49 protein-coding genes and 1 pseudogene (2 of these 50 only partly in view) are annotated in these 57,671 nt (G+C 63.6%); 27 read left to right on the plus strand and 23 right to left on the minus strand.

Features of this window, described 5'->3' with window-relative positions; translation table 11 throughout:
* The 4 genes from NHH73_18625 to NHH73_18640 form a co-directional block, all read right to left on the minus strand.
* A protein-coding gene (locus NHH73_18625; GenBank protein ID USX24624.1) for a hypothetical protein crosses the window boundary here: on the minus strand, positions 1 to 236 show its start. It extends 241 nt beyond the left edge of the window; 236 of the gene's 477 nt are visible here — the first part of the coding sequence; it begins with the start codon at positions 234 to 236; its stop codon lies beyond the left edge, outside the window.
* 146 nt (positions 237 to 382) lie between these two features.
* Positions 383 to 781, minus strand: a complete 399-nt coding sequence (locus NHH73_18630) for a hypothetical protein (protein ID USX24625.1) — start codon at positions 779 to 781, stop codon at positions 383 to 385.
* An 88-nt stretch (positions 782 to 869) separates the two neighbouring features.
* The gene (locus tag NHH73_18635) at positions 870 to 1,448 is read right to left on the minus strand and encodes a class I SAM-dependent methyltransferase (GenBank protein USX24626.1); all 579 of its coding nucleotides are present in this window, start codon (positions 1,446 to 1,448) and stop codon (positions 870 to 872) included.
* Between the two features lie 82 nt (positions 1,449 to 1,530).
* On the minus strand, positions 1,531 to 1,788 hold the full coding sequence (locus NHH73_18640) for a hypothetical protein (GenBank protein USX24627.1): 258 nt from the start codon (positions 1,786 to 1,788) through the stop codon (positions 1,531 to 1,533).
* A 335-nt stretch (positions 1,789 to 2,123) separates the two neighbouring features.
* Here NHH73_18640 and NHH73_18645 point away from each other — a divergent pair, with 335 nt between their 5' ends.
* Complete coding sequence (locus NHH73_18645; GenBank protein USX24628.1) at positions 2,124 to 2,273, plus strand: hypothetical protein; 150 nt, start codon at positions 2,124 to 2,126, stop codon at positions 2,271 to 2,273.
* Between the two features lie 106 nt (positions 2,274 to 2,379).
* Positions 2,380 to 3,522: a GGDEF domain-containing protein gene (locus NHH73_18650; protein USX24629.1), complete on the plus strand. Its 1,143-nt coding sequence runs from the start codon at positions 2,380 to 2,382 to the stop codon at positions 3,520 to 3,522.
* A 91-nt stretch (positions 3,523 to 3,613) separates the two neighbouring features.
* Here NHH73_18650 and NHH73_18655 read toward each other — a convergent pair whose 3' ends face one another.
* The 6 genes from NHH73_18655 to NHH73_18680 form a co-directional block, all read right to left on the minus strand.
* Positions 3,614 to 3,988, minus strand: coding sequence for a YajD family HNH nuclease (locus NHH73_18655; GenBank protein ID USX24630.1), 375 nt, complete (start codon positions 3,986 to 3,988; stop codon positions 3,614 to 3,616).
* 52 nt (positions 3,989 to 4,040) lie between these two features.
* Complete coding sequence (locus tag NHH73_18660) at positions 4,041 to 4,502, minus strand: cupin domain-containing protein (GenBank protein USX24631.1); 462 nt, start codon at positions 4,500 to 4,502, stop codon at positions 4,041 to 4,043.
* Positions 4,503 to 4,545: 43 nt separating this feature from the next.
* The gene (locus NHH73_18665; protein USX24632.1) at positions 4,546 to 5,577 is read right to left on the minus strand and encodes an alpha/beta hydrolase; all 1,032 of its coding nucleotides are present in this window, start codon (positions 5,575 to 5,577) and stop codon (positions 4,546 to 4,548) included.
* Positions 5,574 to 6,713, minus strand: a complete 1,140-nt coding sequence (locus NHH73_18670) for an acyl-CoA dehydrogenase family protein (protein ID USX24633.1) — start codon at positions 6,711 to 6,713, stop codon at positions 5,574 to 5,576. Before NHH73_18670 ends, NHH73_18665 begins: the two co-directional genes overlap by 4 nt.
* 9 nt (positions 6,714 to 6,722) lie before the next feature.
* The gene (locus NHH73_18675; GenBank protein ID USX24634.1) at positions 6,723 to 7,913 is read right to left on the minus strand and encodes an acyl-CoA dehydrogenase family protein; all 1,191 of its coding nucleotides are present in this window, start codon (positions 7,911 to 7,913) and stop codon (positions 6,723 to 6,725) included.
* A gap of 111 nt (positions 7,914 to 8,024) precedes the next feature.
* On the minus strand, positions 8,025 to 8,477 hold the full coding sequence (locus tag NHH73_18680; protein USX24635.1) for a helix-turn-helix transcriptional regulator: 453 nt from the start codon (positions 8,475 to 8,477) through the stop codon (positions 8,025 to 8,027).
* A 90-nt stretch (positions 8,478 to 8,567) separates the two neighbouring features.
* Here NHH73_18680 and NHH73_18685 point away from each other — a divergent pair, with 90 nt between their 5' ends.
* Positions 8,568 to 9,815 (plus strand): MFS transporter, encoded by a 1,248-nt coding sequence (locus NHH73_18685; protein USX24636.1) that lies wholly within the window; start codon positions 8,568 to 8,570, stop codon positions 9,813 to 9,815.
* Positions 9,816 to 9,870: 55 nt separating this feature from the next.
* On the opposite strand, the gene NHH73_18690 is transcribed toward NHH73_18685, so the two are convergent.
* Entirely contained in the window at positions 9,871 to 11,694 is a 1,824-nt protein-coding gene (locus tag NHH73_18690; GenBank protein ID USX24637.1) for a glycoside hydrolase family 16 protein, read from the minus strand.
* 388 nt (positions 11,695 to 12,082) lie between these two features.
* Between NHH73_18690 and NHH73_18695 the strand changes: the two genes are divergently transcribed.
* Together NHH73_18695 and NHH73_18700 are read left to right on the plus strand one after the other, a co-directional pair.
* The gene (locus tag NHH73_18695) at positions 12,083 to 12,508 is read left to right on the plus strand and encodes a hypothetical protein (GenBank protein ID USX24638.1); all 426 of its coding nucleotides are present in this window, start codon (positions 12,083 to 12,085) and stop codon (positions 12,506 to 12,508) included.
* A 5-nt stretch (positions 12,509 to 12,513) separates the two neighbouring features.
* Complete coding sequence (locus NHH73_18700) at positions 12,514 to 12,684, plus strand: hypothetical protein (GenBank protein ID USX24639.1); 171 nt, start codon at positions 12,514 to 12,516, stop codon at positions 12,682 to 12,684.
* Between the two features lie 4 nt (positions 12,685 to 12,688).
* Here the strand turns inward: NHH73_18700 and NHH73_18705 are convergent, their stop codons facing one another.
* Positions 12,689 to 14,815 (minus strand): gluconolaconase, encoded by a 2,127-nt coding sequence (locus NHH73_18705; GenBank protein ID USX24640.1) that lies wholly within the window; start codon positions 14,813 to 14,815, stop codon positions 12,689 to 12,691.
* 193 nt (positions 14,816 to 15,008) lie between these two features.
* Positions 15,009 to 17,264: a carboxy terminal-processing peptidase gene (locus NHH73_18710; GenBank protein USX24641.1), complete on the minus strand. Its 2,256-nt coding sequence runs from the start codon at positions 17,262 to 17,264 to the stop codon at positions 15,009 to 15,011.
* 503 nt (positions 17,265 to 17,767) lie between these two features.
* On the opposite strand from NHH73_18710, the gene NHH73_18715 reads away from it, so the two are divergent.
* Positions 17,768 to 19,795 (plus strand): Cache 3/Cache 2 fusion domain-containing protein, encoded by a 2,028-nt coding sequence (locus tag NHH73_18715; protein ID USX24642.1) that lies wholly within the window; start codon positions 17,768 to 17,770, stop codon positions 19,793 to 19,795.
* A gap of 91 nt (positions 19,796 to 19,886) precedes the next feature.
* Here the strand turns inward: NHH73_18715 and NHH73_18720 are convergent, their stop codons facing one another.
* A complete protein-coding gene (locus NHH73_18720; protein USX24643.1) occupies positions 19,887 to 20,330 on the minus strand; it encodes a hypothetical protein in 444 nt (147 codons plus the stop codon).
* Between the two features lie 445 nt (positions 20,331 to 20,775).
* Here NHH73_18720 and NHH73_18725 point away from each other — a divergent pair, with 445 nt between their 5' ends.
* The 4 genes from NHH73_18725 to NHH73_18740 all read left to right on the plus strand — a co-directional run bounded on the left by NHH73_18725 (position 20,776) and on the right by NHH73_18740 (position 24,258).
* A complete protein-coding gene (locus NHH73_18725; protein USX24644.1) occupies positions 20,776 to 22,737 on the plus strand; it encodes a TonB-dependent receptor in 1,962 nt (653 codons plus the stop codon).
* Between the two features lie 35 nt (positions 22,738 to 22,772).
* Positions 22,773 to 23,132 (plus strand): DUF2946 family protein, encoded by a 360-nt coding sequence (locus NHH73_18730; protein USX24645.1) that lies wholly within the window; start codon positions 22,773 to 22,775, stop codon positions 23,130 to 23,132.
* Positions 23,133 to 23,209: 77 nt separating this feature from the next.
* Entirely contained in the window at positions 23,210 to 23,824 is a 615-nt protein-coding gene (locus NHH73_18735) for an SCO family protein (protein ID USX24646.1), read from the plus strand.
* On the plus strand, positions 23,821 to 24,258 hold the full coding sequence (locus NHH73_18740) for a copper chaperone PCu(A)C (protein USX24647.1): 438 nt from the start codon (positions 23,821 to 23,823) through the stop codon (positions 24,256 to 24,258). Before NHH73_18735 ends, NHH73_18740 begins: the two co-directional genes overlap by 4 nt.
* On the opposite strand, the gene NHH73_18745 is transcribed toward NHH73_18740, so the two are convergent.
* The gene (locus NHH73_18745) at positions 24,233 to 24,793 is read right to left on the minus strand and encodes a hypothetical protein (protein ID USX24648.1); all 561 of its coding nucleotides are present in this window, start codon (positions 24,791 to 24,793) and stop codon (positions 24,233 to 24,235) included. The two genes, NHH73_18740 and NHH73_18745, sit on opposite strands and share 26 nt — an antisense overlap.
* A 314-nt stretch (positions 24,794 to 25,107) precedes the next feature.
* Between NHH73_18745 and NHH73_18750 the strand changes: the two genes are divergently transcribed.
* Positions 25,108 to 26,460: an MFS transporter gene (locus NHH73_18750; protein ID USX24649.1), complete on the plus strand. Its 1,353-nt coding sequence runs from the start codon at positions 25,108 to 25,110 to the stop codon at positions 26,458 to 26,460.
* A 125-nt stretch (positions 26,461 to 26,585) separates the two neighbouring features.
* Here the strand turns inward: NHH73_18750 and NHH73_18755 are convergent, their stop codons facing one another.
* Complete coding sequence (locus NHH73_18755; protein USX24650.1) at positions 26,586 to 27,761, minus strand: heparan-alpha-glucosaminide N-acetyltransferase domain-containing protein; 1,176 nt, start codon at positions 27,759 to 27,761, stop codon at positions 26,586 to 26,588.
* 117 nt (positions 27,762 to 27,878) lie between these two features.
* Positions 27,879 to 28,403, minus strand: a complete 525-nt coding sequence (locus NHH73_18760; GenBank protein USX24651.1) for a thymidine kinase — start codon at positions 28,401 to 28,403, stop codon at positions 27,879 to 27,881.
* Positions 28,404 to 28,576: 173 nt separating this feature from the next.
* On the opposite strand from NHH73_18760, the gene NHH73_18765 reads away from it, so the two are divergent.
* Genes NHH73_18765 through NHH73_18775 form a run of 3 tightly spaced genes read left to right on the plus strand, consistent with a single transcriptional unit; the run spans position 28,577 to position 31,532 of the window.
* The gene (locus tag NHH73_18765) at positions 28,577 to 29,944 is read left to right on the plus strand and encodes a pyridoxal-phosphate dependent enzyme (GenBank protein USX24652.1); all 1,368 of its coding nucleotides are present in this window, start codon (positions 28,577 to 28,579) and stop codon (positions 29,942 to 29,944) included.
* Positions 29,941 to 31,116: a PLP-dependent aspartate aminotransferase family protein gene (locus tag NHH73_18770; GenBank protein USX24653.1), complete on the plus strand. Its 1,176-nt coding sequence runs from the start codon at positions 29,941 to 29,943 to the stop codon at positions 31,114 to 31,116. Before NHH73_18765 ends, NHH73_18770 begins: the two co-directional genes overlap by 4 nt.
* A 50-nt stretch (positions 31,117 to 31,166) precedes the next feature.
* The gene (locus tag NHH73_18775) at positions 31,167 to 31,532 is read left to right on the plus strand and encodes an HNH endonuclease (GenBank protein ID USX24654.1); all 366 of its coding nucleotides are present in this window, start codon (positions 31,167 to 31,169) and stop codon (positions 31,530 to 31,532) included.
* 12 nt (positions 31,533 to 31,544) lie between these two features.
* Here NHH73_18775 and NHH73_18780 read toward each other — a convergent pair whose 3' ends face one another.
* On the minus strand, positions 31,545 to 32,621 hold the full coding sequence (locus NHH73_18780) for a M23 family metallopeptidase (GenBank protein USX24655.1): 1,077 nt from the start codon (positions 32,619 to 32,621) through the stop codon (positions 31,545 to 31,547).
* Positions 32,622 to 32,917: 296 nt separating this feature from the next.
* On the opposite strand from NHH73_18780, the gene NHH73_18785 reads away from it, so the two are divergent.
* A complete protein-coding gene (locus NHH73_18785; protein USX24656.1) occupies positions 32,918 to 35,173 on the plus strand; it encodes a PhoX family phosphatase in 2,256 nt (751 codons plus the stop codon).
* Positions 35,174 to 35,264: 91 nt separating this feature from the next.
* On the opposite strand, the gene NHH73_18790 is transcribed toward NHH73_18785, so the two are convergent.
* Positions 35,265 to 37,514, minus strand: a complete 2,250-nt coding sequence (locus tag NHH73_18790; GenBank protein USX24657.1) for an acylase — start codon at positions 37,512 to 37,514, stop codon at positions 35,265 to 35,267.
* A gap of 36 nt (positions 37,515 to 37,550) precedes the next feature.
* Positions 37,551 to 38,384: a hypothetical protein gene (locus NHH73_18795; GenBank protein ID USX24658.1), complete on the minus strand. Its 834-nt coding sequence runs from the start codon at positions 38,382 to 38,384 to the stop codon at positions 37,551 to 37,553.
* A 292-nt stretch (positions 38,385 to 38,676) separates the two neighbouring features.
* On the opposite strand from NHH73_18795, the gene NHH73_18800 reads away from it, so the two are divergent.
* Positions 38,677 to 38,991: a hypothetical protein gene (locus tag NHH73_18800; protein USX24659.1), complete on the plus strand. Its 315-nt coding sequence runs from the start codon at positions 38,677 to 38,679 to the stop codon at positions 38,989 to 38,991.
* 59 nt (positions 38,992 to 39,050) lie between these two features.
* On the opposite strand, the gene NHH73_18805 is transcribed toward NHH73_18800, so the two are convergent.
* Positions 39,051 to 39,545, minus strand: a complete 495-nt coding sequence (locus NHH73_18805; GenBank protein USX24660.1) for an SgcJ/EcaC family oxidoreductase — start codon at positions 39,543 to 39,545, stop codon at positions 39,051 to 39,053.
* Positions 39,546 to 39,703: 158 nt separating this feature from the next.
* On the opposite strand from NHH73_18805, the gene NHH73_18810 reads away from it, so the two are divergent.
* Genes NHH73_18810 through NHH73_18820 form a run of 3 tightly spaced genes read left to right on the plus strand, consistent with a single transcriptional unit; the run spans position 39,704 to position 42,842 of the window.
* Entirely contained in the window at positions 39,704 to 40,480 is a 777-nt protein-coding gene (locus NHH73_18810; GenBank protein ID USX24661.1) for a LuxR C-terminal-related transcriptional regulator, read from the plus strand.
* On the plus strand, positions 40,477 to 42,375 hold the full coding sequence (locus NHH73_18815; GenBank protein ID USX24662.1) for an ATP-binding protein: 1,899 nt from the start codon (positions 40,477 to 40,479) through the stop codon (positions 42,373 to 42,375). The genes NHH73_18810 and NHH73_18815 overlap by 4 nt, the downstream gene beginning before the upstream one ends.
* Entirely contained in the window at positions 42,372 to 42,842 is a 471-nt protein-coding gene (locus tag NHH73_18820) for a response regulator (GenBank protein ID USX24663.1), read from the plus strand. The genes NHH73_18815 and NHH73_18820 overlap by 4 nt, the downstream gene beginning before the upstream one ends.
* 15 nt (positions 42,843 to 42,857) lie before the next feature.
* On the opposite strand, the gene lysA is transcribed toward NHH73_18820, so the two are convergent.
* Complete coding sequence (gene lysA / locus NHH73_18825) at positions 42,858 to 44,177, minus strand: diaminopimelate decarboxylase (protein USX24664.1); 1,320 nt, start codon at positions 44,175 to 44,177, stop codon at positions 42,858 to 42,860.
* Positions 44,178 to 44,326: 149 nt separating this feature from the next.
* Between lysA and NHH73_18830 the strand changes: the two genes are divergently transcribed.
* Complete coding sequence (locus NHH73_18830; GenBank protein USX24665.1) at positions 44,327 to 45,247, plus strand: LysR family transcriptional regulator; 921 nt, start codon at positions 44,327 to 44,329, stop codon at positions 45,245 to 45,247.
* 21 nt (positions 45,248 to 45,268) lie between these two features.
* On the opposite strand, the gene NHH73_18835 is transcribed toward NHH73_18830, so the two are convergent.
* Positions 45,269 to 47,083, minus strand: a complete 1,815-nt coding sequence (locus tag NHH73_18835; protein USX24666.1) for a sigma 54-interacting transcriptional regulator — start codon at positions 47,081 to 47,083, stop codon at positions 45,269 to 45,271.
* A 297-nt stretch (positions 47,084 to 47,380) separates the two neighbouring features.
* On the opposite strand from NHH73_18835, the gene NHH73_18840 reads away from it, so the two are divergent.
* From NHH73_18840 to NHH73_18870, 7 genes and pseudogenes are all read left to right on the plus strand, one after another.
* Positions 47,381 to 48,862: a benzaldehyde dehydrogenase gene (locus NHH73_18840; GenBank protein ID USX24667.1), complete on the plus strand. Its 1,482-nt coding sequence runs from the start codon at positions 47,381 to 47,383 to the stop codon at positions 48,860 to 48,862.
* 36 nt (positions 48,863 to 48,898) lie between these two features.
* Positions 48,899 to 49,666 (plus strand): coniferyl-alcohol dehydrogenase, encoded by a 768-nt coding sequence (locus NHH73_18845; protein ID USX24668.1) that lies wholly within the window; start codon positions 48,899 to 48,901, stop codon positions 49,664 to 49,666.
* A gap of 65 nt (positions 49,667 to 49,731) precedes the next feature.
* Positions 49,732 to 51,435 carry a DUF1302 domain-containing protein gene (locus NHH73_18850; GenBank protein ID USX24669.1) on the plus strand — a complete coding sequence of 568 codons (1,704 nt, stop codon included), beginning with the start codon at positions 49,732 to 49,734 and terminating at the stop codon, positions 51,433 to 51,435.
* Between the two features lie 13 nt (positions 51,436 to 51,448).
* Complete coding sequence (locus NHH73_18855) at positions 51,449 to 52,816, plus strand: DUF1329 domain-containing protein (protein ID USX24670.1); 1,368 nt, start codon at positions 51,449 to 51,451, stop codon at positions 52,814 to 52,816.
* A 21-nt stretch (positions 52,817 to 52,837) separates the two neighbouring features.
* Positions 52,838 to 53,926: a YCF48-related protein gene (locus NHH73_18860; GenBank protein USX24671.1), complete on the plus strand. Its 1,089-nt coding sequence runs from the start codon at positions 52,838 to 52,840 to the stop codon at positions 53,924 to 53,926.
* Positions 53,927 to 54,005: 79 nt separating this feature from the next.
* Positions 54,006 to 56,363 (plus strand): annotated as a pseudogene (locus NHH73_18865) (MMPL family transporter).
* Positions 56,361 to 57,671 carry the 5' portion of a carboxylesterase family protein gene (locus tag NHH73_18870; GenBank protein USX29658.1) on the plus strand. It continues 516 nt past the right edge of the window, so only the first 1,311 of its 1,827 coding nucleotides appear in the window; the start codon lies at positions 56,361 to 56,363; its stop codon lies beyond the right edge, outside the window. The pseudogene NHH73_18865 and the gene NHH73_18870 overlap by 3 nt, the downstream one beginning before the upstream one ends.

Raw genomic sequence — 57,671 nt, forward strand, 5'->3', positions numbered from 1 at the left:
AGGGTTTCTCTGCCATAGCGGAAAATAAAAAGTACAGATGCACAACTAAGCACCACCGTCGCAGGAAAAATAACGTAGGCAGCGACTAAGCCCCAAGTGGGGAACTTCCCGGCGAGAGTATGTAGCGATAGTGTCATCCAAACAGCCACTAATGTTAGGAAAACAAAAACCGGCAAACCAGCCAATAGGAAAAAGATGGCAACTGGTCTAGGAAAACGAATTGTGATATCTGTCATTGCCATGCCCGACAAAGTTTATAAAGGCCGTAGTTCGAGCGCTGGGGTAACTCAAGTTGGAGCGATCAGCGACGATGCGGTCGGCAACTGTACGAGGGCTTGAAATTAGTCAACCGTCCGCTGTTGGCTGCGGATTCAATCGGTCATTACTCAAGTTTTACATGCCTCAACGACCTATCAATCTCTTCAGCAACGCACTGAAAAGCCGACTGGGTGGAGCGTAATAACAGATATGGTTGCAGATTGCCGAATTTTAGCCGTTGCAATACCTCTTCCTCTTTCCCGGAAAATTGCTTCTTCAAAGTCTCATCCTCAAGAATGCTTTTCCGGGAACATAGGCAAATTTTCTCGACACTGATCGGATGCCCCTTCAATGCGACCTCGTAGGTGGGGTCGCTAACGAATTGAGGAACCACCTGCGCGCAGGTCTCATCATTGACATCTGCAAATTTTTTCAATTGCTCAGGAACTTGATTTTGAGAAAAACCGGGAGCCACTAATGACACCGTCAGGAGAAAAGAAAATAGATTTTTCTTTGAATACATTTAAATTTTAATGATTTTAAAAAATTTTAACTTATAAAATTCCGAACCGCTTTTTTCCGAGGGAGGACCATTTGCCCAACACTTTAAATTACATAGCCAGCAGCACGGCGTCAAAATAATGGTTGCCCCCATCATCAACGTGCGTATGTTCGAGATGCATTCCCGCACAAGCCAACTGTCGTTGGTACTCAACCGCCCCTAGCGATAATGACGGCTGACCAGTTTGGAGGTCGCTCCAATCACATCGCGCACGAGGCGCGCTAAACAGAAAGCGGCCACTCGGCCGAAGCGCTCGTCCGACCTTTTCAATCAATTTCCGTTGGTCTTGTTCGGAAAGTAGAAACATAAGCCCCACGGCAACTGCACCGTCAAAATTTCGGCCAAAAAAATTGCTACTCTGTACCGTCTCGCAGGTTGCCGGGGCTTCGGGAAAGCGCCGGTGGAACGTCGCTAGCAGCGTTGGCGACGCATCAATTCCGAAGACCATAAAGCCCGCTTCGACTAATATTTGAGAAACCGGTGCGCCCGACCCGCAACCAATATCGACCACTTCACTGCCAGGCCTCAGACCTTTAGCCCACTGCCTGACCACATCGCTACCGATATCGGAACGGGCGCCAATAAACTCTTCCGCAACTGCCTCCCAGCTTCTATGTGAGCCTTCCATTAATGACTTTCCTCGTCAAGTATGCGCTGATTGAGCGGCAGCTTGTGGCCGCTAGCTGGCGATGAACTACCCTGGCTTCATCTTAGGCTTCCAAGGGTTTGCCATCGATAAGTATACGAAACCGTTCACCGGAAAACCCGGCCCGGTGGCTACCGTAAACGGCCTTCCCTATAGATTCATACCATTTGGAATCGGTGGCGTCGACAGCGACTATCATGTCCGGGCTTTCGGCGGAGATTTTCTCAAGAGCTTCCGCGACCTCAGTTGTTGAATGTAATCTGACGCCGTTCAAGTCTACGCCGTCATTATCGGAAATCCGCAAAACAATGATTTTGTCCAAATCGATTCCCTAGTAGATAGATTCTTCAGTCCAACATTGGTGAGCCGTGGCTCCTTGCCGCGCTCGGGCTGTCAGCAAGCATACCAGCTTGCTCAAAGACAAAGCTCACCAATTCCCACATCGCCTTGGGATACGAGCGTCGCAAGTCAAGCCCGTAGTACAGCTTCAATCCAGCAGGTCTATCATGAACAATCCATTGAGAGAGCTTCAGCAGTCCGAAGTAGCAACCATCGCCGCGCCGCTTTGCCAGCCGACCCAGCAGAATGTCGGGGTTGCCGGCCCAGTCGGCACCGACTTTCTGATCCGGCGAGGCAAGGTGCGGAATTTCACGCCAATTGACGCGTCGTCTCAGCTACAGCAGAGGGCAGTGGCGCTTCGCGGTCAACGCCAGCAATCCGGGCCGCAAGACCTACGTTGCCTCGTGCAACGATGACTACTTTTATGGCGAACCCGGGCGGATGATCGTCACGGTCCGCAACAAATAGGGGCGTCCGAATGTGGTGGTGGAACGACCGGAACACCGATTAGCCTCACGGCATCGTGGAAGTTGCTGGTATCCTTGCGGATCACGACATCTTCCGACTTGCCACTGTGATATTGCTCGACCCCACAACCATCGTTCTGACGTCGACCCTGATGGCGGCAGCGATGACCATCGTGTTGTTCTCCGCCTACCGCAGCTTCCCTGCCGACGTGCGAGGGTTGGGCCATCAGTCGCTCGGCATGTTGTCGCTGACGATGAGCGGCTTGCTATTCTGCGCAGGGCCGCTGATGCCGGAAGCGCTGTTACTGTTCTTGGCCAATAGCACCATGCTGGGCGCCGCCGGGCTGATGCTGATCGGCACCCAGGTATTCTACGGCCGCAAGCCGAGTTGGTGGTGGCTGGCGCTGGCGTGGGTGGCCGGCATGGTCTGTCTGGTCGGCTGGTATGTGATCACCCAGGACTACGCGTTGCGGGTGGCGGTGTTTTCATTGTTGACGCTGTCGTTCTACGTGGCGCAGCTGGTACTGCTGTTACGCCATGGCGAACGCCACTTCTCCAGCTGGTTCTTCGGCGCGCTGTTGCTGGTGCAATCGCTCGTGCTGCTGTTGCGGCTGTTCGCGGCGCTCAGCGGCGCGGTCGGCACCAGCAACGCCAGCAACGGGACAGTACAGGGAATTTTCCTGTTGACCGCCAATTTCATGACGCTGATGATGGCGGTCGGCTTCATGACCATCGCCACGCGGCGCCTGCAGGTTGTGATGGAGCACCGCTCCAACTCGGACCCACTGACCGGGGTGCTGAACCGGCGCGGGTTCGCCGCCGCCTACTGCCGCGAGGTGGCGCTGATGAAACGCCACGGCGAGCCGATGACTGTGCTCAGCATCGACCTCGATTACTTCAAGGCGATCAACGACCAGTACGGCCATGCAGTCGGCGACCAGGTGCTGATGCATGCGGCGCGCACCACCGTGTCGGCCCTGCGCGAGATCGATCACGTGGCGCGCTTCGGCGGCGAGGAATTCATCGTCCTGCTACCGGGCACCACGGCCGATCGGGCGAAAGCGATAGCGCAACGCATTCAGGCATTGCTGTTCGCGGCGCGCGGAGGCGACCTGCCGGACTATACGGTCAGCATCGGCATCGCCAGCCAGCAAGCGCCAGACGAGAGCCTGGAAGCGCTGATGGCGCGCGCTGACGCCGCCCTCTACCGCGCCAAGGCCGCGGGCCGCAACCGCAGCGAGGCGGCGTGAGCGCGAAGGCTCGGCGCCCGGCCCAAAGCGGATTGCAAAGCCGAAACTCTAACGCCTTGTGACTCTTAGCGCCGTCGGCACCCGCCCAATCTTATTCTTTCTTTTTCATCAAGCCGGCCAATGAGGCAAACGGATTATGCGTTGCCGGCGCGACCTCGGCCGATTTCAAACCAGGTCCCCGGTCGGCCTCAAGATAACGCGAGTGTTCGTTATCATGGCAGTAAAGGCACAGCAATTCCCAGTTGCTGCCATCAGGCGGATTGTTGTCATGATTGTGGTCGCGATGGTGCACTGTAAGTTGTGACACATTGGTATGCGTGAATTCGCGCATGCAGCGTCCACACACCCATGGATACATTTTCAGCGAGCGCTCGCGGTAGCCCAGCTCGCGCTGGTCGGCAGCGCGCCGTGCGTCAGCGACAATTTTGTCCAGCCGCGCGGCGTCCGGTTTTTTCCCAACGGTCATGGTTATTCCTTTCCCGAATAGACGATCATAGACTGCCCCCTTAGCTATGCTGCTAGTACGGACTGGAGGCGGGCCGACCGGCCGCGTCGGTCCATATGTCATCCGGAAGGGAGCGATCGCGAAGGCAAACCCTGTCATGCTCTGGATACGTGATTCGATCGACCGGAGCACGTGTTCCAACAACCAGGCAACGCGTTTCAACAGCACTGCGATTTTCCAAATAGTGCCCAAGCTGCACTCCCGCGCGGAAGGTGGCGGCGCTGCCGGCACGCATCAGCGTCTCGGACGTGCCCTCGATTACGGTGATCTCACCTGCAAGGACGTAGACCATCTCATCCTCCGCACTATGCCAATGCTTGATGGAAGACCTGCAGCCAGGCTGCAGGACCTCGATGAATGCGCCAAACTGCGTAAGCTCGCCGGCTTCGCTAATCCAGAGCGTTTGATTCGGCGCCGTGGAACCCTCTACAGCGCTAACCTCGCGAATCAGTTGATCCGTCGTGAAGACAGGCATTAGTGACCTCCCTGGATGGTGCGTATGTTTGAATAACTGCCCACTACTCCGCCTTGCGCGAAAACCGCTTGGCCTGCCGCGACGGCATCTGCTCGTTCAAGAACGCCACCGTCACATCCACGGTCGGCTGCAGCCACGGATCGAACAACCAGAACGAATGCGGCGTATCCGGCAGCAGCACCACCTTGCTCGGCACGCGCAGTTGCGTCATCTTCTCGACCATCTCCTCCCGGCCAACCGCGAAGCGCGGCTGCGCGCTGCCGATGAACAGCACCGGCGGCATGCTCGAATTCACATACTGGATCGGCGACGCCTCTCGCCACAACGCCGCCTTCTCCGCATAGCGCCCGCCGAACCAGTACCCGGCCGCCGACACCGGCTTCTTCGGATCGTCCTCATTGACCCGCGCCGCCTCGGACGTAAAATCGGACAAGCCATCGATATTGACCACCGCCTGCACCGCGCTGGACACATCGCTGGTCGCCGCCCCCGGGTCGAACTGGTTCATATGTCCGGTCACCCCGGCAAGGCTGGCGATCTGCCCGCCGGCCGAGCCGCCCGCCAGCGCGATGCGCCGGGGATCGAGCCCATACTCGCCGGCGTGCTCGCGCACCCAGCGCACCGCCGCGCGCACGTCGTGCACCGCCGCCGGATACATCGCCTCCCCCGCCAGCCGGTAGGAGACCGTGACCGACGCGTAGCCATTGCGCGCCAGCCGCAACGCCATCGGCACGAACTCCGAGCGGAAACCGGAACGCCAGCCACCGCCATGCACAAATACCACCACCGGCAAATCCTGCTTGGCGTTCGTCGGCAGATACATATCCAACTTCAGACAATGCGTACCGTATTGAATATACGTCTGGTCGGCCACCACCCGCACATCGGCCGGCACGCCGGCGCTGGCGATGCGGATCGCCGGATACTTGGGCGCCAGTTTCTCGTAGGTGTGCTGCGCGTCGTAAGTGTTGGTGGGGTCCGGCGTCGGCTCGACGCAGTCCTCGGCGGCATGCACCGCGCCATGCATCACCAGCGCGGCGCAAGCGGCCGCTAATATGCGAAAACCGCGCATCATGAATGCTGCCCAAACCCGCGTTGCGCGATAAACCGTTCCAGGTGGTGATCGACATCGCCGAGCGTCGCCTCGATCGTCGTCAGGCGCTTGAAGTGGTGCGCCGCCGGCAGCTCGTCGGTCACGCCCATGCCGCCGTGCAGTTGCACCGACTGTTGGCCGATAAATTTGGCCGCGTGCCCGATGCGCACTTTGGCCGCCGACACCACGCGGCGCCGCTCCTCGATGTCGCCGCAGGACATGCGCGCCGCCGCCAGCATCGCCATCGAACGCGCCTGCTCCAGGTGGATGTACATGTCGGCCATGCGGTGCTGAACCGCCTGAAAGCTGCCGATCGGCGTGCCGAACTGCTTGCGTGTCTTCATATATTCCAAGGTGGCGGCGAACAGCGCGTCCATCACGCCCAGCGCCTCGGCGCACAGCAAAGTTGTGCCGTAATCGGCCGCCTCGTCGAGCATCTCGCAACCGCCGCCCAATTTACTGAGCAGCGCCGATGCCGGCACCGCCACATGGCTGAACTGCACGGTGGCCGCGCGCAGGCCGTCGATGGTGCGGTAGTCGCGCACCGTCACGCCGGGGGTGTCGGCACGCACCACGAACAGGCTGATACCGTTGGCGTCGCGCTGGGCGCCCGCGCTGCGGGCCGAGACGATCAATGCGTCGGCCTGGCCGCCGTGGATCACCACCGTTTTGGTGCCGTCGATGCGATAGCCTTCGCCGTTGATGCCGGCGATGGTCTTGATGTCGGCCAGGTCGTGGCGCGATTGTTTTTCACCCAGCGCGCAGGCCAGTTTAAGTTCGCCCTTGGCGACATCCTCCAGCAGGCGGTGCTGGTTGCCCGCCAACGCCAGGAAGCGCGCACCCCATACGGTGGAAAAATACGGCTCGACCACCAGGCCGCGCCCCAGCTCCTGCATCACCACCAGCATGTCGACGGCGTTGCCATCGAATCCCCCCTGCGCCTCCGGCACGGGCAAGGCCAGCATCCCCAATTCGGTCAGCGTGTTCCAGGCGACGTCCGAAACGCCAGTCGCCGAGTGGACGATGCGCTTGCGGACGTCGAACCCGTAGTCCTTGTCGATCCAGCGGCGCAGGGCATCGGCGAACTGCAGCTGCTCTTCTTTAAAATTGAAATCCATGCCGTTCCCTCACAGTCCCAGGATCATCTGGGTGATGATGTTCTTCTGTATCTCGTTGCTGCCGCCGTAGATCGACGTTTTGCGGAAATTGAAGTAGTAGGCCGCCAGCGGCGCGGCGGCGTCGTCGCCGGTGACGGCGTGGTCGGACCGGCCTTCCAGGTAGTCGGTGTCGAAGGCGAAGGCGTCCGGCCCTAGCGCTTCGACCATCAACTCGGTCAGCATCTGCTGGATCTCGGTGCCGCGCACCTTCAGCAGCGACGCCTCCGGTCCCGGCGTGTGCGATTCGCGCGTGATCACGCGCAGCACCGTCGTCTCCAGCGCCATCAGCTCGATCTCGAGGTTGGCGACCTTGGCGGCGAACACCGGGTCCTGCAGCAACGGCTTGCCGTGCTTGAAGTGCTCGGACGCGATCTTCTTCAGGAACAGCAACTCGCGCTTGGAGCGGCCGACGGCGGCGATGCCGGTGCGCTCGTGGCCCAGCAGGTATTTGGCGTAGGTCCAGCCCTTGTTTTCCTGGCCGATCAGGTTCTGCACCGGCACCTTGACGTTGTCGAAGAAAACCTCGTTCACCTCGTGGTCCTCGTCGAGCATGATGATCGGACGCACGGTGATGCCCGGCGAGTCCATGTCGATCAGCAGGAAGGAGATGCCCTCCTGTTTGCGCACGGTGCTGTCGGTGCGCACCAGGCAGAAGATCATGTCGGCGTGCTGGGCCAGCGTGGTCCAGGTCTTCTGGCCGTTGACGATGTAGTGGTCGCCCACGCGCTCGGCGGTGGTCTTGAGCGACGCCAGGTCCGAGCCGGAACCGGGTTCCGAGTAGCCCTGGCACCACCAGTCCTCGCAATTGAGGATGCGCGGCAGGTAGTAGGCTTTCTGCGCGTCGTTACCGAAGGCCATGATGACCGGCGCCACCATGTTGACGCCAAACGGCAGGATCGGCGGCGTGCCGGCGCGGCCGCACTCCTCTTCCCAGATGTGGCGCTGCGTCTGCGTCCAGCCGGGGCCGCCATATTCGACCGGCCACGACGGCGCGGCCCAGCCCTGGTTGGCGACGATCTGGTGCCAGCGCACGTAATCGCGGCGTCCCAGGCGGAGATGGTTGCGCACCTTCTTTTGCAAGTCGGCCGGGAGGTTGGCGTCGAGGAAAGCCCGCACCATGTCGCGGAAAGCCAAGTCCGCCGCCGTGTAATTCAAATCCATGCTGTCTCCATGTGGTTCGCCGCTGAAAAGCACGACCGTTCAAATAATTCTACCGCAATATGCAATGCGCACGTGCCCATTTACATAGGGCGACAGAATCGGCGGCTTTGTTCACTTTACCGTGATTTTCTTTACTACCGTGTGGGCAGCCGTTAACACATGGCCTGCGTGATCGTGCGGCAGCATCGGCGCGACCGCCTTGCCGCTGGCTTTTTCGACCAGCAGCGAATGCGGCTCGCCGCTGGCGAACAGATGGCGTTCGCCCCATTGGCGCAGCGCCACCACCACCGGAAACAGGCTCTCCCCCTTCGGCGTGAGCACGTATTGCTGGTACGAAGTGCCGTCCGACGCCGGCTGGACTGTCAGCACACCCTGCTCGACCAGCGCGCTCAGCCGGTCCGACAGGATGTTCTTGGCCACGCCCAGGTTGCGCTGGAAGTCGCTGAAGCGGCTGATGCCATCGAAGGCGTCGCGCACGATGAGCATCGACCAGCGGTCGCCGACCAGGTCCAGCGAGCGGGCCACCGGACAGGCGTCATCCTGCATCGACTTGCGTTTTGCCATGGGCATGTCCTCGAATTCTTTGGTTGCATTTTAAAACTAGAATGACTAGACTTCAACTGGTTTTGTTTTGCAACCAGTTTAGAGGCCACGATGCATTCCCCATCCCGCTCCATCCAAGGCTCCATGCCCCGTCCGTTGGTCGCGTTGTTCGCCTGCGCCAGCGGGCTCAGCGTAGCCAACGTCTACTACGCCCAGCCGCTGCTCGACGCGCTGGCCGCCGATTTCGCCATAGGCCGGGCCGCCATCGGCGGCGTCATCACCGTCACGCAGGTCGGCAGCGTGCTCGCCCTGCTGTTGCTGGTGCCGCTGGGCGACCTGCTGCCGCGCCGGCGTCTGATGCTGGCGCAACTGGTGGCGTTGACGGTCGCACTCGCCGGCGTCAGCCTGGCGTCGAACGCTGCGGCGCTGATGATGGGTATGCTGGCGGTCGGCCTGCTGGGCACGGCCATGACGCAAGGCCTGATCGCTTACGCCGCCAGCGCCTCGGCAGAATCAGAGCGCGGCCGCGTGGTGGGCGCCGCGCAGGGCGGCGTGGTGGCCGGGTTGCTGCTGGCGCGTGCATTGGCCGGACTGATTGCCGACATCGCCGGCTGGCGCGCCGTGTACGCCAGTTCGGCGCTGGCCATGATCGCGATGGCGGCGCTGCTGTGGCGCACATTGCCCGTGCTGCCCGCGGCGGCGCGGCCGCTGCCCTATGCGCAGTTGATCGGCTCGATGTTCACCTTGTTGCGGCGCAACCGCGTGCTACAGGTGCGCGGCACGATCGCCATGCTGATGTTCGCCGCGTTCGGCATCCTGTGGAGCGCGCTGGTGCTGCCGCTCAGCGCGCCGCCGTACAATTACTCGCATACGGCCATCGGCGCGTTCGGGCTGGTGGGCTTGGCCGGCACGCTGGCCGCGTCGCGCGCGGGACGGTGGGCGGATCGCGGCTGGGCGCAAAAGACCAGCTGCGGCGGGCTGCTGCTGTTATTGCTATCGTGGTTGCCGCTCTGGCTGTTCGGCGTCAGCAGCGGCTCGCTTGCGGTGGCGGCACTGGTCATCGGCATCCTGGCGCTGGACCTTGGCGTGCAGGCGCTGCAGGTGACCAATCAAATTTTGATTTTCCGCGCCAGTTCGGCGGCGCACAGCCGGCTGGTGGGCTGCTACATGTTGTTCTACGCGGTGGGCAGCGGCAGCGGCGCGATCGCCGCGACGTCGATGTACGAGGTAGCCGGCTGGACCGGCGTGTGCCTGCTGGGTGGCGCCGTCAGCGCGGCCGCCCTGCTGTTCTGGGCCGCGACTCTGCGCCAACCGCAATGCAACCCACAGGGTCAGTGCCGACATTCGGACACGAACTGAACGACATTGCTGTTGTGCTCGTGTCCGAAAGTCGGCACTGACCCCAGGGGTTTATTTACTTCATCGTGTACGTTTGGGGCGCCGTGTCGACCGCGTAGTTATTGGCCGCGTCCCAGTACGTGAAGCTGTAGCGGACCACGTCGCCGATCTTCAGGCCGCTGGCGGTGTAGCTGTTGGCGCCGCCACTTTGCGTCATGCGGACATTCATCTGGCCGCCGCCGTTGACGGTGTAGTGCACGTCGGCCCAGGACGAGGAGTTCCAACCGAACTTCAACATCGTCGCGCTGGTCTGGGTGACGGCTGGCGTGGGCGTAGGCGTTGGCGTTGGAGTTGGCGTCGGGGTTGGAGTTGGTGTCGGCGTTGGTGTCGGCGTTGGTGTCGGCGTCGGGGTCGGGGTCGGGGTCGGCACGCCGGTATCCCAGATGATGTCGTCGATCGCCATCTGGAAGGCGGCAGTCGGCAAGGCCGTGCTGTCGCTGGCGATCTGGAACACGTCCGCCACCGATTGCAGCGCGACCAGCGGACCGGCCAGGTCGGCCACCGGGATGGTGGCGGTGCCCCAATCGCCGTTGCGCACCAGGCCGTAGGTGGTGGCGTTGGCCGGGAACTTGACCGAGTGCTGGTTGGTGTAGGTGTCGCCGATGCCGATCGTGAAGGCGACGTTGGCCGGGATCTTGATCTTCAGCTTGACGGTGCCGTTGCGGAAGTTGCTCAGGTCGCGCACGGCGCGCGATTGCACGCTGCCGCCGAACCATTGGCCAGGCGTGTTGTAACTCCACGACATCGAGTTGCTGCCTTCATACGGCGGCAAGTTGCCGGCCGAGACCGACGCGTTGTTCCATACGAAAATGTCGGACGTGGTGCCGGCCACCAGCTTGTTGTTGACCACAGTGTTGTCGGTGAACACGCCGAACTTGCCCACTTCCGGCACGGTCTGGTTGCCGAGTTTGACCGAGCCCTTGCCGTCCAACTGGTAGACGCGCACATAGTCGACGTACATCGTGCCCGGCAGCGGCGCGGTCACTTGCGCCGGCGCGGCGGCGTCGGTGAAGTTGCCGCCGACAGCCAGGTTGAACAGCAGGTAGAACGGCGCCTGCAGCGCGGTCGAGTTGACCGGCAGCGGGCCGTTGTACATATCGTGTTCGACGCCGTTGTCGACCACCGTGAAGCGCATCTGCGATTCGGTCCAGTAGAAGCGGTAGACGACGAAGCGGTTGGCCAGCGACTGGCCCGGCACGTACCAGCTCTTGGTCTGCCACGCGGTCGAGGCGGCGCAGCTTTCGTTGCCCGGCACGCAGGCGGCCTGCTGCCAGGTGATCACGTTGGAGGCGGTGAAGTTGTCGATGCCCGGCGTCGGCGAGGCGGAGGCCCGGCTGCTGGCCTTGTGCCCCATTTCCATGATGTCGATCTCGCCTTTGCGCGGCCACGCCTGTGGGCTGGTGCCCAGCATCCACGCGGCCGGCCACAGGCCGATGCCGAGCGGCGGCGTGGCGATGCGCGTCTCGATCATGCCGTACTGCACCTGCACCTTGTTGGCCGAATCGATTTTGCCGGAGGTGAAGACGTTGCTGCCGATGGTCTGGTTCTGCGCCTTGATCGCCAGCGCGCGCGTGGCCGACTCGAACGGCACGTTGACGATGGAGAGGTTGTTGGGGCTGTAGTATTCCAGCTCCTGGTTGCCGTAGCCGCACAGGCCGATCTGGCAGCCGTTGCCGTCGTAGGTGTTCCACAGGCTCGTGTTCAGCGTCGGACCATTGAATTCCTCGGACCACAACAGCGCGCCGATGACGGGACTGGTGACGCTGGCCGACACCGGCGCGCCGTACGCCAGCACGATGCTGGTGGCGACGGCGGACAGAACGAATTTCTGTTTATTCACAATGACTCCTCGTATCGATACTTCCTCAAATTCGAACCGGACAATGATCCGGCCCGCTCCATGCCGGCACGGTCGGTGTCGGCGCTTGCGTTGCGGCGAGAGGGAAAGGACGCGGCGCCGTCTTCAAAAAAAGCGGACGCACGGGCGCCTTCGCTACGAGGCGTTTTGCTAGTCACTACAGTCCCCTTGCCGGTCCGGATCGCTGTCCGGACACTATTTCTGAATGGATTTGGAAACGATTCCAATTCCTGCAGAAAATATATTCCGATAAACTTTTTTTGTCAACGCCAAAGCGCAAACGTGCGCCGGATGATGCGCGTCAAACGCGCGGTCCGGACACGCACTTATGCTGGCGACTGAGATCAATTTGATCAGCGCGGAGAGTCCGATGTCCAATTTCTACAAGTATTTCAAAGAGAATATGGAGGCCCTCGGGCTGCCCGGGCCGGACAGCCTGTTTGGCACATTGCAGAGCAGCCTGACCACGCTCACGGTGCTATTGGCGAGCATCGACAAGTTCGGCAAAACGGCCACCATCGCCGATCTCATCGGAGCCGGCACGCGGCTGGAAAAGCTGGGGATGATCGGTACGCTGTCGGCAGCGTTCTACGCCGGCGCGTGCATCGGCAGCCTGGCCGTGGCCACAGGGCGGTCGATGTCGGGCGGCGCCAGTGTGGCCGACGTTTTGCTCTATGCGCGCACGCACCATCTGCACCGTCCGTGGCTGGCGGCGGAACTTTATCGCTCACCGGGGATATACCGGTCCAAGGTGGCGGGCAAGGCGACGCACAAGTACGCGGCCATTCAGAGGTGAGCGACATGAGAGACGATCTGTTACTGATATTGACCGCGCTGGTGTGCGCCGGCTTCGCGTGGGCGTTCTGGCACTATCTGGGCGAGCAAGGGCTGGGTGCGCTGACGGTGATCGCGCTGATCGCGCTGGTGGCCGACAACCACCGCCTGCGCCGCCGCCTGCGCGGCAAACCCTGATCCCTTACTCGATCGTGATGGCCAGGTCGCGGCCTTTTACCGCCGAGTTGCCGGCGTAGTCCTCAGCGGTGATGCGCAACGTGTACTTGCCCGCAGCAAGCGTGCCCACCTTCCACGCGCCCGGCGTCAGCTTGCCGTGCATGAGCGAATTGTTGATCGCGTACGCAAAACGCGTCTCCGCATTGCCGTGCACGGTGATCCCGCTGCCCTCCATGTACGCCAGCTTGACCGCTTCCCGATTGCGCGGAATCCTGTCGTACAACTGCGTGATCAGCGGCTGCTCCATGCCGGGAATAACTTCCCCGTCCGCATTGAGCAGCTGGTAACCAAGTTTGTACAACCCCAGCCGCCGACGCGCCTGCACGCCTTCCATCTGATCGAACGCATCCACGACAATCTGCACCTCGCCCAGGCTTCGCCGCACCAGCAAGCGCCCGCCGGCCGTCTCCTTGAGCGGCTTGCCGCCCGCATCGCTCAATGTGACGCTCTGGATTTTTGGCGCGATGGTGTCCTCCAGATCGATAAACGGCAGGCTCAGCGGATTGAGCGCGTCGCCGTTCGGGATATAGTCGAGATGCACGTGCGCCATGCGGTTGACGCTGCCGAGCGTTTCGCCGACGAGGAACCGCGTGCCGCGCTTGACGCGTACCGCGTCCGGCGCTCCCTTCTCGTCCTTCACCACCTGGAAACGCGGATCGATCACCTTGTCGCGCCCGTCGCGCCCCACGCGCATGTGGATATACTGCAGGCCATTGAACGCGATGCCCTCCGACAGCTCGCCATAGCCCCACGCCGGGCGCGGATCGGTGACCTTGCCTGCCGTGACCGCCAACACCGGCGTGCCGATGGCCGCCTGCACATCCAGCCCGGAGTGGAAATGGTGGCGGCTCTCGCCTTTGAAATCGCCGCGCACCTCGCCCATCAAGCCGACCACCTCGTGCCGCTTGTCCTGCGGCTTGACCGGCCACAGCATGGTGGCGCCGTGCGAGGGCGCGGGCGGCGCCGGCTCGTCCGGCGGCGCCGGCTGGCCCGCCACCGCAACGCCCACATGATGCAAGCGATAGGTGGCCCCGTCCGTCACAAACAACGAGCCGTCCCGGGCCACCGCGATGCCGCGCGGCGCGTACAGGCGCACGCTGCCGTCGGGGCCGTAGCCCGGCTCGGCCATATGATCGACATCGACCAACGTCACCACTTCGCCAGCCGGCGTGATCTGCGCCAGGCGGCCATGCGAATTACTGCCCAGGTAAAGATAGCCGTCGCGCGTCAGCGCGAGCGCGACCGGCGAGCGCAACAGCGACGCGCGCTCGTCGTCCTTCGCCTCGGCGATGGTGGTGACGACGCCGCTCCTGTCGAGTTTGCGGATCGCGTGGTTGCCGGTGTCGGCGATGTAGAGGTCGCCATTGGCGGCGACCGCCAGCCCCGTCGGAAGGTCGAACAAGGCCTGCGCCGCCGGACCGTCGGCCTTGCCGGTGCGGCCGCCACCGGCGATGGTGGTGACGTCGCCATTGCGCGCGATGCGGCGGATGCGGTCGTTGTAGGTATCGGTCACATACACGACGCCATCAGCGTCGACGGCCACGCCGATGGGACCGTTGAACCGCGCGGCCGCGCCCCCGCCATCCTTGTCGCCCGCCAAGCCGTCGCCGGCCAAGGTCGAGACCTTGCCGTCCGGCGTGATCTTGCGGATCGCGTTGTTGCCGGTGTCGGCGACATACAGATTGCCGGCGCCATCGATCGCCAGACCGGAGGGCGTGTTGAACGAGGCCGCCGTGCCGAGTCCCTCCGCATACCCCTCTACCCCGCCGGCGAATGTCGTGCTGACGCCGTCCAGGCCGATCTTGCGGATGCTGTTGTTGTCGCCGCCATCGGCCACGTACAAATTGCCCGCTGCATCGAGTACCACACCGAACGGATCGGCAAAACGGGTGCGGCGTCCGCTGCCGTTGCTCATGCCCGGCAAGCCATCGCCGGCGATGGTTGTGACACGCGCGCTCCACTGCCGCTGCGTGCCCTTGGCGGCCAGCGCAGCCGCCCCGCCCTTGTCCGCAGGCGGCTGCACCAGTGTGTAAGCGACGCCGCCACCGATGGCCGCGCCACCGAGCGCCAGCACGGCCAAAATTAATTTCAATCGATTTGGAGACACGTTACGCAGCCCAAAAAAAAAGCCCGCTACGAGAGCGGGCTAAATCTATTTCCTTGGAGGGAGAATAGAGGAGACAGAAGAATGATGCCTGAGGGTCCGATATATATCCAATTTATCTTCATAATGGTGGATATTCACCAAAGGCATAACATGTATCTTTGCGGCAATACGCCCCGTATTATTTCAAGTCGGCAGCGTAAGGCAACACGCGCGACGCCATGCGCGTATCGGTCTTCAGCAGGCCAACCTCGTCAGACAGAATGTGCACCGCTTCGTTCAGCAGCACGTCCTTGGCCGCCTTGGCCGCCTTTTCCGCTTCCAGCTCGGCCGCCAGGGTACGCTCGGCGCCTTGCAGGCCGTCGTCGCTGCGCAGCGCGCCTTTGACGGCGGCCACTTTCGGCACCGGCGCCGCCTTGCCGCTGGCCGGCTTGGCCGCGATCGCCTTGTTCAGCGCGTCCTTCGGATCGGGCACCAGGATAGGATCGTCCGCGCCAGGGGTGTTGGCCAGCAGACGGGCCTCGCGCAGCTTGGCGCGCGCCTCCTGCTGCTCACGCTCCTTGCGGCGCACGGTTTCGTTCAGCGAAATCGAGTTTTCCTTGCGCTGCTTCTTGACCAGGGCGATGTCCTCGGCCAGGTACTGGAAGTCCTTGTCCTTGGCGACGCGGGCGTCATGCTTTTTGTCCAGCATCGGCACGATTTCCTTCAGCTCGCCGGCCGGAATGTAGACCGCCGGCTTGATCGAGGTCCACGGCAAGGCGTTGTCATAGCTCGACTCGCCGAACGAATCGGCGTCCGACATCGTCGGCAGCTTGATGTCCGGCGTGACGCCGCGCAGCTGCGTGGTGCCGCCGTTGATGCGGAAGAACTGCGCCACGGTGAACTTCAACTCGCCGTACTTGACCTTTTCGCTCTGCGAGAAGCGGTCCAGGCCGAACAGGGTTTGCACCGTGCCCTTGCCGAAGCTCGGCTCGCCGATGATGATGCCGCGGCCGTAATCCTGGATCGCCGCCGCGAAAATCTCCGACGCCGAGGCCGAGCCGCGGTTGATCAGCACGCCCATCGGGCCGTCCCACGCCATGCCGGCATTGGTGTCGCTTTCCACTTCGACCTTGTTGTCGGCGGTGCGCTGCTGCACCACCGGTCCCTTGTCGATGAACAGGCCGGTCAGTTCGACCGCCTCGTTGAGCGAGCCGCCGCCGTTGTTGCGCAGGTCGATGAGCACGTTGTCGACCTTATCTTTCTTCAGCTCGGCCAGCAGGCGGGCGACGTCGCGCGTGGCGCTCTTGAAGTCCTTCTCGTTCTTGCGGCGGGCCTCGAAGTCCTGGTAGAACGTCGGCAGGGAAATCACGCCGACGCGGCGCTTGGCGTTGCCGTCCTTGACCTCGTAGATGGTCTTCTTGGCCGACTGCTCTTCCATGCTGATCTTCTGGCGCACCAGCGAGACGAACGAATGCTTGCCGTCCGGGCCGGCGTCGGCCGGGATGATCTCCAGCTTGACGGTCGAATCCTTGGGACCGCGAATCAGCGCGACGACGTCGTCCAGGCGCCAGCCCATGACCTCGGTCAGCGGGGTTTTCTCGTCCTTGGAGACGGCGACGATCTTGTCGCCGACCTTGATCTTGCCCGACAGGCCGGCCGGGCTGCCCGGCACCACTTCGCGCACGACGGTGTAGTCGTCGCGGCTTTGCAGCACGCAACCGATGCCCTCGAGCGACAGGCGCATGGCGATGTCGAAGTTCTCGGCCGCGCGCGGACCCAGGTAATTGGTGTGCGGCTCGATCGACATCGCGTAGGCGTTCATGAAGATCTGGAACACATCCTCGTTGGTCGGCTTGCGCGACGGGATCAGGTAGTTCTCGTAGCGCTTGTCGAGCGTCTCGCGGATGCTCTTGTCATCCTTGCCGGCCAGCTTCAGGCGCAGCCACTCGTTCTTGACGCGCTTGCGCCACAGGTCCTTGACCTCGGCGTCGCTCTTGGTCCATTCGGCCTTTTCGCGGTCGTACTGGTAGCTCTCGTCGGAGTTGAACTCGAACTTGCCGGTCTTGACCAGCTCGCGTGCATAGGCGATGCGCTCGGTCAGGCGCTGCTGGTACAGGTTGAAGATGGCGAACGGCACGCTCAGGTTCTCGCCGTTGATGGCGTCGTCCAGACGGGTGCGCACGATGGCGTACTGGTCGACGTCGGCCTGCGTGAAGAACAGTTTTTCGGAGTCGAGCGACTTGAAATAACGGTCGAAGATCTTTTCGGACATCGCGTCGTCGAGCGGCACGGCCTTGTAATGCAACTTGCCCAACACCCGCGACGCCCAAACGGCCGCCTGGGTTTGGCCCGCCTGGGGCTTGAGTGGGGTATCTGCCGCTTTTTCCGGCGCGGCTGCGCCGGCCTGGACTGACAGGGCCGACATCATGGCCACCAACAGCATTTGCTTCTTCATCGGCTTTACTCCGGAACGTAATAACTCATTTATCGGTAACGCAATTCGGTAATGCAATTCAGTACAGCGGTTCGGTAATACGGATGCCGAGGTAACACGCCACACGATTTTATTCTACAGGATAGCAGCCGCGCCACCGCCTCGTGACAGCAGAGTTTCCCTGTACAAGCTTAAGAGTAACTGAAAATCGTTTTCTGTCCAGCAATTGGACGGGAATCCGCCACGACAATCCCCGCCCCGCCGTCAAAACATTTTATTTAAGTTACTGTTTTCAAAAAGAAAAACACTAAAGATTCCATCAAAACATATTGCTTTGCAGCAAAATTATGCTATCATGCTGTCTAGTACAGTTAATTACCCGGCCTGCCAGGCAATGATTCGGCAGTGCCCGCACGCCTCCACTGGTGAGGCGCTTTAGTTCGTAGCCGCCTTACCCAGTCGCTCCCAGGAGCGCGCTCGTCTACGAGCATTCCAATAGCAAGACTTTTTCTCTAAAGAGATCCATGAGCACATTTACTATGAATACCCGTAACTGGGGTGTTGGCACCAAGATTACCGTTTTCACTTTCGCGCTGATCAGCGTGATCCTCGCGGTCCTGCTGACCCTGATCAATATGAGCACCTCGTCCATGCTCAAGGAACGCGCCAAGTCCAACGTCGCCAATTCCCTCAACGGCATCAGCAACACAGTCGAGGTGTTCAACAACGCCATGACCAACGAGGCGTCCAGCTTCGCCCGCCTGTTCGCCGCCGGCTTCGGCGCCGGCAAGTTCTCGCTCGATCCGTCCACCAAGGTCGAAATCGCCGGCAAGCCGACCCCGACCCTGGCCCATGACGGCAAGCCGCTCAACATGGACTTCAGCATCCCGGACAAATTCACCAACGAAACCGGCGTCATCGCCACCATCTTTGCCGCCGATGGCGACGAGTTCGTGCGCGTGAGCACCTCGCTGAAGAAGGAAAACGGCGACCGCGCCGTCGGCACCCAGCTCGACCACGCCCACCTGAGCTACGCGCCCCTGCGCGCCGGCAACAGCTACATCGGCCTGGCCACCCTGTTCGGCAAGCAATACATCACCCAGTACGACCCGATCAAAGACGGCAGCGGCAAGGTCATCGGCGTGCTGTTCATCGGCCTCGACATCTCCAAGAACATGACGATGCTCAAGGAGAAAATCAAGGCCATCACCATCGGCGACACCGGCTACATCTACGTGCTGAACGCGGCGCCGGGCAAGGACCAGGGCAAGATGCTGATCCACCGCTCGCGCGAAGGCGAAAACCTGTTCGAGCGCAAGAGCGCCGACGGCCGCCTGTTCATCCAGGAAATGCTCACCGCCAAGCAAGGCAGCATGACGTACGACTGGCCAGACGCCGACGGCAAGGAGCCGCGCGAAAAAATGGTCGAGTTCAAGACCTTCAAGGATTGGAACTGGCTCATCGTCGGCGGCACCTACACCGAGGAAATCACCCGCGAGGCCGAGAGCCTGCGCAACACCTACGCCGCGCTCGGCCTGACCGCGCTGGTCATCTTCGCCGGCGTGCTGTTCCTGCTGGTGCGCGCTGTCGTCTCGCGTCCGCTGGCCCGCGCCGAGGAAGCGGCCACCCGCATCGCCCAGGGCGACCTGGACGTGCACCTGGAAATCGACAACAAGGATGAAATCGGCCTGGTGCTGCGTGCCCTGAACGGCATCAGCAGCAACCTGTCGAACGTGGTCGGCCAAGTGCGCACCGGCGCCGAACAGATCACCACCGCCTCGGCCGAAATTGCCAGCGGCAACCTGGACCTGTCGTCGCGCACCGAAGAACAGGCATCGAGCCTGGAAGAGACCGCCGCGTCGATGGAACAGCTCAGCAGCGCCGTCAAGCAGAACGCCGACAACGCCGCCCAGGCCAACCAGATGGCGCTGGCCGCCTCCGGCATCGCCGCCAAGGGTGGCGAAGTGGTCGCGCAAGTGGTCGACACGATGGGTTCGATCAACCAATCGTCGCGCAAGATCGTCGACATCATCTCGGTCATCGACGGCATCGCCTTCCAGACCAACATCCTGGCGCTGAACGCGGCCGTCGAAGCGGCCCGCGCCGGCGAGCAGGGCCGCGGCTTCGCGGTCGTCGCCTCCGAGGTGCGCAACCTGGCGCAGCGCTCGGCCACCGCCGCCAAGGAAATCAAGGCGCTCATCGACGACTCCGTCAGCAAGGTCGACATCGGCAGCCGCCAGGTCGAACAGGCCGGCACGACGATGCAGGAAGTGGTCGACAGCGTGCGCCGCGTGACCGACATCATGTCCGAGATCAGCAGCGCCAGCGAAGAGCAGCGCGCCGGCATCGGCCAGGTGCATGAAGCGATCGCCCAGATGGACCAGGTCACGCAGCAGAACGCCGCGCTGGTGGAAGAAGCGGCCGCCGCCGCGCATGCGCTGCAGGACCAGGCGCACGAGCTCGAGCAGGTGGTGCGCATCTTCAACCTGGGCAGCCACAAAGCCGCGCCGGCACTCGGCAGCGACAAGCGGGAATACCTCGCGCTCAAGTAAGCTGTTCAAGTAGTTCCGAGCGTCTTTGCGAAAAGCCGCCATCGTGAAAACGGTGGCGGCTTTTTTGTGCGGTCGGCCAACGCGTCCTTACCTACTTGAGTGGAAACAGACCCGGCCGCCCCTTGGATGGTTTGGCGACGTGCTCGAACCTGGCGTTTGCCCGGTCAAAACACTGTCGCGTCAGGTTGGAAAAGTCGCCCTTGTCTCGTGGGTAGTCGGTGAAGAACGCCACCTTTTCATCGGCGGAAACAAAGACCAGCAGCGTGACGCCCTCATGCTTCCCGACTTCGGAAAACTCCTGGCTGTTCCACTTGAAGCCGAGCGTCGCGTGGGTCATTTCGTTGTCCGAATAGGGGCCCAGTATGCAGACTCTTTTCCACGGCTGTGAAAGCGCGCGGTCCAAATCGACGGTGCGCCGGTCGGACTCGTCAAAGTCCTCGAATATCGCCTTGGCGATCGGGTCAAGGCGCGAGCACGCCACGGCTGCCGCCGCCACAAACACAAAAAAACAAAGCCGCCTTACTTTTTTCAACATAAAAATCCTCGCCAAAGGCCTGGGGTCAAGTCTGACATTCGGACACGATCCCAGCCGTCAAACTGCCGCGCCTGTATTCATTGATGGACACGCAGCATACTAGATTGCAGATATAACAATTCCTCACAATCTCACTCTGGGCATTTTTTTCACCTCTATAGTTCAGTTCGTGTCCGGATGTCAGACTTGACCCCGTAGGATGGCAAGCGCAAAAATGACGGCTTGACCTTATGCGACATTTGTCACATTATTGCCATATCCGTCGCAATCAAGCTTCATCATGTCCATCCAATCGATTACCCAGCGCGCTTTGTTGAAAGCTCTAACGCGTCAGATCCGACCCGCCCTCAGCATCCTTGTTGCGCTACCGACGGCAGCGCACGCCCAGGAAGAATCACCATTGCCCGCGACAGCGACGGTAACAGTCACAGCAACGAAAGCACCGGTGATCAAAAAACTCGATAAGACCGTCTACGATGTGGCCAATGTGCCGAGGGCGGCGAACGGCACCGCCCAAGATGTTCTGCAATCGACACCCGAACTATCGGTGTCCGCCGACGGGCAAATCGCGGTCAAAGGCAATCCGCAGGTCACGGTGCTGGTCGACGGCAAGCCGACGGCGATGATGTCCGGATCGGCGGACGAGCGGGCGACGGCGCTGCAGACCATGAACGGCGCCGATATCGCCAGCGTGGAAGTCATCACCAATCCCTCGGCCGCTTACAACGCCAATGGCGGCGCAATCCTGAATATCGTCTTGAAGCGCAACCGCAAGCCCGGCGCCCACGCCCAAATCCAGGGCGGCGCGGCGGACCACGGCCTGTGGAACGTCGGCGCGTCGGGCGACTTGACCAACAAGGATGTCGGCGTGCATGGCAACCTGGCGCTGCGCCACGACGGCACCGACAAAATCCGCGCATCGACGGTGGACTGGAATAATCCCTTGGCCGGCGAACCCCGGCGTACCCGCCAGACGTCGGAGGTCTTCGTTCGCCGCATCGTCCAAAGCGCGGGCCTGGGCATCGACTACACGCTTAACGATACCGACAGCATCAGCCTGTCGACGAAATATAACCAGCGCCGCTCGCGTCCGGTGTATGACGTGCTCAACGAGAACCGCACTGGCGCCGGGGAGAGTATCTATCACCGAATCTCCACCGGCCCCAACGAGCAGTCCGACGGCAGCGCCAGCCTCAACTACAGCCACCAGGACGGCGGCACCGCGCTCAAGGCGGCGTTCCAGCACAGCGAAACGAAGGGCCTGATCGACAAATCCTACCGTGACGTGTTCGTCTCCCCGCTAAGCCCGACCGACCACAGTCGCGGCGCCACCAGGTTGACGCGCCGCCTGAATCAGGCCACCGTCGACTGGAGCCGCCCGTCGGCATACGGCAAACTGGGCATGGGCCTGGATATGCAGGACAAGGTCGACAACATCGACAACTACCAGGCATCCGTCGAGCCCGCGACAGGCGCCGAGACTGCCGATCCCGCCACCACCAACGGCTACGCGGTGAGGACCACTGTGGCCGCAGCCTATCTGACCGACCAGATCACGCATGGAAAATGGGAAGCGCTGCTGGGCGGACGCGCCGAGCGCATGGCGCTGCGCGTGGACCCGGCGGACAGCGGCATGTCGACACAACATCGGCAGGCGTTCAACCCCAGCCTCCACCTGCGCTATGCCATGAGCGACAAAACCGACGTGACCCTCAGCTACCGCCGCAGCCTGCAAATGCCCGATCCGCGCGATCTCAACCCGTTCACGACCTATGTCGATGCGCAAAACCTGAGCCGTGGCAATCCCGGCCTGAAGCCGCAACAGCTGACCTCCTGGGAAATCGGCGCCGATGCGAGCGCGGCCCAACTCACCGGCAGCCTCACCGCTTTCTATCGCAGCAGCAGCGATACGGTGACCGATGCGCGCAGTGTTGCCGACAATGTGATTCTCACGTCGAAGCAGAATGGCGGGCAGGCCAGCTCGGCGGGGGGCACCGGCGCCGTCACCTGGACGCCCGACGCGACGCTGCAATTGGGCATGGACGGCGGCATCTATCGCGTGATGCTGCGCACACCGGACCTCTCCCGCCCGGTGCGCCAGAACGATATCGCCGGCTATCTCAACCTGAGGGTGGCATACAGCTTGGGGCAGGACAATCTGTCCCTCGATGCGCATGGCCAGTCTTCGGGCATCTCCCCGCTCGGCCGGTTCGGCGCGACCAGCAGTGTCAACCTGACCTGGAAGCACGCGATGACCAAGTCGCTCAGCCTGACCGTCAACGCCAACGACATTTTCGATGGCGGCAGGCGCACCTACACGACCGACACGAGCACCTTCCGCCAGACCGCATTCGATCATTTCGTCGCGCGGAGAATCTACGTGGGCCTGGTGAAAAAGATCGAGTGAATGGGGGCACACCGGTTTTAACCTATAATTAGCACATGGGTAACCTCTTCAAACACCGGCGCCGCACCAGTCTGATCGTCTGTATCGCGATCTTGCTGAATCTGTTGACGCCGGCGCTCGGCCAGGCGATGTCGACGCTGCTGCGCGATCCGCTGACGCTGGACATTTGCAGCGCCACGCCGGCCAAGCGCACGCAGGACATGCCGGCCGCCGGCATGAAGCACTGCGTGTTCTGCGCCACCCACGCCACCCCGGCCGCGCCGCCGCCATCCATTCCGGCGCTGGTCGCGCTGCTGGACGGCCACGATGCCTACCCATCCCTCGGTTATCTGTCGCCTTCCCCGCTGGCCGCCTGGTCCGGCGCCAAGCCGCGCGGCCCGCCGTCGCTGTCCTGACCCTCGCTTGACGCGCACGATACGCCCATGTTGGGTGCCGCGCGTGCGCACGCCTTTTCATCATCGACAGGATATCTATGCAACGACGGTATTTCATTTCCACGCTCGCGGCCATGCTGGTGGCGGCGGCGCCAGCCATGGCCGCGCCGGCCTTCAACGGCATCGACGTCACCGGCGCCGCCATCGGGCCGGACTATCAGCTGTTTTACGCCGACGGCAAACCGGCCTCGCTGCGCGACTTCAAGGGCAAATACGTGATGCTGTTCTTCGGCTTCACCCAATGCCCGGACGTGTGCCCGACGGCGCTGTCGCGCGCCGTCGAGATCAAGCGCCTGCTGGGCGCCGACGGCAACAAGCTGCAAATCGTCTTCGCCACCGTCGACCCGGAACGCGACACCGGCCCGCTGCTGGCCGAATACATGCGCGCCTTTGATCCGACCTTCGTCGGTGTACGCGGCAATCTTGCGCAGACCGCCAAGGCCGCCGCCGACTTCAAAATCTTCTATCGCAAGGTGCCCAGCGGCAGCTCGTACACGATGGATCACACCGCCATCACCTACGTGTTCGACGCCGAAGGCAAGATCCGGCTCGCGTTCAAACATGACCAAGCCGCCCAGCAATGCGCAGACGACCTGCGCAAACTGATGGCGCCCGCACGACCAACCAGCTTCCTGAAAGGACTATTTCAATGAAAAAATTGCTCTCCCTGCTGCTGCTCGCCGCCCTCCCCGCCCTGGCCCAGGTGACCGTCGGCGAACCGTGGGTGCGCGCCACCGTCGCCGCGCAAAAAGCCACCGGCGCCTTCATGACCCTGACCTCGACGCAAGGCGACAAACTGGTCGGCGTCAGTTCGCCGGCCGCCGGCGTGGTCGAAGTGCATGAGATGAAAATGGTGGACGACGTCATGCGCATGCGCCAGATCACGGCGCTGGACCTGCCGGCCGGCAAACCGGTCAAGCTCAGCCCCGGCGGCTACCACCTGATGCTGCTGGAACTGAAGCAGCCGCTGAAGGAAGGCGCCACCGTGCCGCTGACCTTGGAGATTGAAAACGCGCAGAAGGTGCGCAGCAAGATCGTGGTGGACGCGCCGGTCAAGCCGCTCAATACGGCAGCCATGCAGCACTAGTCAGCCCCGTGACGCCGGCGACCCACCAGCCGGCGCCAACGATCGGCAAGTACGGCCACGAACGCAGCGAGATTTTCCAGTCGACGGGGGAAGGCCAGAAGGCCAGGAACTGCGGCGCCACGGCGAACGCCAGCGCCACGTCGATCCACTGGAAGTGCAGGCCGTAACGGGTGCGCCACCATGCCACCAGGAACGGCAGCACCACCACCACAAACGGCGCCAATGCCGACGGCGCCGCGTTGTACCAGCGCACGCGCGTGAGACGCACCGAACCCAATTCCCAGCCCCGCCCAACGCGGCGCGGTATCACCGTGAAGGCGGCCGGACGTGCGCCGGTCAACTTGGCGGCGACGAAATGCGCCAGCTCGTGGCAGACGGTGCCGGCCAGTGTGAAAAGGAAAAAGAAAGGATGCCGCGCCGACAAGGCGCGGATCACCAGCGCCAGCAACAAGGACGGCATCAGGTAGATCAAAAGATCGCGATGGTGGCACAGCCAGGCCGGCGCGAGTACGTGACATTCAAACAGGCTGCTCATACGGCATCGTCGCACGGTGGCTATCCCACGTCAATTCCGATCCTGCCAGAGGTCGGCCAGGCTTTCGCCCCCACCACTTACGGTCAAACGCGGCATGTCGATGACGCAGGATCGCCCGGCTGTTCCGCATTTTCCACATACGTCATCATACAACTAAAATCAACATAGGAAAACGTTTAACTATTTGATTTAGTTGAACTTAGTGATCGTGGGCACAGATCGGTATAACCGCGATACGAATTTGAGATATGTGGTTGTATGATGTCTGATATCTGCGCTATCATCTGCGCACACAACATCAGCAAGGAGATCGCATGACGACGCAGCAAGCACCAGCAACGCGGGTACGTTGGCTCATTCTGGCCATACTGTTCGCAGTCACCACCATCAATTACGCCGACCGCGCCACCATCGCCATCGCCGGTCCCGAGCTGAAAAAGCTGCTGGGACTGTCTCCTGTGCAGATGGGCTATGTGTTCTCGGCGTTCGCCTGGTCCTACGTGCTGGCGCAATTGCCGGGCGGCTGGCTGCTCGACCGCTTCGGCACCAAGATCACCTATTTCTTCAGCATCTTCATGTGGTCGCTGTTCACCCTGCTGATGGGCACGGTCGGCTTCCTGACCGGCGCCGCCGCGCTGACCGCGCTGTTCTGTCTGCGGTTGGCCGTCGGCGCCTCCGAGGCGCCCTCCTTCCCCGGCAACAGCCGGCTGGCCTCGTCCTGGTTCCCGACCGCCGAGCGCGGCACGGCCGCCGCCATCTTCAACTCGGCGCAATACTTCGCCACGGTGCTGTTCGGACCGCTGATGGGCTGGCTGGTGCACACATACGGCTGGGAAAGCGTGTTCTACGTCATGGGCGGCCTGGGCATCCTGATGTCGTTCATCTGGCTCAAGATGGTGTATGGCCCGAAAGATCACCCGCGCATCAACGCGGCCGAGCTGGCCTACATCAAGGAGGGCGGCGCGCTGATCGACCTGGAAAGCAAGGACAAAGCCGTCGCCACGACCAAGCTCGACACCGGCTCGGCGATCCGCCAGTTGCTGGGCAACCGCATGCTGCTGGGCGTCTACATCGGCCAGTACTGCATCAACACCTTGACCTATTTCTTCCTGACCTGGTTCCCGGTCTACCTGGTGACCGAGCGTCACATGACGATTTTGAAGGCCGGCTTTGTCGCCGCGCTGCCGGCGGTGGCCGGTTTCCTCGGCGGCGTGCTGGGCGGCGTGATCTCGGACCGCCTGATCAAGCGCGGCTTCTCGCTGTCGGTGGCGCGCAAGACGCCGATCGTCTGCGGCCTGCTGTTGGCGATGTCCATGATCATCTGCAACTACGTTGAAACCGACTGGCTGGTCATCACCGTGATGTCGCTGGCGTTCTTCGGCAAAGGGATCGGCGCGCTGGGTTGGGCCGTGGTGGCGGACACCTCGCCGAAGGAAGCGGGCGGCCTGAGCGGCGCCCTGTTCAACACCTTCGGCAACACGGCGGGCATCACCACGCCGATCGTCATCGGTTACATTTTGCAGGAGACCGGCTCGTTCGCCGGCGCGCTGGTGTTCGTCGGCGCCAACGCCGCCGTCGCCATCCTCTGCTACGTGCTGATGGTGGGCGAGATCAAGCGTTTCGAGTTCAAAACGCCGGTGCTCACCAAGCTGCCGGCCGCGGCCTAACACCAGATCCGGGGTCAGGTCCACCAATTCTACACAGGCTGAAGCTTCGATGCCGACCCCGTCGGGGACTATGTTCCGGACGGATCAGCTCGTGTAGAAATGGTGGACCTGACCCCGGAGTTGCTTTAAAGATACTTGACCCAGGCCATCGTGGTGCGGCGCTTGAATTGGCCGAACACTTTGCACGGCCAGTACATCAGCGGTATCAACGCCGCCGACATCAGCGACACCGCCCAATAATTGTCGAACTCATAGCGCCCGCCGTAGTTGGCGCCGAGCAGCGCCAGCGCCGCCTCCTGCAGGAACAGCAGCGTGAACAGGTGCAGTAGATAGTAGAACATCGGCACACCGCCAAATACGGCGGCCACGCGCAAGAAGCCGTTGTCGCGCCCTTCCAGCCACGCCAGCACCAGGCACCCGCCGCCCACCGTGATCAGCAGGAACGCCAGCGACGGCGGATACTTGGTCACGTTCAGGAACGACATCACCGTGCGCAGCGCCGTCTCGCCATGCACCCAGTCCAGCGTTTCGCCGTAGATGTTCAAGCCGCGCAGCACCAGCAGCAACGCCATCGATACGCATCCGGCGATCAGCAGCGTCTTGCGGCGATGCGCCGGCTGCGTTGACCTGGCGTACCACGGGCCGGCCGCGTAGCCCAGCAAAATCACGCCGATCCACGGCAGCAGCGGATAGCTGACCTTGATTTTCATCGCGCCTTCCGCCACCAGGAAGCCGCGGTCGTGCAAAATCGTCCAGGGGACGAAGCCCCAGCTACCCGGCTCGAACGAGATCGGCGTGAGCAGGTTATGTCCGAACACGATGGTCAACCCCAGCGCCACCAGCACCTTGCGCGGCAGCCGATGCAGCAGCGCCAGCGCGATCATCGACAAGCCGATCGCCCAGATCACCTGCAGGTAAATGGTTGCTGGCGGAAACCGCCCGCTCCAGGAGACATTGATGACCAGGATTTCCAGCAGCACCAGAAACAGCCCGCGCTTGAGCAGGAAGCCGGTGGCCGAACGCGCTCCGCTCGCCGGATGCGCATACAGCCATGCCGACAAACCAGTCAGGAACACAAAGATCGGGGCGCAGAAGTGCGCCGCGAACCGGCCAAAAAATTGCGCCGGTTCGATCGTTGCGATGTCCATCGGATCGGGCACCGGCCAGCGAAGGAAGAAACGCTCGCGCACATGATCGAGCATCATCACCATCATCACCAGCCCGCGCATCACGTCGATCGACGCCACGCGCGCGCCGAGCGCCGGCGCTCTCCTGTCATTTACAGTCGCATTCACACTCATGTCTCGCTGAACTCAAGCCTAACAATGGACTTGCATTATACATGCCAACGCAATTGACTTGCGTTAAAGCATATTGGAGCGATTCGGTGCGGGGGCGGGCGCGGGGCTGGTGGCGGCCTATTCCGAGTAGAAGCAACGGCCGCAGGCCTGGCGATAGCTTTCGTTGCCGCCGATGCTGATTTGTTCGCCCTCTTTCATGCGCTTGCCGTCTTGGTCGACGCGGATGTTCATGGTCGCCTTCTTGCCGCAGGTGCAGATGTTCTTGAGTTCCTCGATATCGTCGGCCAGCGCCAGCAGATAGGCCGAGCCCGGGAACGGCTCGCCACGGAAGTCCGTGCGCAGGCCGTAGGTGATGACGGGGATGCCGCGCACCTGCGCCAATTGATGCAGCTGCTGCACCTGGGCCGTCGTCAGGAATTGCGCCTCGTCGATCAGCAGGCAGGCGATCTTCTGCTCGATCCTGGCCAGGAAATCGGTGTCGACATCGAACACCTCGGTCTGGCGCTGCGGTCCCAGCCGCGACGTCACCTGCCCCACGCCATAGCGGTTGTCGATGGCGGCCGTGAACAGGCGCACCTGCTGGCCCTGCTCTTCATAGTTATGCGCCACTTGCAGCATCGCCGTGGACTTGCCCGCGTTCATCGCAGAGTATCGAAAATAAAGTTTTGCCACTACGCCTGCCTTCAAATATGTGCCGTCTCAAGAGCGGAATTATAAACCGTGGAAATACCCGGTTGGGCAGCGCTATCGCCTAAGAGACGCACCCATCGACGGAAAAAAGCGCATACTTGCCTGAAAAGCAGCAAGGAGACCTTATGCGCACCCCCGCACTGTTTACCCTGATTGGCAACACGCCACTGATCGAGATTACCCGTCTTGACACCGGCCCCTGCCAACTGTTCCTCAAACTGGAATCGCAAAACCCCGGCGGCTCGATCAAGGACCGCATCGGCATGTCGATGATCGAGGCGGCGGAGGCCGACGGCCGCCTCAAACCCGGCGGCACCATCATCGAAGCGACCGCCGGCAACACCGGCCTCGGTCTGGCGCTGGTCGGCCGGCTCAAGGGCTACCGCGTGCTGCTGGTCGTGCCGGACAAAATGTCGACGGAAAAAGTGCTGCACCTGAAGGCGCTGGGCGCCGAGGTGCGCACCACCCGCTCCGACGTCGGCAAGGGCCATCCGGAGTACTACCAGGACTTCGCCGCGCGGCTGGCCGCCGAAACCCCGGGCGCCTGGTTCGCCGACCAGTTCAACAACCCGGCCAATCCGCTGGCGCACGAAACCACCACCGGGCCGGAAATATGGGAGCAGACCGGCCATGACGTCGACGCCATCGTCGTCGGCGTCGGCTCCTCCGGCACGTTGACGGGGTTGACGCGCTATTTCCGCCGCGTCGCCCCGCAGCTGGAATTCGTGCTGGCCGACCCGCAAGGCTCGATCCTGACCGAATACATCGAAACCGGCCGAGTGTCCGACACCAGCGGCTCGTGGGCGGTCGAAGGCATCGGCGAGGACTTCATCCCCGCCATCGCCGACATGACCGGCGTGCGCAAGGCCTACACCATCACCGACCAGCAAAGCTTCGACAGCGCCCGCACCTTGCTGCGCGAGGAAGGCATACCGGGCGGCTCGTCGACCGGCACCCTGCTGGCGGCCGCCCTCAAATACTGCCGCGAGCAGCCCACGCCAAAAAGAGTGGTCAGCTTCGTCTGCGACACCGGCACGCGCTACCTGTCCAAGGTCTACAACGACGGCTGGATGCAGGACCAGGGACTGCTGCGCCGCCCGCAGGAACGCGACCTGCGCGACCTGATCGGACGCCGCTACGACGCCGGCCAGGTGGTCAGCGTCTCGGCGGAAGACTCGCTGCTGATCGCCTTCAACCGCATGCGCGCCGCCGACCTGGCGCAGCTGCCGGTGATTTCCGCCGGGCGGCTGGTCGGCATCATCGACGAATCGGACCTGCTGCTGACGGTCGACACGCAACCGGAGCGCTTCGCCAACCCGGTCGGCGCGACGATGACGCGCCGCCTTGAAACGCTGCATCCATCGGCCGACCTGCATGCATTGCGCGCGGTGCTCGATCGCGGCTTGACGGCGGTGGTGGCCGACGGCGACATCTTCTACGGCCTGATCACCCGCTTCGACCTGCTCAACCATCTCCGAAGGACGCTATCTTGAACAAAAAAGCCGCCCAAGCCCTGTCGACGCGCGTGATCCACGCCGGCCAGTCGCCCGATCCGTCGACCGGCGCCATCATGCCGCCGATTTACGCCACCTCCACCTACGTGCAGGAAAGCCCCGGCGTGCACAAAGGCCTGGACTACGGCCGTTCGCACAATCCCACACGCTGGGCGCTCGAGCGCTGCGTCGCCGACCTGGAAAGCGGCGCCCAGGCGTTCGCCTTCGCCTCCGGCCTGGCGGCGATATCGACGGTGCTGGAGCTGGCCGACGCCGGCTCGCACATCATCGCCGGCGACGACATGTACGGCGGCACCTACCGCCTGTTCGAACGGGTGCGCCGCCGCAGCGCCGGCCACGATTTCACCTACGTCGACCTGACCAACCCGGACAACCTGCTGGCCGCGATCAAGCCGGAAACCAGAATGGTCTGGGTCGAGACGCCGACCAATCCGATGCTCAAACTGGCCGACCTCAAAGCCATCGCCGCCATCTGCCGCGAGCGCGGCATCATCGCCGTGGCCGACAACACCTTCGCCAGCCCGCTGGTGCAACGCCCGCTGGAACATGGTTTCGACATCGTCGTGCATTCGGCCACCAAGTATTTGAACGGCCATTCGGACGTCATCGGCGGCATCGCCATCGTCGGCGCCGAGGCGCACCAGCAGGCGTGGCGCGAACAGTTGGGATTCCTGCAAAACTCGGTCGGCGCCATCGCCGGGCCTTTCGACAGCTTCCTGACCTTGCGCGGCGTGAAAACGCTGGCGATCCGCATGGAACGCCACTGCCGCAGCGCGCTGGAGCTGGCGCGCTGGCTGGAGCAGCAGCCGGAAATCCGCCGCGTCTACTACCCCGGCCTGGAATCGCACCCGCAGCACGCGCTGGCCAAGCGCCAGATGGAAGGCTTCGGCGGCATCATCTCGATCGATCTGAACACGGATATGGCCGGCGCCCGCCGCTTCCTCGAGCATTGCGAAGTGTTCGCGCTGGCCGAAAGCCTGGGCGGCGTCGAGAGCCTGATCGAGCATCCTGCCCTGATGACCCATGCCACCATCCCGCCGGCGCAGCGCGCGGTGTTGGGAATTGGCGACGGCCTGATACGGCTGTCGGTCGGAATCGAAGATATAGAGGATTTAAGGGCCGATATTCGCGGTTCGCTCGACGCGATTTAGGTGCTAGTATCCGCAACGTGAACAACCCTGCCTGAAATCAGATCGCAACCATGTTGGAATTCGTCTTCATCCTCATCGGCGTCGTCGTCATCGCCTGTGTCTATTCGATAGGCGTCGCCAGCGCCAGGCCTATCCCGGGGAGCGGCTTTTACAAAGTCTCCAGGGATGGCCGCGTGATGGTCGCCGGCGGCGCCAAGGTCAACGTGCTGCGCCCGGTGATCTATCCGGAGGGCCTGAAGGTCAAACTGCGCGGCGGCAGCCGCGTGGGCGAGTTCTGGGTCCATGAACTGGTGGCCGAAGCCTACCTGCCCAACCCCGGGCGGCTGACGGGCGTGCGCCACAAGGACGGCAACGTCCGCAACAACACCATCGCCAACCTGGAATGGTTCCAGCAGGAGCAGGCCCTCGCCAACTAGCCGCCTGCCCGTCTAGTTGGCCCCGAAATCGATCACCGCGCCATCCAGCGGATACTCGCGCGTCCGGACTTCCCACTTGCCCTCGCCCACCCGCATGCGGAAGCGGTCGATCAGATAGGGCAAGCCTTCGCCATCGAGGATATCCGTGCCGGTGGTGACCTGGAAGTGCAAATGCGGGACCCGCGCGTCGCCCGAATTGCCGACACGCGCGATCAACTGCCCTTTGCGGACCCTGTAACCCGCCTTGACCAGCACGCTGCCCGGCTGCAGATGCATATATTGCGCGTACTGTCCATTTCCCAAATCGATGGTGATGAAATTGCCGGCCAGGTTATCCATCGTCAGCGGCACGGCCGGCGTGAAACCGTCCTTGGTGCGCGGGATATTATCCGGCATGTCGTTTCTGGCGCCGACCACCCACCCGCCGGCCACGGCGATGACGTCGCGACCATATGCATGGTAGGCGCGAACGTCACGCGCGTCGCCGCTGTAGATCTCACCGTCCCGGTAGATTTTCCAGTCAATTGCGTAGCGCCGCGCGTTCTGCGCCAGCCCGCCCGCGACAAACACACCCTTGCGGTGATGCGAATGAAGGCTCGGACCATTATCGGCCGTCCAATCCGATCCGGCCAGCGGACGGCCCAGCACCTGCAGCCTGGCCGAACGGGTTGCGATCACCGGACCGTCGGCGAAGGCGCCATCGAGCAGCACGCGGTGGCGCAGCTTTGCCGGCGCCGCCGTCTTGTCGAACGCAAGGCACAGCGAAACGATCGCGCCCTGGCCGGCGCCCAGCCGCGTGGCGCCACCCTGCGCCTCGCCACCGACCATCCGCAGGCGTTCCTTCACCTGCGGCTCTTTCAGCACGGCGACGACCCGCATCTTGTCGTCGTCGGCGTTCAGAATTTCGACGCCACGCACTGTCATGGCTTCGTCGGAGAAGTTGCTCAGATAAAGTTCGTAGAGCAGGTAGTTTCGTCCGGCTGCTGGAAACAGCGTCGGCGCCGCCGGCGTGCGCACCTCGAGCTGCGTCGGCGGGAATGGCAACGCGCGCGCCTCGGCTGTCGCACCACCCGCGCCGTTGGCGATCACGTCACATCCTTGTGGCGCGGGAAAATCCGCAGCCGTCTGCGCCCGGGCCGACATGGCCACCAAGGCGCTCAAAACAAGCGCATGCATCGCGCGCGTTGACATTAACATTTTCGCCTTAATGAACAAAAAATAAGATTCTAAGTCATTACCCTAAGACAAGCATTATTAATATCGCTGCCAGAATGCAAACAAACCGACTGTCACTATTTTGTCATCACCTTGTCACGGTCACGTCATAAAGGCTGGCTATCATGCGCTTGCCATTTTAACCATGTCACTACAGGACAACCCACCCAATGAACAAGCCAAACGATCTGGTCCGCACTTCCCTCAATGCGGATGATATCGAGAGCCACGCCTCGCCGAGCGAACACTTCAACACGATTCTGGCCGCGCGCATGAGCCGCCGCAACATGCTGCGCGGCGGCGCCGTCACGGCCGCCACGGCGATCATGGGATCGATGGGCTTGAGCGCCTGCGGCGGCAGCGACAATGTCGGACCGGCCGCCCCGCCTACCCCTGCGCCACCGCCGGTAGCGACTGAAAAACTGCTGGCCTTCGCCGCCGTGCCGAAAAGCCTGGCCGACCAAGTCTCGGTCCCTGCCGGCTACACCGCCACCGCGATCTACGCGCTGGGCGACCCGCTGCGCGCCGCCACCCCGGCCTACAAGAACGACGGCACCGACACCGACTTCGACAACCGCGCCGGCGACCACCACGACGGCATGGAATACTTCGGCCTGTCCGCAACCGGTACGCCGCTGGCATCCGGTGCAGAACGCGGCATACTGGCGATGAACCATGAAGCGACCACCGACGAAAAACTGGCGTCCCACTTCCTGCACGTGAACGGCGGCACCACCTCGCTGCCGCGCCCCGCCGCGGAAGTGGACAAGGAAGTGGCCGTCCACGGCCTGAGCGTCGTCGAAGTGAAGAAGACCGGCACCACCTGGGCCACCGTCAACGACTCGGCGTTCAACCGCCGCGTCACCCCGCTCACCGACATCGAAATCTCCGGCCCTGTGCGCGGCAACGCGCTGGTGGTGACGAAGTATTCGCCGACCGGCACCAAGATGCGCGGCACCTTGAACAACTGCGGCACCGGCAAATCCCCATGGGGCACCTACCTGAGCGGCGAAGAAAACTGGGCGGGCTACTTCGCCCGTAGCGCCACCGACGATGCCGCCCGCGGCGACAAATCGGTCGTCGCGCTGAAGCGTTATGGCCGCAACCAGGGCTCCACCTCGCGCCACGGCTGGGAAACCGCCGGCACCGACGACAAGTACGCGCGCTGGGACATCAGCAAAAAAGGCGTGTCGGCCGACGGCAGCGACGACTACCGCAATGAACTGAACGGCATGGGCTACATCGTCGAGATGGACGCCTACGACAAGACCAAGGTCATTCGCAAGCGCACGGCCCTGGGCCGCTACGCGCACGAAAGCGCCGCCTTCAGCGTGCCGGCCGTCGGCCAGCAGCTGGCCGTCTACATGGGCGACGACTCGCGCAACGAATACATCTACAAGTTCGTCTCCAACGCCACCTGGCTGGCGGCTGACGCCAACCCGACCGACCGCATGGCGACCGGCGACAAATACCTCGACTCCGGCAAACTGTATGTCGCCAAGCTGGCCGCCGACGGCACCGGCCAGTGGATCGAGCTGTCGATGTCGAACGCGCAGATCCAGGCTTACACCGCCTACAAGTTCGCCGACCTGGCAGACATCATGGTCAACACGCGCCTGGCGGCTGACGCAGTCGGCGCCACCAGGATGGACCGCCCGGAATGGTGCTCGGTCAACCCGGCCAACGGCGAGATCTATTACACGCTGACGAACAACTCGAACCGCACCGTCAATCCGACCGGTTCGTCGCAGCTGGCTCCGGACAGCGCCAATCCGCGCGCCTACACCGACATGAAGGGCACCACCGCGCAAAACGGCAATCCGAACGGCCATATCATCCGCTTCAAGGAAGGCACCGGCGCGGCCGCGGCCACCAGCTTCACGTGGGACGTGTACCTGTTCGGCGCCGAGAGCGGCGCTGACAGCAGCAAGATCAACCTGTCGAGCCTCACCGCCGACCAGGACTTCTCCAGCCCTGACGGCCTGGCGTTCAGCCCATACACCGGCATCTGCTGGATCCAGACCGACGATGGCGCCTACACCGATGTCACCAACTGCATGATGCTGGCGGCGATACCGGGCAAGGTCGGCGACGGCGCCAAGTCCACGCTGAACTACACCACCACCGCCGGCGGCACCCTGGCCGTCGACACCTTCATCGGCAAGAAGCCGACCGCCGACACGCTCAAGCGTTTCCTGGTCGGCCCTGCGGGTTCGGAAATCACCGGCATCACCGAAACGCCGGACGGCAAGACGATGTTCATCAACATCCAGCATCCGGGCGAGACCACTTCGCTGGCCAACATCAACGACCCGACCAAGTACACCAGCCAGTGGCCGTCGAACGCCGGTTACGGCGCCGGCAAGCGTCCACGCTCGGCCACCATCGTCATCACCAAAAACGATGGCGGCCGTATCGGCAGCTGATGCTAAGCTGAAGTGAATTGAAAAAGGCCCGGTCGTGCAATGCGGCCGGGCCTTTTTATCAGTAGAACGCGATGTGGACGCAACTCCTGAGTCACTCCCCGGGATGATACCGGCGCTCGAGGTTTTTTTCGACATCGCTCCTGTAGAACAAGACTTCCTTAAATTCCCCGCGCGCATACATCTCGGCCTGGTCGGCGAAATGCGGCGAGGCCGGATCGCCGCTCTGGCCGCCGGCCAGCACGCTGCGCGCCGTGATGCGCGGCCCGAATTCCACCGCCGCCACGAAGCTGTTGCCACGCTCGCCGTAGATCTTCTTCGTCGTCTGCTTGGACGTCATGCCGTACGCCGCCAGCGATCCCCAGTTGGCGGACGCGAACGCCACCGGCAAACTCGGTTTGCTGTCGTCGAACGGCTGAACGATGTCGCCGGTCAAACGCTGGAAGCGATTGATGTCGCCCCACGGCGTTTGCCAGGTGCCGAAATCGGCGGTCAGCTTGGCCGACGCGCGCGCCAGCGCCTCGAGCCGCTGGCGCGGCGTCAGCGCCGCCTGGATGTAATCGAGCACCAGCACTTCCCCGGTCTTGGCGACGGGTCCATACGTGGCCGTCAAATCCTGCACCCAGTAGATCGCCAGCGATGTCGGTGTCGATGTCAGCGAATAGCGCATGTCCCAGCCGCGCAGCGCGGCGATCTGCGGTGCCAGCGACGCCTTGAGCGCATCGTCTGCCGGCAGTTCGTCGTAGGCGGCGAACAACTGCGGCAACAGTGGCTCGAAGGCCGGCAGTTGCGTGTCGTAGGCGGCAGCGATCAAGCTGGCGATGGTGAAGTCCTTTTTGTTCTCCAGCACCCGCACCGCGTGGATGCCGCGCGGGTTCTCGGGATTCATCGACATGTACGCGGGATAGTCCTTGGCCTTGGGGCTATACGGCCCGGCCGCCGTGTACGGCCAGTTGTTGGTGTTCTGTATCCAGCCGTTCTTCGGATTGAACAGCGAGATGGTCTCCTTGACCGTATGCAGTCCGTGCCACTCGGTGGCCGGATCGCTGCCGTCCACCGGGTGCTTCCAGTCGAATTTCGGATCGCGCTTCGGAATGAAGTTCCCGTGGAAGTAGGCGATATTGCCATCCACGTCCGCATACACCGTGTTGTTGGACGAATTGGTGCGCAGCTCCATCGACTTGTAGAAGTCCTTGTAGTTGCGCGCCTTGGTGCGGATGAACGATTGCGTGAGCGCCTTGAGCGGCTCGTTCATCAACCGCACGGAAATCCACTTGCCGTCCCTGGCCCGCACGATGGGGCCATGGTGGCTGTAATACACCTTGACCACCTTGCTGGCCATGCCGTCCTTGGTCTTGTAAGGCAGCGTGATGTCCACCGACTTGAGTGCGCGTTGTTCGGTGCCGTACTGGTAGAAGAAGCGGCCATCTTTTTCGGTGACCGTTTCCATGTACTCGTCGATCACGTCGCCGCCGCCGGACGTGTGCATCCAGCCCACCCGGTCGTTGAAGCCCTGGTAGACAAAGAACTGGCCCCAGGTGACGGCGCCGTAGGCGTTGAGTCCCTGCCGGCTTTGCACCTGCACCTCCGGACGGAAATAGAACGACGTGTGCGGATTAATCAGCAGCAGCGCGCGGCCGTTTTTGGTCAGCGCCGGCGCGATGGCGAAGCCGTTCGATCCGCCCGGCTCCTTATCGAGATCGCTGCCCCGCTCCATCGGCGCCGACGACAGCAGCACCGGCGGCGCCAGCGGATACCTGGCGCCGTTCGCGTAGAACGCCTCCAGCTGTTTCAGATCGATGGTTTCGATGTCGCCACCGATGCTGCCCTCGCTGAAGCTGAGCGCCATCCACGGCTCGAAGCGCGTGATCAGCGCCGGCTTCACGTCGGGATGCGTGGCCAGGTAGTAGTTCAAGCCGTCGGCAAAGGCCACCATCAGCTTTTTCAGCCACGCCGGGCTTTGCTGGTACTGCGCCTGCAGATCGACTGGGTCGATGAAAAGCTTCATGCGCAGGTCGCGATACAGCTCGGCCTCGCCCTCCACTTCCGCCAGCCGCCCCATGGCGTTGATGTAATTGCGCTCGACGCGGCGGAAATCATCCTCCGCCTGCGCGTACATCAAACCGAACACCGCGTCGGCGTCGGTCTTGCCGTAGACGTGCGGGATGCCCCATTTGTCGCGCAGGATGGTGACCCGCTGCGCCTGCGCCTTCAGGCGCTTGGCCTCCACCGCCGGCATCTCACGCGCCGGCAAAGTCGCCGACAAAACCAGCGGCGATGGCCCCGCCACCGCCCCCATCGAAACAAAACCGATCAACGGCAGCATGGAACGCATACTTGGCATGGACTGGACTCCGGGCGGTGGAAGGTGGTTACAACATCAGCTGGCGTCGACCAGCTCCGAAATACGCAGTTGCAGCGCGGTGATCTCCGCCCGCAGCGCCGCGTTCTTCTCCTTGAGCGACGCGTTCTCGGCGCGCAGCTCGTCCACCTCGGTCATCGGGCGATAATCGCCGCCTTCCCTGGCTTCCTTCGGCTCCTTGACGGGACGCGAGGCGGCGCGCAGTTCGCGCACTTCCTTGGCCGCCTTCTGCAACTCCTTCTTGCCGCCGGCGACCGCCGCCACCTGGTCGGCTTCCGGCAGCGAGGCCACCGTGGCGGCGGCGTTGATCGAGATCGTGCCGGAGCGGACCGCCTCCACCAGCTCCGGCGTCGCCGTCTTCTGGATCTTTTCGATCTGGCTGATGGTCGCGCTGCTCAAGCGGGCCGCGCGGGCGATATCCTCGCGCGACGCCAACGGCATGGCCGCCGGCTTGGGCTTGGCCGCGTCGCCTTCCGGCGGCGCGATCATCGCGTCCTCGGCGGCCGCTTCCGCCATCAGGTCGGCCACGCGGGCGGCGACGATTTCCTTCTTGCGCAGCGCCAGCACCCCGCGCTGGTAGTCGGAGATGCTGCGGCGGCCCAGATTGTTATCGATCATCCACAGCTTGACGTCGTCCAGGTTCTGGAAGCTGGTGTTCTCGGTGACCTTGAACGGAATCCCGTGCTGCTGGCATATTTGATAACGGTTGTGACCGTCGACCAGCACGTCCTGCCACAACACCAGCGCGTCGCGGCAGCCTTCGACCAGGATGCTGCGTTCCAGCGCCGCGTACTCGCTCTCGGTGAGCGGTTCGATGTAGGCGCGCAGCACTTCATTAATTTTGATTTGCATATCTGTCCTTGAATACCGGCGGGCGGGGGCCACTGCACCCTGCCAAATCGCCGTCCGACATGCTACACCATCCGGCCACCGAGCCAAAGCCCCGGGTTTCGAGGTGAAACTAAGTTAATTTTAAGTTTTCGTCATTATGCTTCTCCCCAGTCAAATGCTTTCTCCGGTAATTGACCAAAAGCCCCGACAAGTTTGCTGCTTGCTCGGGGCTTTGCTTTGTCAGAACAGTCAAAAAAATAGTCAACGGGCGCTTTTTTATGCCATGATTCCCCACCAATTTTGAGGATTAGACATGGTCAACTACATCATTCGCGTCGCCTTCGATGACCCGGACAGCCAAACCTACCACCACCTGGCGGTAGAACTGGCCAAGTACAACATCGCCGGCGCGATCAAGGCCGACGACGGCAAGGGTTACTACCTGCCGCCCGGCGAATTTTGCTACAGCGGCGTGGAGCCGATCAACGAAGTGCGCGACGCCATCCACCGCTTCGCCCAGACCATCAGCGCCGGTTCGTCCGTGCTGGTGACCGAAGCGACCACAGTCTCGTGGAGCGGCCTCAATCCGGTGGAAGCGGTCGAAGAGCAAAAAGCCACCGGGGGCTGAACGCCCCGGGTGGCTTTTTTTTACAACGGCGATGAAGCTAAACCAAACTAAGCTAACTTTTACTTGGCCGCGATTTCCGGCATCGCCGACGAATGGTGGTTCAGGATCTTCCATTCGCCGCCGACCTTCTGGTACACATAGGTGTAGCGCGCCTGGATGTCCTGCTGCTGGCCGTTCTGCGTCACCCGGAAGGTGTACACGCCGGTGTCCAGCGCCGAATCGGCGCCCAGCATGTGGATGTACCGGTAGTTAATCGTCCCTTGCGGCTTCAGTTTCAGGAACTTGTCGAAGTAGTCCTTGATCGCGGCCGGGTTGGAGCGCACCTCGTTCGACACCGTCGGTTCCAGCACCGCGTTGGGCGCGTACATGCCGGTCACCTTGGCCGAGTCGCCGGTCGCCAGCGCCGCGTTCCACTTGACGAACAGGCCCGCGATCTCCGCTTCCTGCGCGTTGCTTGGCACCGCCGCCACACCCTTGTAGACCTTCGGCGCGCTATCGGCGTAAGCCATGGTGGTCGCAGCTGCCAGTGCCAGGGAAATCAGAATCTTTTTCATCGTATGCTCCATTCGTTGTTTAAGAAGTTTGGTGGGGTGTGTCCCGCCAATGAATCCAGTATCATGGTTGCTGGCGATTCAAAAATCTGCTGATCGGGGGTATTTGCATATGCCGGGTGGCATATAATCGCCATTTATTCGACTATGCCGCGGCCAAAATGACCAATATCACCCACCTGCCACCCTCCGGCGAAAGCGCGCGCGCGGCCCGCAACCGCTATCGCCAGATCGAAAGCAGCGCGGCCCGTTGGCGCCTGCTGACCGACGCCGCCAGCGCGCTTGCCGGCGAGGGACAATGCGCATCGGCGCTGTCGACGGCATTGTCGAAGGCCCTCGCCTTCCTGTCGCTGGAGGACGGCGCCGTGATGGTGCTCAAGGACGACGCACTGCAAGTACTGGCCAGCCAGGGACAGGTGCCGCCGGTCGGCGCCCGCCTGGCTTACGCGGCCGCCCTGCAGGCGGTGCTGCAACCGGGTCCGCGCCCGCCGCTGGTGCGGCAGGACATCGCCAGCGGACTGCGGATCGGCCGCGAACAGCAGGTCGGCCTCGAAGTGCTGGTGCCGCTGTGCCTCGAAGGGAAAAATCGCGGCATGCTCGCCCTGCTCAGCACCCAGGCCGCGCCGCCGCCCACGCCGGATGACCTGCTGACGCTTCAGGCACTGGCGACGATGCTGGCGGCGGTGCTGGCGGTGCCGCAGCACGCGCCGCGCGTGGCGGCGCCGGAAGCGGCCGAGATGCTCAAGGTGCTGACCCCGCGCGAGCTGCAGGTGTTCGCGCTGCTGCCCAGCGGCTGGACCAACGCCGCCATGGGCGAGCATCTGGGCATCGCCGCCGGCACCGTGAAGGTCCACGTCGAGCGCATCCTGCACAAGCTCGATCTGAACGACCGCACGCAGGCGGCGGTGCGCGCCGCCGATCTGGGGCTGGGCACATGACAGGCGCCCTGGGCGGACGCCCCAACGCGTTCCATCCCCGTCACTGGTCGCTCGGCTTCAAGGGTGGCGTCATCATCGCCGCTTCGCTGGCGTTGTTGCTCGGTTCCGCCGCCACCAGCTATACGCTGGAGCGCAAAACCGCCGCCGCCACCGCCGACATGCTGCGCGCCATGCAGGCCCAGGCCGACATCCAGCGCCTGCACACGCAGATCGCCGAGGCGGCAACCGGTGTGCGCGGCTATTTGCTGACGGGACGCGACGACTTCCTCACGCCTTACGGCGTCGCCGTCACGCAGCTGCCAGCCACCCTGGCCAGCCTGCAGGCCAAGGTCCGGGACACCGAACAAGTCGCCAGCCTGCGGCGCATCACGCCGCTGCTGAACGATAAACTGGCCAGCCTGGAGATCATGCGCGGCCAGCGCAACGCCAGCCCCGTCGAACTGCAGCGCCATCTACGCAGCAGCAAAGGGATCCTCGACCAGCTGCGCGCCGAAATCGGCGTCATGAGCCTGCGCGAATCGGCGTTGGTGGGGCAGCGCGCGCTGGCGCTGCAGCAAGCCTCCAACCGCAACATGTGGATGACCATCGCCGTCGCCGCGGCCGGCCTGGCCGGCGCGATGGCGACGCTGACGTTCACCGTCGGCCTGGTGCGGCGGGTGCGCCTGGCGGCCGAAAACGCCGAACGCCTGAACAGCGACCTGCCGCTGATACCGGCGCCGGACACGCGCGATGAACTGGGCCAGTTGGCCGAACGGCTGCACCAGGCCAGCGTGCTGCTGGCGGGACGGGCGTCGGCGGCGCAGGCGGCCAGCCAGGCCAAGACCCAATTCCTGGCCCGCACCAGCCACGAACTGCGTACGCCGCTGAACGCCATCCTGGGCTACGCCCAACTGCTGGAGGCGGGCCTGAAGGCGCCGCGCGAACGCGAACACGCCGAGCATATTCGCCAGGCCGGCCAGCATCTGCTGGCGCTGATCAATGAGGTGCTCGACATCGGCCGCATCGAGGCCGGCAAACTGACCCTGGAATGCGAGCCGGTGGCGCTGGCGCCGCTGATCGACGAAGCGGTGATGCTGATGGCGCCGATGGCGCAGAAACGCGCGGTGCGGCTGCGCCACGACAGCGCGGCCATCTTCGGCGCCGTCATGGCCGACCGCCAGCGCCTGCTGCAAGTGATGCTCAATCTCCTATCGAACGCCATCAAGTACGGCGAACAAGGCGGCGATGTCGATATCGGCTTCGGCAGCGATCCGGCCACCGGCACCGTCAGCGTCCACATCGACGACGCCGGGCCGGGCATCACCCCGGCGCTGCGCACACGCCTGTTCGCGCCGTTCGACCGCCTCGGCGCCGAAAGCGGCAAGACCGAAGGCGCCGGCCTGGGCCTGGCCGTGTCGAAGGCGCTGATGCAGGCCATGCAAGGCGATATCGGCCTGGAGGAAAAGGCCGGCCTTGGCAGCCGCTTCACACTGACGCTGCCGGCGGCCAAGGCGGACGCCGTCGCCAGCGCTCCGGCCGATGTCGCCATCGGCCAGGCCGCGCCGGCGGCGCCGACGCCGGCGCCGCCGGCCACCACGCACAGCATGATCTGCATCGACGCCGACGCCGGCACCCGGGCGCTGATCGCCACGCTGATGCAGCGTCGGCCCAACTGGCGTATCACGGCGGCCGCCGACAAGGCCGGCGGCATCGCGCTGGCGCGGCAATCTCCGCCCGACCTGCTGCTGGTCGCCTGCGACCTGGCCGACGACGCGGTTCACGCGCTGCCGGGGGAGCTGGTGGTGCTGGGTGGAGCCGGTGGAGAAGCCACGGCGGGCGCGCCCCGCCATCTCGGCAAGCCGCTCAAGATCCCCGAATTCTTTGCCTTACTCGACACGACGGAGCAAAAACAATGATGGAAAATGAAGTCCTGGCCTCGCGCATCCTGATCATCGACGATCAGCCGGCCAATCTGCGACTGCTGGAGGACATGTTCATCGGCGAGGGCCTGACCCACGTCGTCGGCACCACCGACGCCAGGACCGCGCTCGATCTGTACACCGCCTTCGACCCGGACCTGATCGTGCTCGATCTGATGATGCCGGACCTTGACGGCTACGCGGTGCTCGAGCGCCTGAAGCGTCGCGGCGATCCGTATGACTTCCGTCCGGTGCTGGTGATCACCGCCGACGCCACCGCGGAAGCCAAGCGCCGTTCGCTGGCCCTGGGCGCCAAGGACTTCCTCACCAAGCCGTTCGATACGCTCGAAGCGATGCTGCGCGTCTGGAACCTGCTTGAAACGCGGGTGCTGTACAAGCGCCTGCAGGCGCTGGCGCCGAAAGAGGACCTCGCCCCGCAAAGCTACCGCAGCCGCGCATCCTGAAGTAAAAAGCCGCGTCTAAAGTCCACACAACTCGTGCGACACCAGATCGGCGTACGATTCGCGGCGACGTATCTGCCGCTGCCCCCCACCCTCCACCAGGACCTCGGCCGGCCGGCCGCGCGAATTGTACTGACTGGCCATGCTCATGCCATAAGCGCCGCAGGAAAAAATCGCCAGCAGGTCGCCGCCGTCGAGCGCCGGCATGGCGCGTCCCAGCGCAAAATAATCACCGGTTTCGCAGATAGGTCCGACGATGTCGATGGAATCGAATGGACCGGCATCGCCATTCGCCACGCCCGCTGCGGGCAAGCCGCTCCAATGTCCGTTGAACGCGCCGAAGCTGGCCGGCCAGATCACGTGGCTGGCGCCGTACAACGTCGGTCGCAGCAGCACGTTCATGCCCGCGTCGACGATCGCGATCTTGCGCTCCCAACCCTGCTTGACGTATTCGACGGACGTCAGCAGGATGCCGGCGTTGGCGCTGATCGAGCGGCCCGGTTCAATGATGAAGTGTTTGCCGCGCCGTTGAAGTCCCTGCAAGCGCTGGCAGATCGCCTTCCCCATCTGGGCCAGCGGGCACGAAGCCGGCGCCTCGCCGGTGTGGTACTGCGCGGGGAACCCGCCGCCAATGTTGATGAACTCGATCCTGCCACCATCAGCCTCGATGCGGTCGGCCAGTTGTTCGACCTTATCGATGGCCGCCAGGTAGGTGGCGCTGGCAGCGATCGGCGACCCCAGATGGACATGAATGCCGACCACGTCGACATGGGAGTACAGATTACGCTCGAACAGGGCCTCGGCGCGCAGCAGCGGCACGCCGAACTTGGTCTGGCGTCCGCCGGTGGAGGTTTTTTCATGGGTGTCGACGTCGGCGACATCCGGATTCACACGCACCGCCACCTTGACCCGTTTGCCCGCGGTCCGCGCCACCTCGCCAATGCGCGCCAGTTCGCCCTCCGATTCGGCGTTGAACAGGAACACGCCGGCATCGATCGCGTAAGTCAGCTCGTCGCGCGACTTGCCCACGCCGGCAAAAACGATTTTTTCCGGCGCCGCGCCGGCCTGCAAGGCCCTGTACAACTCCCCGCCGCTGACGACATCGAGTCCGCAGCCATGCTCCACCAGCAGCTTTAGCACACCCAAGTTGCTGCAGCTTTTGACCGAGAAGCAAATTAACGGCTGGATTCCGGAAAAAGCATCGCGCACCGCCGCGCAGTGATCCTTGAAAGTCTGCCCGCTATAGGCATAGACCGGGCTGCCGTGCGCCGCGACGATCGCGCGTGCCGGAACGGCTTCGACATGGAGTTCGCCGTTAACATACTTAAAGTGATCCATCTGGTTCCTTAGGGATTTTGCTGCGCAGTCGGTAGGAGATTTGTGCGCTCAGTATGTAAGTTTTGGCGAGAAAAACATAATATCAATATGTCCGCACATTATTCAATCCTGATATAGTCGGGCGATCTGGATTCAAAAAAGAGGGCGCCATGAGTTTTACTTTTCGCCACGTTGAGGTTTTTTGGGCGGTCATGACGTCGGGTAGCACAACCGGCGCGGCCGAAATCCTGCACACATCGCAACCGACCATCAGCCGGGAACTGAGCCGCTTCGAGAAGCTGTCGCAGCTCACGCTCTTCAGGCGCAGCGGCGGCAAGCTGGTGCCGACCGAGCATGGGCTGATGCTGTTCGACGAGGTCCAGCGCAGCTATCTGGGGCTGGAACGGATCGGCAACGCGATCGAGGCGCTGCGCCATTTCCGCCACGGGCAGATCGCCGTGGCGTGCCTGCCGGCGTTTTCAAGCACGCTGCTGCCGCGCGCGAGCCAGCACTTTTGCAGCAAGTTCCCCGGTGTGAGTTTGAATGTGACGCCGCTCGAGAGCCCGGCCTTGCAGGAATCGCTGACCAGCCAGCGCTATCACCTGGGGCTGACCGAGGAACCGGGTATTCCACCGGGGACGAAAATGGAAGCGCTGCTGACGATGGATGTGGTGTGCGTGCTGCCGCCGCGCCATCGGCTGTGCGAAAAGCGCACGCTGACGCCACAGGATTTCGCGGGCATCGACTTCGTGTACCTGGCGGCCGGCGACCCGTATCGGAAGATGGTCGACAACACCTTCCGCGAGCATGGGGTGGAGCGCAGGATGGTGGTTGAGACGCACAGCGCGGCGGCGGTGTGCGCCACGGTGAGCTTGGGCGTCGGTGTGGCGATCGTCAATCCGCTGACGGCGCTGGAGTATGCGAGGAGCGGGCTGCAGATACGGCGTTTTTCGCATCCCGTGCCGTATTCTGTGAACCTGGTGACGCCGCTGTTCCGGCCCGATTCGGAAAGCGTCAACCGCTTCATCGACGCGCTGCATCACAGCTGCCGGCAAATCAGCGCGGAGCTGGATGCGATCACCACGATTTGATTGTCAAATTCCGCCCGGTCTTCACTCTTCTTGCAGCTTCTTCATGCGGTAGGATAGCTGCGGGCGCGTGAGGCCCAGCATGCGCGCGGCGGCCGACAGATTGCCCTCGGCGCGCTTGACCGCCGCCAGTATCAGCGTGCTTTCCAGCGCGTCCAGCGACCACTCCTGCGCCTTGCCATTGACCGCCTCCCCCAGCATCCCCGGCAGCACATCCAACAGCTCCGAACTGACCGTCGCCGCAGGCGCCGCGACCGCGCCCTGGCTGGTCAACCTGCCCGTCTGCGCCAGCGAAAAATACGACGCCTGCGATTCCTCCCCGCTGGTGAACAGGTGCGGCAAATCGATCGGACCATCCTCGTTGGCGTAGATCACCCCGCGCTCGACCAGGTTTTGCAGCTCCCGTATATTCCCCGGGAAGTGATAATTCAGCAGCGCGTCGACCGCGCGCGCCGTGAACCCCGTCAAGCGCCGCTGGTGCTTCTGCCCATAGTGCCTCATGAAATAGCCCATCAACAGTGGAATGTCGTCGCGGCGGTCGCGCAGCGGCGGCAGGTGGATCGGGAACACGTTCAAGCGGAAGAACAAATCCTCGCGGAAGCGCCCCTGCCGGATCTCCTCGCGCAGATCGACATTGGTCGCCGCCACCACCCGCACGTCGACTTTGATGCTGCGTACACCGCCGACCCGCTCGACCTCCCCCTCCTGCAACGCGCGCAGCAGCTTGCCCTGCGCGACCAGGCTCAAAGTCGCGATCTCGTCGAGGAACAAGGTGCCGCCGCTGGCGCGCTCGAAGCGCCCGGGCCGCGATTGCGTGGCGCCCGTAAAGGCGCCCCGCTCGACGCCGAACAACTCGGATTCGATCAGTGTCTCCGGTATCGCCGCGCAGTTGACGGCGACAAAGGGCTGCTCCTTGCGCTTGCCGATCTGGTGCAGCATGTACGCGAACAGCTCCTTGCCGACGCCCGATTCGCCGGTGAACAGCACCGTGGCCGCCGTCGGCGCCACCCGCTTGAGCATATGGCAGGCCGCGTTGAAGGCGGACGACACGCCCACCATTTCCTTGTCCGCGTACGGCCGCTCGTCGTCGCCCGCCAGTATCGCGGCCTTCTGGTGCGCATGCGGTTCGCTGTAGGCGGTGGTGCTGACGAAGGCCTCGGCGTTCAGGTAGCGCAGGTCCTCCTCGACGTTGTCCCACTCGTCGGCCGGCTTGCCGATCAGGCGGCAGTGCTTGTGCCCCATCGACATGCATTCGATCTCGCGATAAATCGTCAGGCGCCCGATCATCGCGCTGGTGTAGCCGATCGCATAGCCGGTCTGCATCCAGCACGCCGGCTCGGTGCCGATGCCGAAATCGGCGGTGTGCACCTCGTCCTCGCCTGAATGGTGCCACAGGAATTCGCCGCGATAGGTGCCCAGTTCCACATCGAATTCGAAGTGCAGCGCCTCGACCTTGACCGCGCCCTCGAGCGAATGCATGCGCGGACCGGCTGAAAACAGCGCCGCCGGATCGGCGTCCGGCCAGCGTTCGCGCAGCAGCTGGGCGTCGCGCGCGCCGGCGGAATAACCGACACGCGTCAGCAGCCCGCGCGTGCGTTCCGCCCCTATGCTCTCGAGCAGTTCGCGCCGCAGCGAGCCGAGTGACGTCATGTGCACCAGCTGCATGCGCTGGCCATTCAGCCAAATGCGGCCGTCGCCCGGCGAAAAATGCAGGCTTTGGGTGATGTCGTCCAGGGTCGGCGCCGCGCCTTCGTTCAGATGGGCGCTGTCGCCCCGGTTCAGCATCTTGCCGGTGGCCTGCGATACCTCCGCCAGCGAAACGCGCTCACGCTTGTTCATGTCTCCGCCTTCTTCATTTTTTATCAAATCATACATTGGTAGTTCTCCTGGTTGATCATTTGATCAAGCGGCCGGGCCGCCACGGTTTTGCTGCGACGCGCAACCGCGCGACGTGAATTCGTTCCTGCGCCCCGTGAAGCGGGCATGGTGCGCTGCACTACACCGTAACCACACATCGCTGGCACGCAACTTGTAATAGCTAAGGAAAGGGCCGCAGGCGGACCTTATGCAACTAGCGTGCTAACCAGCGTGCCAGGACTTCCGACCTGCCCCGTCCAATCAACCAAGGAGACAGACATGAGCGACATCCCCGGCGCCGGCGGCGCCTTCCTCAGCCCAGCCATCTGGCGCGACCGCATCTTCAACGGCGAATGGATCGCCTCCCAGGGCGGAGCCCACATATTCACCGAGCCGGCCACCGGCGAGCAGCTGGGCCGCATCGGCCTGGCCAACGCCGCCGACGTGCTGGCCGCCGGCGTGCAGGCGCGCGCCGCGCAAAAAGCGTGGGTCAAGTCGGACTACAAGGATCGCGCGGCGATCTTCCGCCGTGCCGCCGCGCTGATCGCCCAACACCACGACGAACTGTCGACATGGATCGTGCGCGAGACGGGCGCCATCCGGCCCAAGGCCGATCTCGAACTGCGCGAAGCCACCGCCCACCTGCAGGAAGCGGCGGCCATGCTGACGCAGCCCAAGGGCCAGTTGCTGGCCTCCGCCACCGGCACGATGAGCATCGCGCGGCGCGTGCCGCACGGCGTGGTCGGCGTGATCTCGCCATTCAACTTCCCGCTGATCCTGTCGATCCGCTCCATCGCGCCGGCCCTCGCCACGGGCAACGCCGTGGTCCACAAGCCGGACCTGCAAACCCCGATCAGCGGCGGCGTGCTGATCGCGCGTATCTTCGAGGCGGCCGGCCTGCCCAAAGGCCTGCTGCACGTGCTGCCGGGCGGCGCCGACGCCGGCCAGGCCATGTGCGGCCATCCGGACATCGGCATGATCGCCTTCACCGGATCGACGGCGGCGGGCCACAGCGTCGGCGAGCTGGCCGGCCGCAATTTGAAGAAGATGTCACTGGAACTGGGCGGCAAAAACTCGCTGATCATCCTCGACGACGCCGATCCGGACATCGCCGCCTCCAACGCCGCCTGGGCGACCTTCCTGCACCAGGGCCAGATCTGCATGTGCGCCGGCCGCATCCTGCTCCAGCGCGGCATCGCCGACGCCGTGATCGAGCGCCTGGTCCACAAGGCGCGCCACCTGCCGGTCGGCGATCCGATGGGCGGCGACGTCGCGCTCGGACCGCTGATCAGCGCGCGCCAGGTCCAGCGCCTGCATTCCATCGTCGAGGACAGCGTCGCCGACGGCGCCGCCCTGCTGGCCGGCGGCACCTTCGACCGCCAGTTCTACAAGCCCACCGTGCTGACCGGCGTACGCGTCGGCATGCGCTGTTTCGAGGAAGAGCTGTTCGGCCCCGTGGCGTCGATCACCGTGTTCGACACCGACGAAGAAGCCATCGCGCTGGCCTCGGCCACCACCGGATGCCTGGCGCTGGGCGTGATCACGCCCAACCTCACCCGCGCGATGCGCATCGCCGACAGCGTGCCGTCCGGCCATGTGCACATCAACGACCAGACCGTGGTGGCAGAGGCGCACGCGCCGTTCGGCGGCGGCGGCACCTCGGGCAACGGCGGCCGTCATGGCGGCACCGTCGACTGGGACGAATTCACGCAACTGCAATGGCTCACGATCAAAACCGAAGCGCCGCGCTACCCGTTCTGACGCAACGCATAAAACTCATAACCACAAGGAGACAGCATGAAGTTACGTAACAAGACCATCGTCGTCACCGGCGCCGCCTCGGGCATCGGCGCCGAAGTGGCGCGGCTGGCGCGCTTCGAGGGCGCCACCGTCATCGGCATGGACCGCAACTATCCGGGCCTCACGCTGGACGGTTTCGTGCCGGTGGACCTGGCCAGCACCGGCAGCATCGACGACGCCATCGCCAAACTGCCGCAGCGCGTGGACGCGTTGTGCAATATCGCCGGCGTCCCGGGCACCGCCAATCCGGCGCTGCTCGCGAAGGTCAATTACCTCGGCCTGCGCTACCTGACCACCGGCCTGCTGCCGCGCATGCCGGCCGGCGCCTCCATCGTCAACGTCGCCTCCATCCTCGGCGCCGAATGGCCGGCGCGCCTCGACCTGCACAAACAGCTGGCGGCCACCGAAGGTTTTGCGGCCGGCCAGGCCTGGCTGGACCAGCATCCGGTGCCGGACGAGACCTGCTACCAGTATTTCAAGGAGGCGCTGATCGTCTGGACCTATGCCCAATCGCAGAAATGGTTCATGCAGCATTCGGTGCGCATGAACAGCGTCGCGCCGGGGCCGGTGTTTACGCCCATCCTCGGCGACTTCGTCTCCATGCTGGGCGAGGAGCGCGTGCAGCGCGATGCCCACCGCATGAAACGTCCGGCCTACGCCGACGAAATCGCTTCCGTCGTCAGCTTCCTGTGCGGCGATGAATCGCGCTGGATCAGCGGCGTCAACATCCCTGTCGATGGAGGGCTGGCCTCGACCTTCATCTGACATCAAAGCCACCATACCCAGAACCTGCAACCAGAACCACATATAACTAAAACCAGGAGACAGCAATGCATACTAAAAAAAGCCTGAGCCGGAGCATACTGGCCATGGCGGTGACGGCGGCCCTTCCCGCCGCCCACGCCTACGATTTCGAAACCGCCAATCCGGAACTGAAGATCAGCTGGAACAACACCTTCAAATACAGCGGCGCCTATCGCCTCAGCGACGCCGATTCGCGCCTGCTGGCAGGCGGCTATCCATCGGCGGGTCCCGCCGACTTCACCGGCTATAACCTCGACGACGGCAACCAGAACTTCCGCAAGAAAGGCATCGTTTCGAGCCGCGTCGACTGGCTGTCCGAATTCGACATGGGCACGCGCACGCTGGGCATGCGCGTCAGCGCCGCCGGCTGGTACGACGACGCCTACATGGGCACCAACGACAACGGCTCCTCCGCCAGCAACGCCGTCACGCTGAACGGCCAAGGCGGCAACCGCTTCGCCAAGGGCACCAAGGTGCTCCACGGCCGCAACGCCGAACTGCTGGACGCCTTCGTCTTCGCCAAGGGCACCTTGGGCGAGCTGCCCGGCACCATTCGCGTCGGCCGCCACACGCTGCAATACGGCGAGAGCCTGTTCTTCGGCGCCAACGGCATCGCCAACGCGCAGGGACCGGTCGACCTGGTCAAGCTGCTCAGCGTACCGGGCGCGCAGTTCAAGGAGATCCTGCGTCCCGTCAACCAGGTATCGGGGCAGCTACAGGTGGCGCCGACGGTCTCCATCGGCGGCTACTACCAGTTCGAATGGCGGCCGACGCAGATCCCCGGCTCAGGCAGCTACCTCAGCTCCTACGACGCCGCCGGCGCCGGCGCCAGCGCCTACCTGGTCGCGCCGACCAACAGCGGCGCGCCGGCCTTCATCACGCAACCGGACATGAAGGCCAAGAACTCCGGCCAGGGCGGTGTGCAGCTCAAGTGGGCGCCGTCCGGCTCGGACGTCGAATACGGTTTCTACGCCGCCCGCTACCACGACAAATCGCCCTACTTCTACCTCGGCTTCGCGCCGTCCTTCCCGCCGGGCGCCCCGTCCACCGTGCAAGCCGTCTACGCGGAAAATATCCGCACCTTCGGCGTCAGCGCCAGCACCGTGATGCTGGGCGTGAACGTCGCCGCCGAGGCATCGATCCGCCGCAACACACCGCTGGTCAGCGACCCGACGCCCAATTTCCTGTCGCGGAACGGCATCGGCACGATCGCCAACAACAGCGGCAACCCGGCCTACGCGGTCGGTAATACGGCGCACATCAACCTGTCGGCGATCTATGTGATGCCGACCAACCCGTTCTTCCAGGGCGCCTCGCTGCTGGGCGAGATCGCGTGGAACCGCGCCACCAGCGTGGATTTCCAAGGGTCGCTCGACCCGAACACCACGCGCGACGCCACCGCCGCCCGGGTCATCTTCGAGCCGGCCTACTTCCAGGTCATCGATGGACTGGACCTGACGATCCCGATCGGCATCGGCTACAACATCGACGGCCGCTCGCGCGCCATCTTCAACTTCAACGGCGGCGCCGAACATGGCGGCGACTTCAATATCGGCATCAACGCCACCTATCACCAGGACTGGAAGTTCGGCATCAGCTACGTCAAGTTCCTCGGCGGGACCGGCACCTTCCTGAAGAACAATCCGGCCACCAATACGCCGATCCTGAGCTACGCCCAGTCATTGAAGGACCGCGACTACATCTCCTTCAACATCAAACGCTCTTTCTAAGGACATAACTAAAATGAAGACATCCCTGAAACTGGTCGCCGCATCGCTGTCCATCACCCTGGGCGCCGCATTGCCGATGCACGCCGGCGCCGCCGTCACCGCCGACGAAGCGGCCAAACTGCAAACCACCCTGACGCCGCTGGGCGCCGAAAAAGCCGCCAACAAGGACGGCTCGATTCCGGCCTGGGAAGGCGCCTACGCCAAGGTGCCGGCAGGCTTCAAGCCAGGCGACTTCCGCGCCGACCCGTTCGCGGCCGAAAAGCCGGTGCTCGCCATCACCGGCAAGAACGTCGACCAGTACGCGGCCAAGCTGTCCGCCGCCACGGTGGCGATGCTGAAAAAGTATCCGAACTACCGGCTCGACATCTATCCAACCCACCGCACCGGCGGCGCGCCGGCCTGGGTCTATGAAAACACCTTCAAGAACGCCACCCGCGCCAAGTCGGTGGACGGCGGCTACGGCGCCGAAGGCGCTTACGGCGGCATCCCGTTCCCGATTCCGAAGACCGGCTACGAGGCGATCATGAACCACCGCCTGGCATGGACCGGAGAGGCGGCGATCATGCCGCTGCGGACCGTCATCGTCACCCCGGACGGCAAGCGCGCCACCGCCACCGAGGCCGAACAGACCTTCATGCGCCCTTACTACTTCAAGGACGGCGGCCTGGATAAATTCGACGGCATCTACCAGTTCGGCCGCCTGATCACGCGCGCGCCGGCCTCGAAGGCCGGTGAAGGCATCCTGGTCCACGACGGCATCAACGAAGCAAAACCGCGCGCCATCTGGCAGTATCTGGTGGGCCAGCGCCGCGTGCGCCGCGCGCCGTCGGTATCGTACGACACGCCGGATTCGGTCACCTCCGGCATCGGCTTGTTCGATGAGGCGTTCATGCTGTTCGGACCTATCGACCACCACGAGCTGAAACTGGTCGGCAAAAAAGAGATGTACATCCCGTACAACAATAACCGCGCCGGCAGCGCCAAGATCGCCGATCTGGTCGGCCCGCAGTTCCTCAATCCGGACCTGGTGCGCTGGGAACTGCATCGCGTGTGGGAAGTGGAAGCGACGCTCATCCCCGGCAAGCGCCACGTGGTGACCAAGCGCCGCTACTACCTGGACGAAGACACCTGGCAGATCATCCTGGTCGACGGCTATGACGCCCAGGGCCAGATCTGGCGCGGCAACTACACCCTGACCTTGCTCGCACCGGACATTCCGGCGGTGCTGGGCAATGTCATGTGGGGCACGTACAACGTGCAGACCGGCGCCTATCTGTTGAACGAGGCATCGAACGAAATGCCGACCCAGTACAAAGTCATTCCGCGCCTGCCGGCCAGCTACTTCGGCCCCGAAGAGTTGGCAAATCAAGGTTCGCGCTAAGCCTAGTCCACTGAAAGGTCAATGATGGTCAGATCGAATCCACTCTTCACGCGCCTCCACGTTGCGCCGCTGGCAGCGGCCACGGTATTGGCGTTAAGCGCCGGCGCCACCCACGCCAGCAACGCCGCCAAGGTGGCGGCGCCGGCGGCCCTTGCGCAGCCAGCGCTGGCCACACCCAAGGCGCTGCAGACGGCGATGCTGGCGGTCGGCGCAGCCGGCACGCGGCTGGTGGCGGCCGGCGAACGGGGCATCATCCTGTACTCCGACGACGCCGGCAAGTCCTGGCGCCAGGCGGCGGTGCCGGTCAGCGTCAGCCTCACCGCGCTGCAGTTCGTCGACAACAAGAACGGGTGGGCGGTCGGCCATCAGGGCGTGGTGCTGCGCACCAGGGACGGCGGCGCCACGTGGCAAAAGCAGCTCGACGGCATCCAGGCCGCCGCGCTGGTGTTGAGCGACGCCGCCGCCTCCTTCGGGCCGGAGCGCGACAAGGCGGTGGCGGACGCCCAGCGCCTGGTCGACGACGGCCCGGACAAGCCTTTCCTCGATCTGTACTTCGATAGTCCGACCAGCGGCTATGTGCTCGGCGCCTACAACATGATGTTCCGCACCGTCGACGGCGGCGCGACCTGGCAGCCGTGGCAAAGCCGCGTCGCCAATCCCAAGGGCCTGCACCTGTACGGCATGCGCGGCACCGCCAACGCCATCTACCTGGCCGGGGAACAGGGCCTGCTGCTTCGCTCCACCGACAAGGGTGACAGTTTCAAAGCCCTGCCGACGCCGTACAAGGGCAGCTATTTCGGACTGCTCTCCGCGCGCGGCGGCGTGCTGCTGGCGTACGGCCTGCGAGGCAACGCCTTCCGCTCCACCGACCAGGGCGCGACGTGGAGCCAGGTCGCGACCGGGGTCCAGGCGTCGCTTGCCGCCGGCACGGTGATGAGCGACGGCGCCGTGGTGCTGGTCAGCCAGGGCGGCGACGTGCTGGTGAGCCGTGATGAAGGCCGCACCTTCGCCGCGCAAGGCGGTACCGCGCTGCCGCTGGCCGCCGTCACGCAGGCGGGCGACGGCGCCTTGGTGGTAGCCGGGTTACGCGGGGTGCGCAGGATCCCATAACCGCAACCGCTGGCGAAACAATGACCGGGCAACGTATCCGGGATAACGCCCTTACTTATACGAACATGGTTGGAGCATCATGAACACAGATAACGACTTGGAACAACAGCCGGTCATACGGCGACTCGAGGACTTCGACACCGCCTCCGGCAACCTGGGTGAACGCGCGCTATTCAACTACCGGCCCCTGGTGATTTTCCTCTGCCTGCTGGCGACGATCGTGCTGGGCTTCCAGGCCACGCGCATCAAGCTCAATGCCAGCTTCGAGAAGATGATTCCCAGCGCCCACCCCTACGTGGTGAACTACTTGGCCAACAAGAGCGATCTGAATGGCCTGGGCAACTCGGTGCGCATCGCCGTGGAGGCGAAGAACGGCACAATCTACGACCGCGCCTACCTCGACACCCTGCAGCGCCTCAACGACGAATTGTTCCTGCTGCCCGGCGTCGACCGGCCCTTCATGAAATCGATGTGGACCCCGAGCACGCGCTGGGCCGCCGTGACCGAGGATGGCCTCGACGGCGGCACCGTCATCCCGGACGGCTACGACGGCTCCGCCGCCAGCCTTGAGCAGCTGCGCGCCAACATCGCCCGTTCCGGCGAAATCGGCCAACTGGTGGCGTCCAACTTCAAATCGAGCATCGTCTTCGTGCCGCTGATGGACAAGGTGCCGCAGACCGGCGAAGCGCTGGACTACCGTGTGTTGTCCGAAAGCCTGGAAAAGATCCGCGCCAGGTATGAGAAGGAAGGCGTCCATATCCACATCACCGGCTTCGCCAAGATCGTCGGCGACCTGATCGAAGGCCTGCAGCAAGTGCTGCTGTTCTTCGTGCTGGCGATCGCCATCTGCGGCGGGGTACTGTTCTGGTACACGCGGTGCTGGCGCAGCACCACGCTGGTGGTGGTCTGCTCGCTGGTGGCGGTGCTATGGCAGTGCGGCCTGCTCGCCACCTTGCACTACGAGCTCGATCCCTACTCCATCCTGGTGCCGTTCCTGGTGTTCGCCATCGGCATGAGCCACGGCGCGCAGAAAATGAACGGCATCATGCAGGACGTCGGACGCGGCACCCACCGCGTGGTCGCGGCCCGCTACACCTTCCGCCGCCTGTTCGCCGCCGGGCTGACCGCGCTGCTGTGCGACGCCGTCGGTTTCCTCGTGCTGGTCAGTATTCAGATCAAAGTGATCCAGGATCTCGCCGTCATCGCCAGCATCGGCGTGGCGGTGCTGATCTTCACTAACCTGGTGCTGCTGCCGGTACTGCTGTCGTACACCGGCGTCAGCGCCCAGGCGGCCCAACGCAGCCTGCAGGCCGACAGCGGCAGCAAGGAACAACCATGGCTGTGGACCTTCCTCGACCGCTTCACGCAGCGGCGCTGGGCGACCGTCACCGTGGCCGCCAGCGTGGTGCTGGGCGGCCTGGGATTCGCCTACAGCCTCAATCTGAAGGTCGGCGATCTCGATCCCGGCGCGCCGGAGCTGCGCGCGGACTCGCGCTACAACCGAGACAACGGCTACCTGGTCTCGAACTACGCCGCCAGCTCGGACATCTTCGTCGTCATGATCAAGACGCCACCCGACCAGTGCACGCAATACGGCACCTTGTCCAAGGTGGACGAACTGGCCTGGAAACTGGAGCAGTTGCCAGGCGTCGACTCGACCAACTCGATGGCGGCGCTGAGCAAACTGGCCACCACCGGCTACAACGAAGGCAATTTCAAATGGTATGACCTGATTCCGAATGCCGGCGCGCTGGGGGCGGTGCAGACCCGCGCGCCGCGCGAGTTGTTCAACCAAAGCTGCTCGCTGCTGTCGCTGTACGTCTACCTGAAGGATCACAAGGCGGAAACGCTGACCCGCGTGGTCGATGCTGTCGAAGCCTTCGCCGCCGCCAACAATACGGCGGACGTGCAGTTCCAGCTGGCGGCGGGCAGCGCCGGCATCGAGGCCGCCACCAACATCGTCGTCAAGAAGGCCATGCGCGACATGCTGTTCTGGGTTTATGGCGCGGTGATCCTGCTGTGCTACGCCACCTTCCGCTCCTGGCGCGCGGTGCTGGTGGCGGTGCTGCCGCTGGTGCTCACTTCCATCCTGTGCGAAGTGCTGATGGTGGTGCTGGGGATGGGCGTGAAGGTCGCTACCTTGCCGGTGATCGCACTGGGCGTCGGCATCGGCGTCGACTACGCGCTGTATGTGCTCAGCGTCATGTTGAGCCGCATGCGCGCCGGCGACAGCCTGTCGGCGGCCTATCTGCACGCGCTGCAGTTCACCGGCCGCGTGGTCATCCTGACCGGCGTCACTTTGGCGGTGGCGGTGGCGACCTGGCTGTTCTCGTCGATCAAATTCCAGGCCGATATGGGCATCCTGCTGGCCTTCATGTTCTTGTGGAATATGGTCGGTGCGCTGGTGCTGGTGCCCGCGCTGGCGCACTTCCTGATGCCGGGGACGGCGGCCAGCCAACCGTCGCCACCCGGCGCCAAAGCCGATCCAACGCAGCCGCCCGCCCCGGCGTCTGACTCGCTGCGCCACACCGAGACGGGCGACGTGATCGGCCGCGAAGACCTGCACGACACGCACGCCTGGCTTGGCCTGCCGTACGCGCAGCCACCGGTCGGACCTTTGCGCTGGAAAGCGCCCCGGCCAGCGCTGCCGTGGGACGGCGTGCGCCAGGCGACCGTCTGCGGACCGGCGGCGATGCAGCCGGGCGGCGTCTCGCTGGAGCTGCCGCCGGAGCAGTGGGGCCTGCCGGCCGGTTCCGAGGATTGCCTGTCGCTTAACATCTTCGCGCCGCGACACGCAACCGCAGCCTTGCCGGTGATGTTCTGGATCCACGGCGGCGCCAACTCCTCCGGTACCGCCGCCACCTACACCACGCTGCGCAACCTGGCGGGGCAAGACCAGTTGATCGTGGTATCGGCCAACTACCGCCTCGGCATCTTCGGCTGGTTCAGCCTCGAGGAACTGGCGCGCGAGGATGACACGCCGGCCGACCGCTCCGGCAATTTCGGCACGCTGGATCTGATCGCGGCGCTGGAATGGGTGCGGCGAAACATCGCATCGTTCGGCGGCGATCCGCAAAACGTCACCATCTTCGGCGAGTCGGCCGGCGGCTTGAATGTCTACACGCTGCTTGCCAGTCCGCTGGCGGCAGGCCTGTTCCACAAGGCGATCGCGCAGTCGCCGATCACGGCCAGCCACACGATTGCGCACGCCCGCAACTACACCGACGACGCGCAGCCGGGCCACGCCGTCAGCTCGCGCGAGCTGCTGTGCGAATGGCTGCAAAGGGACGGCCGGGCCGCCGACCGCGCCGCCGCCAAGACGCTGATCGCTTCGATGACGGCGGCCGACATCGAAGCGTATGTCCGGGGCCTGCCGCCACAAGCCATGCTGGCGCCGATCAAACCGGGTGCACTCAACTTCTACGACTCGCCCACGGTAATACAGGACGGCTACGCGCTGCCGGCCGGGCCGCTGTCGGAGGTGTTCTCGGACCGCAGCCGCTATCACGCGGTGCCCTTCATCGTCGGCACCAACCGCGACGAGTACAAAACCTTCATGTCCAATAATCCGGACTATGTGCGCATGTTGTTCGGGAAGCTGCCGGTGATGCGCAACCGCGCCCGCTACCAGCGCCACGCGGCCTACATGTCCGACCTGTGGCAGGCCAGCGGCGCGCTCGCCCCGGCCAGTGCGATGATCGCCTCCGGCCATCAGGATGTCTGGGTCTACCGCTTCGACTGGGAC

The organism is Oxalobacteraceae bacterium OTU3CINTB1 (assembly GCA_024123955.1).
In the GTDB taxonomy this organism is placed as follows: Bacteria; Pseudomonadota; Gammaproteobacteria; order Burkholderiales; family Burkholderiaceae_D; genus Rugamonas.

Bases quoted from the DNA above. Each gene is read 5' to 3' on its own strand.
- NHH73_18630 (USX24625.1), bottom strand. From the start codon at position 781: ATGTATTCAAAGAAAAATCTATTTTCTTTTCTCCTGACGGTGTCATTA.
- NHH73_18635 (USX24626.1), bottom strand. From the start codon at position 1,448: ATGGAAGGCTCACATAGAAGCTGGGAGGCAGTTGCGGAAGAGTTTATT.
- NHH73_18655 (USX24630.1), bottom strand. From the start codon at position 3,988: ATGACCGTTGGGAAAAAACCGGACGCCGCGCGGCTGGACAAAATTGTC.
- NHH73_18660 (USX24631.1), bottom strand. From the start codon at position 4,502: ATGCCTGTCTTCACGACGGATCAACTGATTCGCGAGGTTAGCGCTGTA.
- NHH73_18665 (USX24632.1), bottom strand. From the start codon at position 5,577: ATGATGCGCGGTTTTCGCATATTAGCGGCCGCTTGCGCCGCGCTGGTG.
- NHH73_18670 (USX24633.1), bottom strand. From the start codon at position 6,713: ATGGATTTCAATTTTAAAGAAGAGCAGCTGCAGTTCGCCGATGCCCTG.
- NHH73_18675 (USX24634.1), bottom strand. From the start codon at position 7,913: ATGGATTTGAATTACACGGCGGCGGACTTGGCTTTCCGCGACATGGTG.
- NHH73_18680 (USX24635.1), bottom strand. From the start codon at position 8,477: ATGGCAAAACGCAAGTCGATGCAGGATGACGCCTGTCCGGTGGCCCGC.
- NHH73_18685 (USX24636.1), top strand. From the start codon at position 8,568: ATGCATTCCCCATCCCGCTCCATCCAAGGCTCCATGCCCCGTCCGTTG.
- NHH73_18695 (USX24638.1), top strand. From the start codon at position 12,083: ATGTCCAATTTCTACAAGTATTTCAAAGAGAATATGGAGGCCCTCGGG.
- NHH73_18700 (USX24639.1), top strand. From the start codon at position 12,514: ATGAGAGACGATCTGTTACTGATATTGACCGCGCTGGTGTGCGCCGGC.
- NHH73_18710 (USX24641.1), bottom strand. From the start codon at position 17,264: ATGAAGAAGCAAATGCTGTTGGTGGCCATGATGTCGGCCCTGTCAGTC.
- NHH73_18715 (USX24642.1), top strand. From the start codon at position 17,768: ATGAGCACATTTACTATGAATACCCGTAACTGGGGTGTTGGCACCAAG.
- NHH73_18720 (USX24643.1), bottom strand. From the start codon at position 20,330: ATGTTGAAAAAAGTAAGGCGGCTTTGTTTTTTTGTGTTTGTGGCGGCG.
- NHH73_18730 (USX24645.1), top strand. From the start codon at position 22,773: ATGGGTAACCTCTTCAAACACCGGCGCCGCACCAGTCTGATCGTCTGT.
- NHH73_18735 (USX24646.1), top strand. From the start codon at position 23,210: ATGCAACGACGGTATTTCATTTCCACGCTCGCGGCCATGCTGGTGGCG.
- NHH73_18740 (USX24647.1), top strand. From the start codon at position 23,821: ATGAAAAAATTGCTCTCCCTGCTGCTGCTCGCCGCCCTCCCCGCCCTG.
- NHH73_18745 (USX24648.1), bottom strand. From the start codon at position 24,793: ATGAGCAGCCTGTTTGAATGTCACGTACTCGCGCCGGCCTGGCTGTGC.
- NHH73_18750 (USX24649.1), top strand. From the start codon at position 25,108: ATGACGACGCAGCAAGCACCAGCAACGCGGGTACGTTGGCTCATTCTG.
- NHH73_18755 (USX24650.1), bottom strand. From the start codon at position 27,761: ATGAGTGTGAATGCGACTGTAAATGACAGGAGAGCGCCGGCGCTCGGC.
- NHH73_18760 (USX24651.1), bottom strand. From the start codon at position 28,403: ATGAACGCGGGCAAGTCCACGGCGATGCTGCAAGTGGCGCATAACTAT.
- NHH73_18765 (USX24652.1), top strand. From the start codon at position 28,577: ATGCGCACCCCCGCACTGTTTACCCTGATTGGCAACACGCCACTGATC.
- NHH73_18775 (USX24654.1), top strand. From the start codon at position 31,167: ATGTTGGAATTCGTCTTCATCCTCATCGGCGTCGTCGTCATCGCCTGT.
- NHH73_18785 (USX24656.1), top strand. From the start codon at position 32,918: ATGAACAAGCCAAACGATCTGGTCCGCACTTCCCTCAATGCGGATGAT.
- NHH73_18790 (USX24657.1), bottom strand. From the start codon at position 37,514: ATGCCAAGTATGCGTTCCATGCTGCCGTTGATCGGTTTTGTTTCGATG.
- NHH73_18795 (USX24658.1), bottom strand. From the start codon at position 38,384: ATGCAAATCAAAATTAATGAAGTGCTGCGCGCCTACATCGAACCGCTC.
- NHH73_18800 (USX24659.1), top strand. From the start codon at position 38,677: ATGGTCAACTACATCATTCGCGTCGCCTTCGATGACCCGGACAGCCAA.
- NHH73_18805 (USX24660.1), bottom strand. From the start codon at position 39,545: ATGAAAAAGATTCTGATTTCCCTGGCACTGGCAGCTGCGACCACCATG.
- NHH73_18810 (USX24661.1), top strand. From the start codon at position 39,704: ATGACCAATATCACCCACCTGCCACCCTCCGGCGAAAGCGCGCGCGCG.
- NHH73_18815 (USX24662.1), top strand. From the start codon at position 40,477: ATGACAGGCGCCCTGGGCGGACGCCCCAACGCGTTCCATCCCCGTCAC.
- NHH73_18820 (USX24663.1), top strand. From the start codon at position 42,372: ATGATGGAAAATGAAGTCCTGGCCTCGCGCATCCTGATCATCGACGAT.
- lysA (USX24664.1), bottom strand. From the start codon at position 44,177: ATGGATCACTTTAAGTATGTTAACGGCGAACTCCATGTCGAAGCCGTT.
- NHH73_18830 (USX24665.1), top strand. From the start codon at position 44,327: ATGAGTTTTACTTTTCGCCACGTTGAGGTTTTTTGGGCGGTCATGACG.
- NHH73_18835 (USX24666.1), bottom strand. From the start codon at position 47,083: ATGAACAAGCGTGAGCGCGTTTCGCTGGCGGAGGTATCGCAGGCCACC.
- NHH73_18840 (USX24667.1), top strand. From the start codon at position 47,381: ATGAGCGACATCCCCGGCGCCGGCGGCGCCTTCCTCAGCCCAGCCATC.
- NHH73_18845 (USX24668.1), top strand. From the start codon at position 48,899: ATGAAGTTACGTAACAAGACCATCGTCGTCACCGGCGCCGCCTCGGGC.
- NHH73_18850 (USX24669.1), top strand. From the start codon at position 49,732: ATGCATACTAAAAAAAGCCTGAGCCGGAGCATACTGGCCATGGCGGTG.
- NHH73_18855 (USX24670.1), top strand. From the start codon at position 51,449: ATGAAGACATCCCTGAAACTGGTCGCCGCATCGCTGTCCATCACCCTG.
- NHH73_18860 (USX24671.1), top strand. From the start codon at position 52,838: ATGATGGTCAGATCGAATCCACTCTTCACGCGCCTCCACGTTGCGCCG.